The organism is Neotabrizicola shimadae, from assembly GCF_019623905.1.
GTDB classification, from domain to species: Bacteria; Pseudomonadota; Alphaproteobacteria; order Rhodobacterales; family Rhodobacteraceae; genus Neotabrizicola; species Neotabrizicola shimadae.
The window spans coordinates 1,125,277-1,181,597 of the sequence record NZ_CP069370.1 but is presented as its reverse complement, the minus strand read 5'-3'; the positions used below and the strand labels follow the sequence as shown (position 1 = coordinate 1,181,597).

Here is a 56,321-nt window from a genome sequence, read left to right as displayed (position 1 = left end):
GCGTTGCGCAGGGCCGCTGCCGGGGCGGGGCCGCGCTGCGCCGCCTTGCCGGAGTTCACGGGGATCACATAGCTTTCGTCCACGCCCACGAAGAGCGTGCGCTTTGACGAGGCCGCGCCCGAGTTGATGCGCGCGACCCGGCGCGCGAAATCCGCATGTCCCGACGATATGCCGTCCGCAAGCATCGGCCTTCTCCCGATCCCTTTCGAGGATCGGGGCTAATGGGCCAGCAAGGCGCAAATGTGATGCGATGGGACCCATTTTGCGACCGTCAGCCGACCGAGCCTTCCAGGCTGATCGCCACAAGGCTTTGCGCCTCCATGGCGAATTCCATGGGCAGGGCCTGCAGGACCTCTTTGCAGAAACCGTTGACGACCAGGGCCACGGCCTCCTCTTCGTCCATGCCGCGCGAACGGCAGTAGAAGAGCTGGTCCTCGTCCACCTTCGAGGTGGTGGCTTCGTGTTCGCAGCGCGACGAGTTGTTCTTCACCTCGATGTAGGGAACCGTGTGGGCGCCGCATTTGTCGCCGATGAGCAGGCTGTCGCACTGGGTGTAGTTGCGGCTGCCCGTGGCCTTGGGGTGAACCGAGACGAGGCCGCGATAGGTGTTCTGGGCGCGTCCCGCACTGATGCCCTTGGACACGATGCGCGACTTGGTGTTGCGGCCCAGATGGATCATCTTGGTGCCGGTGTCGGCCTGCTGCGCGTTGTTGGCGATGGCGATCGAATAGAACTCACCCTGGCTGTCATGGCCGCGCAGGATGCAGGAGGGGTACTTCCAGGTGATGGCCGAGCCGGTTTCCACCTGGGTCCACATCACCTTGGACCGGTCGCCCCGGCAATCGGCGCGCTTTGTGACGAAGTTGTAGATGCCGCCCTTGCCGTTTTCATCGCCCGGATACCAGTTCTGGACGGTGGAGTATTTCACCTCGGCATCGTCCAGAAGCACGATTTCCACCACGGCCGCGTGCAGCTGGTGAGTGTCGCGCTTGGGCGCGGTGCAGCCTTCCAGGTAGCTGACGTACGAGCCCTTGTCGGCGATGATCAGGGTGCGTTCGAACTGGCCGGTGTTTTCGGCATTGATGCGGAAATAGGTCGAAAGCTCCATCGGGCAGCGCACGCCCGGCGGCACGTAGACGAAGGAGCCGTCCGAGAAGACGGCGGAGTTCAGTGTGGCGAAGAAGTTGTCGGACTGCGGCACGACCGAACCGAGGTACTTCTGCACGAGTTCCGGATAGTCGCGGATCGCTTCCGAGATCGGGCAGAAGATGACGCCGGCCTTCTTGAGTTCGGCCTTGAACGTGGTGCCCACGCTGACCGAGTCGAAGACCGCGTCCACCGCGACCTTGCGTTCGCCTTCGGGCGCCTCGACCCCGGCCAGAAGCGCCTGCTCCTTCAGCGGGATGCCCAGCTTGGCATAGGTGGCCAGGAGCTTCGGGTCCACATCGTCCAGCGACTTGGGCTTGACCGACATGCTCTTGGGCTTGGCGTAGTAATACTGGTCCTGATAGTCGATCTCGGGATAGTTGAGCATCGCCCACCGGGGCTCTTCCATCTGAAGCCAGCGGCGGAAGGCGGCGAGGCGCCAGTCGAGCATCCATTCCGGCTCGCCGTTCTTCTGGCTGATGAGGCGCACGATGTCCTCGTTCAGGCCCTTGGGCGCGTATTCCGTCTCGATCTGGGTTTCCCAGCCGTACTTGTACTTGCCGGCCATGGCCTGCACGGTTTCGATCGTCTCGCGATCGACGCCGTCGCGCAGTTCGGTTTCCAGTGCAGCCATTGGCCCTACTCCCGTTCCTGTCTCATGCCGCCCGCGCGCGCGCCTTGCGGCAGGCAGCTGTCCAGACCTCGGCGAAGCGCAGGACTTCTTCCTCGGTCGTCGATGGCCCGATCGAGACGCGGATCGCCTGCCCCGCCTCGGCCTCGCCATACCCCATCGCGCGCAGCACCCGGCTGGCGCGCACCTTGCCGCTGGAGCAGGCCGAGCCCGCCGATATGGCGAAACCGGCCAGATCCATGGCCATCACCTGCGTCTCGCCCTTCCAGCCCGGAGCAATCAGGCAAAGCGTGTTCGGCAGGCGCGGCCCGGCATTTCCGACCGAAATAGTCCCCAAATCGGCCGCCGACAATGCCGATTCTAGAATATTTCTAATTTGGGCCACCCGATCCCAGACCCCATCGGCCAGGTCGCGCGACGCGGCCGAGGCGGCGGCGGCAAAGCCTGCGATGCCGATCAGGTTTTCGGTTCCGGCGCGTCGGCCCATTTCCTGCCCGCCGCCCTTCAGCTGAGCCGGCAGGTCGATGCCGCGGCGAAGCACAAGCGCCCCCACGCCCTTTGGCCCGCCCAGCTTGTGCGCGGAGACCAGCCCCGCCTGACAGCCCAGCCAGTTGAAAGCGAACGGCAGCTTGCCGAAGGCCTGGGTCAGGTCGCTGACGGCGAGGCCATCGGGCAGGTCCTGCACCACCCCGGTTTCGGAGTTGGCCAGTTGCAAGGCCGTGCGCGCCGGATCGTCGACCGCCACCCTGCCCTGCGCATCGACCGGCAGGCCGGCAGCGCACCAGGCGGCGACGGCATCGTGCTCGACCGCCGCGCAGGACAGGCCGCGCCCGGCGCAGGCCAGCGCGGCCGCCTCGGTCGCGCCCGACGTGAAGACGATATCGGCCCCGTCGGCGCCAAGCGCCGTGGCGATGTCGGACCGGGCGCGTTCCATCAGCGCCTTGGCCGCCCGCCCCTCGGCATGGACCGAAGAGGGATTGCCCAAGACATCCATCGCCGCCGCCATGGCCGCGCGCGCCTCGGGCCGAAGGGGCGCCGTGGCGTTCCAGTCAAGGTAGGTGCGGCTGGTCATTCCTCATCCACCACGCGGAACAGCGCGGGAACAGCCGGACAGGGGTGCATTTCGTTGCGGATCACATCGGACAGGCGCGTCTGGTGCAGGAAAACATAGACATGGGCCGACAAGCCTTCCCACAGCCGGTTGGTCAGCGATTGCGCCCGCGTGCCCGAAACCGCCCCGCTGGCCCCTGCCCCGGTGTGCATGGCATCCACGGTTTCCTCGACCGCCTCCATCACTTCGGAGATGCGGATGGCGTCCGGACTTTTCGCCAACTTGTAGCCGCCGCCCGGCCCGCGCACCGCCTCGACCAGGCCCGCGCGGCGCAGTTTCACGAAAAGCTGCTCCAGATAAGGAAGCGAAATGTCCTGGCGCTTGGCAATTTCGGCGAGCGAAACCAGATCCTCGCCCCTTGCCAGGGCCAGATCGGCGAGGGCGACCATTGCGTAACGCCCCTTGGTAGAGAGTTTCATTGCGACCCGCCCCGCCATTTCCATTGACGCACAAGGCCGGGGCCATTACCTGAAGCCCAGCCTTTGGACGGCGCCGCCGCCCTTAGAACGGTTCTAGATTGGGCAAGCGAAAGAGTCAACAATCGCGGGCCCAGCTTACAGGTCAGGACGACGATGCCCGAAGTGATCTTTGCAGGCCCCGAGGGTCGGCTTGAAGGACGTTACCATCCGCAGAAGGACAAGGACGCCCCCATTGCCATCGTGCTGCATCCGCACCCGCTGTACGGCGGCACGATGAACAACAAGGTCGTCTACAATCTGCACTATGCCTTCTATAACCTGGGCTTCACCGTGCTGCGGTTCAATTTCCGCGGCGTGGGGCGCAGCCAGGGCGAGTATGACCAGGGCATCGGCGAACTTTCCGATGCCGCCTCGGCGCTGGATTACCTGCAGTCGATGAACCAGAACGCCAAGCATTGCTGGGTGGCGGGATTTTCCTTTGGCGCCTGGGTCGGGATGCAGCTTCTTATGCGCCGGCCCGAGATCACCGGCTTCATCTCGGTTGCGCCGCCCGCGAACCTGTATGACTTCTCGTTCCTGGCGCCCTGCCCTTCGTCCGGGCTGATCATCAATGGCACGGCCGACCGCGTGGCACCGCCCAAGGACACCAAGTCGCTGGTGGCCAAGCTGCATGAGCAGAAGGGCATCACGATTACCCATACCGAGATCGAGGGTGCGGATCACTTCTTCAAGGACGAGGAAGCCCACATGAAGCCGATGATCGACACGGTGTCGGACTATGTCCGCCGCCGCATGGGCGAAACGACGCGGTAAGCCATGGGCTTCATCGAGGATCTTGCCGACGAACTGGCCCGCGACGTGATCGCGGCGCAGCCCGAACTGGGTGACGACCGGTTCTATGAAAAGGTCAGCCGCGTGATCGGCGCGGCCTCGCCCACGCTTCAGGAGGCCTTCATGACCTCGATCCGCATCCGTTTGGCGGAACAGCGGGCGCGGCTGTTCTTTCAGGAAGCGGTCAAGGCCAAGCGCGAGGGCGGCAGCGGCCCCGAAGCGCCGAAGGATTACGGATCGGGCCATTGACCGACCGGCTGGAGGCGCAATTCGCCTTTCTGAACGAGGCCGACCGGCTGAAATCTGTGCTGCGCGCAACGACGCTTTGCGACGCATCGCGGCCCGAGAATTCGGGCGAGCATTCCTGGCACCTGGCGCTTTACGCGCTGGTGCTGGCCGATCAGGCGGGTCCGGGCGTGAACATCGACCGGGTGATCCGCATGCTCTTGCTGCATGACCTGGTCGAGATCGACGTGGGCGACGTGCCGATCCATTCGCAGAACGGCACCGCCCATGGCAGTGCCGAGACGCAGGCTGCCGAGGCACGGGCCGCCGAACGCATCTTCGGGCTGCTTCCCGGTGACTTGCGTGACGATCTTCGCGCGCTGTGGGAAGAGTTCGAGGCTGCCGAGACCCCGGACGCGGTCTTTGCCAAGAGCCTCGACCGGGTGCAGCCGGTAATGCAGAACCTCGCCTGCGGCGGAGGCACCTGGGCCACCTATGACGTGACCTTCGACCAGCTGGAAAGCCGTGTCGGCGTGAAGATCGCCCGCGGCGCACCGCGTCTGTGGGACTGGGTGCGGTGCAAGGTGCGGCCCTGGTTCGGGTAAGCCTGCGGGCTGCGACAATTCTGTATACCGTCGCATACCATCTTTCGCGGCAGGGCGGTTTCCGCTATGCAGCATCCATCCGAATCCCCAATGCGAGGCGCCCCAATGTCGAAGATCAAGGTAGCCAATCCCATCGTCGAGATGGACGGCGACGAGATGACCCGGATCATCTGGGACTTCATCAAGAAGAAACTGATCCTGCCCTATCTCGACGTTGATCTTCTGTACTACGATCTGGGCATCGAGGAGCGTGACCGCACCAACGACCAGATCACCATCGACGCCGCGATGAAGACCAAGGAAGTCGGCGTCGCGGTGAAATGCGCCACGATCACCCCCGACGAAGCGCGTGTCGAGGAATTCGGCCTGAAGGAAATGTGGAAGTCGCCGAACGGCACGATCCGCAACATCCTGGGCGGCGTGATCTTCCGCGAGCCGATCATCTGCAAGAACGTGCCGCGCCTGGTGCCGGGCTGGACCAAGCCCATCGTCGTGGGCCGTCACGCCTTTGGCGACCAGTACAAGGCCACCGATTTCCGCTTTCCCGGCAAGGGTGTGCTGACGCTGAAATACGTGGGCGAAGACGGCACGGTGATCGAGAAGGAAGTGTTCAAGGCCCCCGGTGCGGGCGTGGTCATGGGCATGTACAACTTGGACCAGTCGATCATGGACTTCGCCCGGTCGTCCATGAACTATGGCCTCATGAAGGGCTGGCCGGTCTATCTTTCGACCAAGAACACCATCCTCAAGGCCTATGACGGCCGCTTCAAGGACCTGTTCCAGAAGGTCTTCGACGAGGAATTCGCCGATCAGTTCAAGGCTGCCGGCATCACCTATGAACACCGCCTGATCGACGACATGGTGGCCTCGGCGCTGAAATGGTCGGGCGGCTATGTCTGGGCCTGCAAGAACTATGACGGCGACGTGCAGTCCGACACGGTGGCGCAGGGCTTCGGTTCGCTTGGGCTGATGACCTCGGTGCTGATGACGCCCGATGGCAAGATCGTCGAGGCCGAGGCGGCGCACGGCACAGTGACCCGCCACTACCGCGAGCACCAGAAGGGCAAGGCGACCTCCACGAACTCGGTCGCCTCGATCTTCGCCTGGACCGGCGGCCTGAAGCACCGCGCCAAGCTGGACGGCAACGAGGCGCTGATGCGCTTTGCCACCACGCTGGAAAAGGTCTGCGTGCAGACCGTGGAGGACGGCTACATGACCAAGGACCTGGCGCTGCTGGTCGGGCCGGACCAGAAGTGGCTGACCACCATGGGCTATCTGGAAAAGGTGGACGAATACCTGAACAAGGCGCTGGCCGCCTGATCGGGGTTTGAGCGAATGAGAGGGGCCGAAGCCGTCTTCGGCCCCTTTTCTGTGCGATGCCGGCACCGCGGCCGCCAAATCAGGTCAGCACCTTTGACTTAGTTGGCCTGTTGTGGCACCCCCGGCGCATGGCCGATACGAACGCAACCGTGAAACATTCCAGGCTGGACGATGTGCAGGGCATGGCCCTGGGCATCTTCTTTTCCGCGCTTGGCCTGCATGTGCTGACCCAGGTCGGCCTGATCACCGGGCAGACGGCGGGCATCGCGGTGATCCTGTCCTATCTGACCGGCTGGTCCTTCGGCGCGGTGTTCTTCGTCATCAACCTGCCGTTCTACGCGCTCGCCTGGAAGCGCCTGGGGACCGAGTTCACGGTGAAATCCCTGATCTCTGTCACCTCGGTTTCGCTTCTGACCGGGTTCCTTCCGGCCCATTTCGCCATTTCGCACCTGTCGCCCGCGCTTGGGGCCGTGATCTTTGGCAGCCTGACCGGCATGGGCCTGCTGGCGCTGTTCCGGCACAATGGCAGCCTGGGTGGGCTTGGCGTGTTGGCGCTTCTGGCGCAGGACCGGTTCGGGTTCCGGGCGGGTTATGTGCAACTGATCGCGGATGCCATCATCTTCTCGCTGGCGCTGTTGCTGTTTCCGGTCGAGCGCGTGATGTGGTCGGTGCTTGGGGCGGTGGTGCTGAACCTCGTCATCACCTTCAACCACCGGCGCGACCGCTATATCGCGACCTGATTCTGCACCGCCGCAAGGTTCCGCTGGCCTTTTGCCCGGCCTTGCGCTAGTGCCGCGCGCAACCGCACAGGATGAAAGAGACCTCCCCGATGGAGCTTCGCAACATCGCCATCATCGCGCATGTCGACCATGGCAAGACCACCCTCGTCGATGAACTGCTGAAGCAGTCGGGCGCCTTCCGCGAAGGCCAGGCCGTTTCCGAACGCGCCATGGACTCGAACGACATCGAGCGCGAGCGGGGCATCACGATCCTGGCGAAGTGCACGAGCGTCGAATGGAATGGCACGCGCATCAACATCGTCGACACCCCCGGCCACGCCGATTTCGGCGGCGAGGTGGAGCGGATCCTGAGCATGGTGGACGGTGTCTGCCTGCTGGTCGATGCCGCCGAAGGCCCGATGCCGCAGACGAAGTTCGTGACCTCCAAGGCGCTGGCGCTTGGCCTGCGTCCGATCGTCGTGCTGAACAAGGTCGACAAGCCCGATGCCGAGCCCGACCGGGCGCTGAACGAGGTGTTCGACCTGTTCGCCAACCTGGGCGCAAATGACGAGCAACTGGACTTCCCGCATGTCTATGCCTCTGGCCGGTCCGGCTGGGCCGACATGGAACTGGACGGGCCGCGCAAGGACCTGTCGGCGCTGTTCGACCTGATCGTGCGCCATGTGCCGGCGCCGGCGCAGATCGCCTCGGAAGGCGAGCCCTTCCGGATGCTGGCGACCACGCTGTCCGCCGACCCTTTCATCGGCCGCATCCTGACGGGCCGCGTCGAGGCCGGCCGGCTGACCGCCGGCACCACGATCAAGGCGCTGAACCGCAACGGCGAGCGGCTGGAACAGTTCCGGGTGTCGAAGATCCTCGCCTTCCGCGGCCTTGGCCAGCAGCCCATCGACGAGGCGGTGGCGGGCGACATCGTGACCATCGCGGGAATGACCAAGGCCACCGTGGCCGACACGCTTTGCGCTCTGGAGGTCGATGCCGCCCTGCCCGCGCAGCCGATCGACCCGCCGACCATCACCGTGACCTTCGGCATAAACGACAGCCCGCTGGCGGGACGTGACGGAACCAAGGTGCAGTCGCGCGTGATCCGTGACCGGCTGATGAAGGAAGCCGAGCAGAACGTCGCCATCAAGATCGCCGACACGCCCGGCGGCGAGGCGTTCGAGGTTTCGGGCCGCGGCGAGCTTCAGATGGGCGTCCTGATCGAGAACATGCGCCGTGAGGGGTTCGAGCTTTCGATCAGCCGTCCCCGCGTGATCTTCCGCGACATCGACGGGGTGCGGCACGAGCCGGTGGAAGAGGTCATCGTCGATGTGGACGATGATTACTCGGGCGCCGTGATCGACAAGCTGACCGGCGAGCGGAAGGGCGATCTGGTCGAGATGAAGCCCGCAGGCGTGGGCAAGACCCGGATCATCGCCCATGTGCCCTCGCGCGGGTTGATCGGGTATCAGGGCCAGTTCCTGACCGACACGCGGGGCACGGGCGTGCTGAACCGGATCTTCCACGGCTGGGTGCCGCACAAGGGGCCGATCCAGGGGCGTCGTCAGGGTGTGCTGATCTCGACCGAGAACGGGGTATCGGTGGCCTATGCGCTGTGGAACCTGGAAGACCGGGGCCGCATGTTCATTGGCCCGCAGGAGCAGGTTTACGAGGGCATGATCATCGGCGAGCACAGCCGGGACAACGACCTGGAAGTGAACCCGCTGAAGGGCAAGAAGCTGACCAACGTGCGGGCCTCTGGCACGGACGAGGCGGTGCGGCTGACCCCGCATGTCAAGATGAGCCTGGAAGAGGCCATCGCCTATATCGACGACGATGAACTGGTCGAGGTCACACCCAAGATCATCCGGCTGCGCAAGCGGCTTCTGGACCCGCATGAGCGGAAGCGGGACAGCCGCAAGGAGTGAGCGTCCGAGCTCGGACGCCTTCCTGATCTGAATGAAATCAATATCTTGTCGCCGAGCATTCACTTGGCGTTAAGATCTGGCCCTGCTTGCCCGAACGGGCGGGCGGGGCCTTTTCTTGGGCTACCGTGCGCGTTTATCCTTTCGTGCCAATGCCTGTCTGCACGGCAGGAAAACCGATACGGATTCACGGTGCATTCACGGCAAATGGCCTAACGAGGGACAAAGGGCCGCCCAGGGGGACATGGATGCGAGTACTGCGCGGTAACGACCCGCGACTGGATACCTTGTCGGCCATTGTCGCGCGGGCGGCGATCGACCCGGAGTCATGGCAGGATGTGATTGCCGGGCTTGGTCAGATCTTCCCCGGGGTGAGGATTCAGTTCTGGGGGGCCAGTTCTCTTGTTGATGAAACTCCGGTTTCACTGACCCACGGCTATGAAGACAGCTTCGTGCAAGAGTTCGTGGACCATTACCGGTTCATCAACCCGTGGTGGGACGCCAGTCTACGCCAGGTCGGCGGACGGACCTATCACAAGTCGGAACTTGTGGATGAAACCGAGGTGGAGCGGACCGAGTTCTACAATGACTGGACGCGTCCGCAGGACGACACGATCGCGGGTGGTGGCCAGTTCATCCTGCGCGACCGCGAGCGAACCTATTGGCTGGGCGGCGCGGTGCCGCGCCGGCACCGGGACCGGATGGAGTTGGACTTCCTGCGCGTCATCAGTGCCTTGGCCCCGGCGATGCGCCACGCCTTGCAGGTGAACCGTGAGGTTCTGGGATTGCGGGCAGAACTGACCGCAACACGCCTGGGGCTGGACACCAACGGGGCGGCTGTCCTGCTTCTGGACGCGGACCGGCGAGTCATGAACACCAACCGGGAGGCGGCCGATCTTCTGGACAAGGGGCACCATGTCATGCTGTCGCCGCGGGGTCAGGTGACCGCCGAATCGTTGGCGGCGCGTGCCAGCCTGGAACGCATGGGCGCGACGCGGCGGCCGGGGATCGAGCGGATCATGTCCTTTGCGCGGGGCGAGATTCGCATGATGCACCTGGTCCGGCTGACCGCGGACCAGGCCGAGGGGCTTAAGGTCCTGCCCACGGCGCTTTCGCAAGTTCCGGCCAAGATTCTGGTGATTGCGCCATCCCAGGCCATGTCCGAGCAGAGTTCGCCGCTGACCACCGAGCATGGTCTGACGCCCGCAGAGGTGGAGGTTGTGATGCTGCTGGCCTCTGGCCTGACACCGCAGGAAATCGCCGAGCAGCGCCGGGCCAGCGTGCACACGGTGCGCAACCAGATCAAGTCGGCCCTGGGCAAGACCGGGCTGCGGCGGCAAAGCGAACTGGCCGTCCTGGGTGTGAGCCAGCGCCGGCTGTAACCGTCCTTGCAGGCGCAGGGATCATGCAAGCGCACGCCCCGAACGAACGAAGGGGCCGCCAACCGTGTTGACGACCCCTCGCCCACTGGGACGACAGTTACTTCAATCACTCGCATCAAACATGCTTGGCGGACTGTCGCGGCCTGAACCCACACAGACACTGCGACAGCCGTTGCGATGTCCCCCAAAGGACAGGTTAACAATGCCCATCACGATGCCGTGTTGCATGGCCCAAATGGGCTATGGACATGAAAGGACAAGCAATCAGGCGGCGGCAGCGACCAGGCGGCAGGGCAGGAAGGGGCGCACCCTGACGGCCTCGCCTTCGAACACGCAGAAGGTCGACGGCGGGATTTCCTGCCAGTCGCCCTGGTCGGTTTCCAGCGGCTCCGAGACGACGGCCCTGCCCCGGCGCGTGTCGGACCAGCGGTGCCAGAGCGTCGGCGCATGATCGTCGGTGGCATAGCGCACCGCATAGAGACGCTCGCCATCGGAAAGCGCCGCGGTCATGCGCAGGTGCGGCGCGGCGCCCTTGGCGCGGGCGAGACGGATGAAGCGCGCGGCGGCGCGTTCCAGCGCGCCTGGGGGATCGTCCTCCAACCCTTCGGCGATGGCGACCAGGAACAGCGCTTCGCTGTCTGTCGCGCCCTTGCGCGAGGAATAGAGGCTGTCGGGAATCAGCATGTCGGCATCGCGGCGGATACGGTCATAGCCGCCGATCTGCCCGTTGTGCATGAAGCTCCAGCGGCCATGCACGAAGGGGTGGCAGTTGTTGCGGCTGGTGGCGGTGCCCGTCGAGGCGCGGACATGGGCAAGAAAGAGCCGCGATTTCACCTGCGCCGTCAGGCTGCGCAGATTGGGGTCTGACCAGGCTGGCATGACATCGCGATAGAGGCCGGGCTCGGGCCGGTCGCCATACCAGGCGATGCCGAAGCCATCGGCGTTGATGGCGGTGTGGCACTGCGTGGCGCAGTGGCTTTGGTGAATGAGGGAATGGCCAGGGCGGCTGACGATGTCTTCCAGGAAGATCGCCTCGCCCGTGTAGGCGGCCCACCTGCACATCAGCGGGCCCTCCTGTTGGGGGTATCAGTCAGCACGGCTCTGCCTCGTCATGTTGTTTTTCATGACAGTAGCATGACAGGAACGGATTCGCGCGGGGTATTGTCCCTCATGCGCAGCGATCAGCCGGCCTCCTCGACCACGACAAGGTCGCGCACTGCCGCGCCCTTCGCATGCTCCAGCGCCGCCTGGTATTCGGGCGAGTTGTAGCAGGCGACGGCGGCTTCCAGGCTGGGGAAGCGGGCGACGACGTTGCGGGCGCGGTCGCGGCCTTCCAGTTGGACATAGCGGCCGCCGCGGGCGAGGAAGACCCCGCCATGCGCAGCGATGGCCTCGGTCGCGCCCTTGGCATAGCGGCCATAGGCTTCGGCATCGGTCACTTCGACATGGGCGATCCAGAAAGCTCCCGGCATGGATCAGCCCTCCAGCACGGCTTCGGCAGCCTTGATGGCCGCCTGGGCCTGGCCGATGTCGGCGCCGCCGGCCTGGGCCATGTCGGGGCGGCCGCCGCCGCCCTTGCCGCCCATCGCCTCGGCCGCGGCCTTGACCAGCGCGACGGCAGAGATGCGGGCGGTGAGGTCGGCGGTGACGCCGGCCGCGACGGCGGGCTTGGCGCCGGTGTCGGCGATCAGGAGAACCGCGCCAGAACCGAGGCGGCCCTTCATCTCGTCGATCAGCGAGGGCAGATCCTTGCCGGACACACCCTGCAGAACCTGGGCGATGAGCTTCACGCCGTTGATTTCGCGGGCTTCCGGCCCGCCCGATTTGCCGCCCATGGCAAGGTCGCGGCGCAGTTGCGCGACCTCGTTCTGAAGTGAGCGGCGTTCCTCGGACAGCGCCTTCACCCGGTCCACCGCCTCGCCCAGGGGGGCTTTCAGCGTGGCGGCGATCTCGGCCAGCCGGTCGCCCTGAGCACGCAGGTGATCCAGCGCGGCCTGGCCGGTCAGCGCCTCGATCCGGCGGACGCCGGCGGAGGAGGCGCTGTCGCCCAGGCAGACGAAGGCGCCGATGTCGCCGGTGCGCTTCACGTGGGTGCCGCCGCAAAGCTCCAGGCTGTAGGTCTTGCCGTCAGTGCCCTTGCCCGAACCGGGCAGTTCGCCCATCGAGACAACGCGGACCTCGTCGCCGTATTTCTCGCCGAACAGCGCCTGCGCGCCGATGGCGCGGGCATCATCGGGGGTCATGATGCGGGTTTCGACCGGGCTGTTCTGACGGATGTAGGCGTTCACCTCGGCCTCGACCTTGGCCAGTTCGGCGGGGGTCATCGCATGGGAATGGCTGAAGTCGAAGCGCAGGCGATCCGGCGCGTTCAGGCTGCCCTTCTGCGCCACATGATCGCCAAGCGCGCGGCGCAGCGCCTCGTGCAACAGGTGGGTGGCCGAATGGTTGGCGCGGATCTCGCTGCGGCGGTGGTGCGCAACTTCAAGCTTGGCGGGCTGGCCCTTGAGGATGGAGCCCTCGCGCACCGTGGCGACGTGGTAGAAGACACCGGCCGATTTGCGGGTATCGGTCACCTCGGCCATGCCGGTATCGGTGCGGATGAAGCCGGCATCGCCGACCTGGCCGCCGCTTTCGGCGTAGAACGGGGTCTGGTTGACGACGATCTGCACCTGCTGGCCCTCGGCGGCGCTGTCGATGGCGGCGCCGTCCTTCACCAGGGCGAGGATCTGGCCCTCGGCAGTTTCGGTGTCATAGCCCAGGAATTCGGTGGAGCCGTTGGCTTCGGCCAGTTCGAACCAGATGCGGGCATCTTTCGCTTCGCCCGAGCCGGCCCAGGAAGCGCGGGCTTTGGCGCGCTGCTCTTCCATCGCAGCGTCGAAGCCCTGGAGATCGACCTTGCGGCCCATCTCGCGCAGGGCGTCCTGCGTCAGGTCCAGCGGGAAGCCGAAGGTGTCATAAAGCTTGAAGGCGGCCTGGCCCGGCAGGTCGGCGCCTTCCGGGATGCGCGCGAGTTCGTCATCCAGAAGCCGCAGGCCGCGGTCGAGCGTCTGACGGAACTTGGTCTCTTCCAGCTTCAGCGTTTCCTCGATCAGCGCCTGGGCGCGGACGAGTTCGGGATAGGCCGCGCCCATCTGGCGCACCAGCGCCGGCACCAGGCGGAACATCACCGGGTCCTGCGCGCCCAGCATGTGGGCGTGGCGCATGGCGCGGCGCATGATGCGGCGCAGCACATAGCCGCGCCCCTCGTTCGAGGGCATGACGCCGTCGGCGATCAGGAAGGAGGTGGAGCGCAGATGGTCGGCGATGACGCGGTGGTGCACCTTGCCGGGGCCGTCGGGATCCTGGCTGGTGGCGTGGGCGCTGGCCTCGATCAGGCTGCGCATCAGGTCGGTGTCGTAATTGTCGTGCTTGCCCTGCAACAGCGCGCCGATGCGCTCCAGCCCCATGCCGGTATCGATCGACTTGGCAGCCAGTTCGCGACGCGAGCCGTCCTCGAACTGCTCGAACTGCATGAAGACGTTGTTCCAGATCTCGATGAACCGGTCGCCATCCTCCTCCGCCGATCCGGGCGGGCCGCCCCAGATGCTGGGGCCGTGGTCATAGAAGATTTCCGTGCAGGGTCCGCAGGGGCCGGTGGGGCCCATCATCCAGAAATTGTCGTTCGTAGGGATGCGGATGATCTTGTCATCCGAAAAACCCGCGACCTTCTTCCAGATCGTCGCCGCCTCGTCGTCGGTGTGGTACACGGTGACCAGCAGGCGCGACGGGTCAAGCCCGAAATCGTTGGTCAGCAATTCCCAGGCCAGCGGGATCGCGGTGTCCTTGAAATAGTCGCCGAAGGAGAAGTTCCCCAGCATTTCGAAGAAGGTATGGTGGCGGGCGGTGTAGCCCACATTGTCCAGGTCATTGTGCTTGCCGCCGGCGCGGACGCATTTCTGCGCAGTCGTGGCGCGGGTGTAGTCGCGCGTTTCCACGCCAGTGAACAGGTTCTTGAACTGGACCATGCCCGAGTTCGTGAACATCAGCGTCGGGTCGTTGCGCGGCACCAGCGGCGAAGATTCGACGACACGATGGCCGTTCCTCGCGAAGAAGTCGGTGAAGGTCGAGCGGATGTCGTTCAGAGACGCCATGTGACAGGGTCCTCGGGCGGAAACGGGCAATCGGACCTTCCCTTAGCCCCCCCGCACGGCCCTGTAAACCGCGCGTTGCGTGCCCGAGCCCGTACGAAACGAAAGGCCCCGGCTCTTTGGAGCCGGGGCCTTGTTTCATGAGGGGAACGGCGACGTGGGTCAGCCGTCGACCACGCCATCCTCATCGGCTTCGGGGGCGCCGATCATCTGGAAATCCAGCCCATGGCTCGCGCGGATCTTGTCCTCGATCTCGGCGGCGACGGTGGGATTCTGCTTCAGGAACAGCTTGGCATTCTCGCGCCCCTGGCCGATGCGTTCGTCGCCGTAGGAATACCAAGAGCCGGACTTGGCCAGGATGCCCGCCTTCACGCCAAGGTCGATCAGCTCGCCCATCTTGGAGATGCCCTCGCCATAGATGATGTCGAACTCGACCTCGCGGAAGGGCGGTGCCACCTTGTTCTTGACCACTTTCACCTTGGTGGTGTTGCCCACCACCTCGTCGCGGTCCTTCACCGCACCGATGCGCCGGATGTCGAGGCGAACGGAAGAGTAGAACTTCAGCGCGTTGCCGCCCGATGTCGTTTCAGGGCTGCCAAACATCACGCCGATCTTGAACCGAATCTGGTTGATGAAGATGACCATGCAGTTCGACCGGCCGATCGAGGCGGTCAGCTTCCGCATGGCCTGGCTCATCAGGCGGGCCTGGCTCCCCATCTGCATGTCGCCCATATCGCCTTCGATTTCCGACTTGGGCGTGAGTGCGGCGACCGAGTCGACGACGACCAGGCTGACGGCGCCAGAGCGCACCAGCGTGTCGACGATTTCCAGCGCCTGCTCGCCAGTGTCTGGCTGGCTGATCAGAAGTTCGTCAAGGTCCACGCCCAGCTTGCGGGCATAGGTCGGGTCAAGAGCATGTTCGGCATCGACGAAGGCGCAGACGCCCCCCTTCTTCTGTTCCTCGGCCACGACATGCAGCGTGAGCGTGGTCTTGCCCGAGCTTTCTGGCCCATAGATTTCGATGATGCGACCCTTGGGCAGGCCGCCGATGCCAAGCGCGATGTCGAGGCCGAGCGAGCCGGTGGAAATCGCCTCGATCTCGATGGCCGGGGCGTTCTTGCCCAGCTTCATGATCGAGCCCTTGCCGAACTGCCGTTCGATCTGCTGGAGCGCGCTTTCCAGCGCCTTCTGCTTGTCCATTTCGCGCCGGTCCTTCAAGTCGAGGAGGTTCGCCGTCATTCTGCCGCTCCTTATTTCACAGCCGCCCTGCCGCGGCAATCTCGGTCATGTTCCCCAAGTGTTCCCGTTCTTATGGAGACAAAACGGGAACATTTCAACCCTGTTCAAGATGATGCTGCCGGAATGAGGTTAATGGACAGTTACACGCCTGCAGTGTATCGGGCGAAAGATTGCGGAGGCCCCGATGCTTGTGTTCTTTGACCAGCGCCTTGTCTTTCTTGCGACCCCGAAGACCGGTTCGACGGCCATCGAATCGGCACTGCAGCCGCTGGCCGCCCTGACCATCGAGCGGCCGCCCGTGCTGAAGCACACCAATGCACAGCGGTTCCACCGCTTCATCGGCCCCTATCTGGAGGCGGCTTCCGGGGCAGAGTTCACCGTGACGGCGATGATGCGCGAGCCGGTGAGCTGGCTGGGCAGCTGGTATCGCTATCGCCAGCGCGGCGATGGTGTGGAGGCGCGAAACCGCACCAATGACGTGACCTTCGACGAATTCGTCCAGGCCTGGTGCCGCGACGATCCGCCGGCCTTCGCGGATGTCGGCCGGCAGAGCCGGTTCCTGAAGGGCCACAAGGACAAGAGCGTCGATCGGCTGTTCCGGTACGAGCGGATCAAGGATTTCGTGGACTTTCTGGAAGACCAGCTTGACTGCGCCATCACCCTGCCCCGCCTGAACGTCTCGCCCGAGGGCGACCTGACGCTGGGAGACCGGACCCGCGCCCTGCTGGAGCGTGAGGCCGCTGCCGACTTCGCGCTTTACGCGAGCATTCCGGGCGGCTGAGCCGGCGCGCGCCCGGCGGCGCTTGCCTTGCGCGCGCCGGGAAGCCGGCCGGCCGCTCAATGCATCTGGCGGTGCACTGTTGTGGTCAGGTCGTTCAGCGAGAAGGGCTTGGGCAGGAAGACAGAGTTCGGGATGCGCAGCTGGTCCTCGGCCAGACTGTCCTCGGCATAGCCGGAGACGAAGATCACCCGTACGTTCGGCCGGTCTTCCAGAGCCTTGCGCACCCAGCTTGGCCCGTCCATCCCCGGCATGACCACATCGGTGACAAAAACATCGACCTCAAGCGCCGGGTCGTCCAGCCGCTTCAGCGCGTCTTCGGCGCTGGCGGCCTCAATCACGGTGAAGCCACGCATCCGCAGCGCGCGGGAAGCGAAGGTGCGCACCGGCGCCTCGTCCTCGACCAAGAGGACCACGCCCTGCCCGATGCGCGGCGGGGCGGTTTCGGCCGGCGCTTCTGCGCGGCGCGGCTCTTCGCCACGGTGGAGCGGGAAGTACAGCGTGAAACAAGTGCCTTCACCAGGCGTGCTGTCGACGAAGATGAAGCCGCCCGATTGCTTGACGATGCCATAGACATTGGCAAGACCCAGTCCGGTGCCCTCGCCCGGTCTCTTCGTGGTGAAGAAGGGCTCGAAGATGCGCGCCATCACCTCCTGCGACATGCCAGTGCCGGTGTCGCAGACGCGAATCACCGACCAGTCGCCGACGGGCACGGTGGCGCGATCACGCTGCAGGGGTTCGGCCAGGGCGACCGCCTCGGTCTCGATGCGGATCGTGCCGCCAAGGGGCATGGCATCGCGTGCGTTGACGACCAGGTTCACGACGATCTGTTCGAAATGGCGCCGGTCGGCACGGATCGCCCCGATAACAGGATCATGCGTGACGGACAGGCTGATCCTTTCGCCCACCAGCCGGTTCAGAAGATGGGTGATGTCGGCCAGAACCTCGGGCAGGTCGATGCGTTCCGGCTTCAGGGTCTGGCGGCGCGAATAGGAAAGCAGCTGCCCCACCAATCCCGCGGCGCGGTAGGCGTTCTGACGGATCTGCACCAGATCCTCGTAATCGGGGTCATGCAGGTCGTGGCGCAGCAGAAGCAGGTCGCAATGACCCGATATGGCGGTCAGCAGATTGTTGAAATCATGGGCGATTCCGCCCGCCAGCAGGCCAATGGCCTGCATCTTCTGGCCCTGGGTGACCTGGGCCTCCAGTGTCTTGACGTCCGTCGCATCGGTCAGCACGGCAATCAGGCCCGGGCGCCCGTCCTCAACGATGCGGCGCAGGGCGACGTGGTGGAACCGCTCGCCCTCGCCCGCGCGCAGTTTCAGCACCTCGGCCGCTTCGGGCAGGCGGCCGGCCATCGCATCGCCCAGCCAGTCGGCCACTGGACGGCCGAGGCCTTCGTAGATTTCGTGCATCTCGGACAGGCTGTCGGGGGAAAGACCCGCGAGCTCGCGCGCGGCGCGGTTGGCGGTCAGAACGGTGCCGCTGCCGTCCAGCCGTAACAGGGCCACGGGCAGGTCCTCGAACGTCGCAGGGGCGGCTGCGGGCCGGTCGGGCACCGGAACAAGGTAGATCTCCCTTCGATCGCCAGGACCCGCGATTTCTGCCAGGAGCGCGCGCACCGGGCCATCGGCGCCGGAAACCGTGACCACTTCGCCGGCGAGTGGCGCGGGGTCGGTGAACAGGCGGTCCAGCCGCTTGGGACGGCTGCCCGCCAGGCGACGCAGCGCTTCGTTCGCATAGAGCACGACGCCGGCACGGTTGACCACAAGCATGGGCAAGCTGAGCGAATCGCCGCCCCGGCCCGGCTGGCCCCGATCGAGGAATTCCTCGATCCGCCACAGGAAGCGCCCGCCCGGCAGGGGCGTAGCCGACAAGCGCAGGTGGCCGCGGCGGGTAACTACGTCTTCGCGCGCGGGAGTGCCGCTTTCGGCCCGGCGCTGAAGCCGGAACAGAACGGCACCGGGGTTGGCGAAGTGATCGTTCAGCATTCCGGCCAGCGTGAGGATGTTGCCGCCGGCCGCAGCAAGACGCGCCTCGGCGGCGGTGTTGTGCCAGCCGATTTCGCCAAGCGCATCGGTGATAAGACACAGCGCGGCATCATTCTGGACCAACTGGCGAAGCGCGCCTTCCTGACGGCGCGCCTGCCAGCGCGACAGGACCCGCGCAGCGGAGACAAACGTGAGGATCAGAAGCAGCGTCAATGCCGCGGCGAGCGCAGGCCACCGCGTGGAGGGCACCTCCGAGACGAAGGCCAGGGCACCTGCCCCGACCGCCGCAGCAAGCAGCAGGCGCTGCCTGAGGGCGCCGCCGCCGGGCGAACCGGCAGCATCGGACAGCACTGACAAGGCGCGGGACACGGCTCCTCCTTCGGGTTGCCGGTCCATTGGGCGCACCATTCCTTAAGCGCCGATTAACCCGGCACGGGCAAATCACGAAAACACGCTTAAGTTGTGTCCCGCCGTCAGCAGCGCGTCAACAGGGCAAGGAAGAAGCCGTCCCCTCCATCCAGCGGCGTGAAGCGCCGCTGCAGTGTCGGAAGCCAGCCCTCCTGACGTGACAGGAAGCCCGCCACCCGCGCCTCGTTCTCTTCGCGCAGAAGCGAACAGGTGGCATAGGCCAGCACACCCTTTGGCGCGACAAGCGCGGCGGCCCGGTCCATCACCAAGGCCTGGATCGCCTGAAGGGCGGCAAGCCGGTCCGGGGTCAGCGCCCACTTGCCTTCCGGATCGCGCCGCCAGCTGCCCGAACCGGAACAGGGCACATCGGTCAGTACAAGATCGTAGGGGCCGCGCGGTGCTTCGGTCAGGCGCACCTGCACCCCGGCCCGCTTTGCCCGCACCGGCAGGTCGCGCATCCGGCCGGGGTAGGCATCATGCGCCTCAAGCCGCAGCCGTGCCCGCGCGGCCATGGCCAGCGTCTTGCCGCCGCCCCCCGCGCAATAGTCCAGCACGCGCTGGCCATCGGTCAGCGGCAGGGCTTCGACCACCGCCTGCGACGAGGCATCCTGCAATTCGACCAGCCCCTCGGCATAGGCGGTCGAGGTCTGGATGCGCCGCTCGCCGGATGTCACCTCCAGTGCCGAGGAGGCCAAGGGATGCGGCCTCGCCTCGATGTCCTCGGTGGCGAGGCGGGCGATCACAGAGGCCCGGTCGATCCGCGCAAGGTTCACCCGCAGGAAGACGGGGGCGCGGTGCTGCAGCGCCACCATCACTGGCGCGAAATCCGGCCCGAGCGCGGCACGCAACGGGGGCGCCAGCCAGTCGGGGCAGTCCAGCGCCTCCAACGTGTCGGGCGCGCGCCCGGCCTCATGCGCTGCGGGCGCGGGCGGTGCATGGCCTTCGCCGGTGAAGAGGGTTGCCGGATCGGTTCCCGCCGCGCGTAGGGCGCCCAGCATCAATCCGCGCCCCGTCTCGGCCCCGCCAAGCGCGGCAAAGGACCGACGGCAGCGCAAGGCGGCAAAGACATGGTCGCGAATCGCCGACCGGTCGCCCGAGCCGGCGAAGCGGTTGGCGCGGCCCCAGTTGGTCAGCGCCACCTCGGCCCGCGTACCGGAAAGGACGCGGTCCAGCACCTCGATGGCCGCGGCGATGCGGGCGCCGGGGGTCATGCGGTGCCCTTCGCGCAAAACCTGCGCCTCATCCAGCAAAACCCTGGCATGTCAGCCCTTTTTCTCTTGCAACATGTTGCCGCCATCCACCACCAGGGTCGCTCCGTTGACATAGGACGCCCCGGCGGAGGCGAGGAAGGCCACACAGGCCGCCACTTCCTCCGGCGTGCCGGCCCGGCCCATGGGCGACTTGCGCGCGGCGGCGAATTCGCCCTTCAGCATGGCTTCGGTGCCAATCCAGCCCGGCGCGACGGCGTTCACCGTGACGCCGGTTTTCGCCACCTCCAGCGCCAGCGCATGGGTCAGCCCGACCATCGCCGCCTTGGCCGCAGAATAAGCGGAACTGCCCGCGATGGACACCAGCGGGCCGGTGACCGAGGCCATCATCACCACGCGCCCCCAGCCCTTTTCAACCATCGGCGGCAGATAGGCGCGCGTTACCAGAACGGCAGTCGTCAGCGACAGGTCCAGCTCGCGCCTCCAGGCGGCGGGATCGGATTTCAGGAAGCTCCGCTCGCGCGCGGGTTCGGCCTGTGTGCCCATGCCGGCATTGTTCACCAGCACGTCGACGGGGCCGGTCTCGTCCAGCAGGCGCTGCACCTGGACGGGATCGGTCAGGTCGCCCTGATGGGCGGTGACATCCAGCCCCTCTGCCACAAGTTCCGCCGCGCGCAGGTGGATGCGGCCGGTGGTCGAGGCAATGGCCACCCGATGCCCGGCCTGCCCCAGCATCCGCGCACAGGCAAGGCCGATCCCCCCCGGCGCGCCTGCCCCAGTCACCAAAGCCCGCATCGCATCCCCCGCCCTGACCGGCCTTCCCTAGCCGCCCCCCCCTAGCCGCCCTGGCGCAGGCCGGCAACCGGCTCAGCCCTCCGACAGGCCGAGCACGTTGCCTTCAGGGTCGGCGAACCAGGCCACCTTCACCGTGCCATCGGGCGAGGTCCAGATGCCGTCCGCGTCCTGGCCGAAGCCTTCGTAGATCAGGAAGGTCAAGCCCCGGGCCACCAGCGCCGCCACCGTGGCGCGCAGATCGGGCACCGACCAACTCAGCACCGGATGCGGGCTGGCCACATGGTCGGCCACCGTGGTCAGCCGCAGTTCCAGCCCCCGCGCATCCAGCACCGTGCCGTAATCGTCGGCGCCGGTGACGGCCAGGCCCAGGACATCGCGGTAGAACGGCAGAAGCGCCGCGCGGTCGCGGGTCAGGATGAAGGCGATGGGGCGGGCAGTGGCAGGCAGCATGGGCGCGACTCCGGACGGGATACCCGATCCTGCCACGGAAGGCCGCGCCGCGCAGCCCTGCTCTTCCATTATGGACAAAACTCTCGGGGTGCGGACGCCCCCCGAAGCGATCCGCCCCGGTTCCCGAAACCGCAGCGGTCTGCGGCCCTACCCCGCGCGGTAGTTCGGGCTTTCACGGGTGATCTGCACGTCGTGGACGTGGCTTTCCTTCAGCCCCGCCCCGGTGATGCGCACGAAGCTGCAATTCGCCCGCATCTCGGCCACCGTCCGGTTGCCCGTGTATCCCATCGCCGCGCGCAGGCCGCCGACCATCTGGTGCAACACCGTGGCGACGGTGCCCTTGTAGGGCACTTGCCCCTCGATCCCTTCGGGCACCAGCTTGTCCGAGGCTGCGTCCTTCTGGAAATACCGGTCGGCCGAGCCGCGCGCCATGGCGCCAAGCGAGCCCATGCCACGATAGGCCTTGAAGCTGCGGCCGTTCCACAGGATCACCTCGCCGGGGCTTTCATCCGTCCCGGCGATGGCCGAGCCCACCATGGCGCAGGATGCGCCGGCCGCAATGGCCTTGGCGAAATCGCCGGAATACTTGATGCCGCCATCGGCGATCACCGGCACGTCGCCGGCCGCCCGCGCGCTGTCCATGATCGCAGTCAGCTGCGGCACGCCGACGCCGGCCACGATGCGCGTGGTGCAGATCGAGCCTGGGCCGATGCCCACCTTCACTGCATCCGCACCCGCGCCGATCAGCGCGCGCGTGGCCTCGGCAGTGGCCACGTTGCCCGCGACCACCTGCACCGCGTTCGACAGCTTCTTGATGCGCTCCACCGCCAAGGCCACGCCTTCGGAATGACCATGCGCGGTGTCGATCACAACCATGTCCACCCCAGCGTCGATCAGCATCTGGCTGCGCTCAAAGCCTGCATCGCCCACGGTCGAGGCGGCGGCCACGCGCAGACGGCCCATCTCGTCCTTGCAGGCATGGGGGTTCAGCACCGATTTCTCGGTATCTTTCAGCGTCAGAAGGCCGGTCAGCTTGCCCTGCCCGTCGGTGACCAAGAGCTTCTCGATCCGCCGCGCCTTCATCAAGGCGATGGCTTCCTCGCGGTCCACCGGCTCGCGCAGCAGCGCGAGGTTCTGCGAGGTCATCATGGCGCGCACCGGGGTGCGGTCGTCGCTGGCAAAGCGCATGTCGCGGTTCGTGACGATGCCCACCACACGCCCCGCCTCGTCCACCACCGGGAAGCCCGTGACGTTGTAGCGGTCGGCCAGCACCTTGGCATCGGCCAGCGTCTGGTCGGGGGTCAGCGTGATCGGCGCATAGACCACGCCCGATTCAAAGCGCTTCACCCGCCGCACCTCGGCCGCCTGTTCGGCCGGGCCCAGATTGCGGTGGATCACCCCGATGCCGCCGGACTGCGCCATGGCGATGGCCATGCGCGCCTCGGTCACCGTATCCATGGCGCTGGACAGAAGCGGGATGTTCATGCGGATCGACTTCGTGACGAAGGTCGAGGTGTCGGCATCCGAGGGCAGCACGCTGGAGGCGGCCGGCACCAGAAGGACGTCGTCAAAGGTAAGTGCCTCGCGAATCTCCATGGGGGCCTCCTTGGGCGTCATCGGCGGGAGTGTTCGATTGGCGCTTCCCTCTTGCACCATCGCGGGGGGATGGCAAGGGCGAAAACGCCAGATGTTGCGCCGGTGGCTGGAGTGGGGTGCGGGGGCACCCAGGCCGCACTCCCATGGGATGCCGGAAGCCAGAACATGGCAGGCCGACACGAAGACCTTGCGGCCGACCCGGTGCGGCGGCAAGGTCCGCCGCACCCGGAGGAGCCCCATGCGCGTTGCCATTGTCGAGAACACGACCGTCACCCATCACGGCCAGGTGGGTGTGGCCCTTCATGAAGCCGGGGCCGTGATCGACATCTGGCGACCGCGGGCAGGCCAGCCGATCCCCGAGGATTTCGACGGCGCAGATGCGGTGGTGGTCTTCGGCGGCGAGCAATCGGCGCTGGACGACGGGCTGCACCCCTATCTCGCCCCTCTTGCAACTGCGATGCGGCGGGCAAGCGAAGAAGGCAAGGCGGTGCTGGGCATCTGCCTGGGCAGCCAGCTGCTGGCGCGCGCCTTCGGGGCAGAGAACCGGCTTGGCGTGGCCAAGGAATTCGGCTGGTGCGGCGTCACGCTGACCGAGGCGGGGCGGCAGGATGCGGTGCTGGGCGGGCTGGAGGCGGAGTTCCCCATCTTCCAGTGGCATTCCGACACCTTCACCCTGCCGCCCGGCGCCACACAGCTGGCAACCTCTCCGGTCGCGCCGGTGCAGGCGTTCCGCATGGGCCGCGCGACCTATGGCACGCAGTTCCATTTCGAAGCCTCGCGCGCCGTGGTGGCCGACTGGAACCGCCGTTTCCCCGATCTCTTGGAGGAACAGGAAGCGGGCTGGCTCTTCCGCCATGCCGACCACGAAGGCTCGCGCGGAGCAAAGGCCGATGCGGCGGGCCTGGCCATCGCGCGGGCCTGGGTCGCGCTGGCGCGCGACCGGGCGCTTGGCTGAGGGTTCAGGCCGTGGCGGCGTTGGTCTTTTGCGCCAGGCTGCCGCCGGCCCAGGATTTCAGCACACGGTAACCGATCCAGGGAACAGCAACCAGCGCGACGCCAAGGGCGACCAGGCCGGGAATCATCGACACGCCGCCCAGGGCGATCAGGGCAGCGGCCAGCGCCGTCATCGGAAAGGTGAAGGCGCCCCAAAGCGCCGAGAACCCGGCGGCGGTCAGCCAGCGCACCGAAGCGGAAAGGACCAGGGCAAGGACCAGCGCGCCCGCAGCAAAGCCATAGGCCAGCGCGGTCCAGCCAAGGTTGAACGACACCTGCGACAGAAGCGCCGCGGGGGCGACATGGATCACCAGCAGCGGACGCAGCGGTGCGGGCGGCACCATCCGAGCGAACTGGCGCGCGCTAAGCGTCCAGATCGCCAGCGCCAGCGCGCCGGTCACAATCACCAGCGCCTGCGCCAGCACCGGCCAGCCAAGCGCCGGGGCCGCCAGGCCGCCCACGATGAAGCCCACGAAACTCAGGTGCCAGACCGGCGTAACCTGCCGCATCTCGGGTGGGCCCGCGTGGAACACGGCAAGGATCGCCAGCGCTACGCCGGCATGGAGCACAAGCCCCGCCACCAGCACAACCCGCGCCACGGCGGGGGCCATCGGCGCCAGCGCGGCAGCGATGGCCATCAGCCCCATGGTCGCCGCCGCCAGCCCCGCGCGCCCCGGCAGGATGCGCAGATCCTCGGCCAGCACACCGGGCCGCCGCGCGAGCTTCACCGCATAACCCACGGCGGCAAAAGCCCAAAGCCCCGTCATGGCGCCAAGAACCGCATTGGCCGGATCCACCGGCCCGCCCAGTTCGGTCAGCGCCCGGCGCAGCGCCAGCCCCAGCCCGATCAGCCCCAGGATCGCCGGAAACACCGCCGGCGGCATCCGCGCAAACAGGGGCAGCCGCCGCGGCGGGAATTCGGGCGGGGGATAGGGCCTAGGCCGGAAACGGGGCGGTTCATTTGCCATGGGGCACCTCCTGGCGGCCAAGACAGCCGCATTCCCGTCGCCGCCGCAATCGGCCCAAGCGCCGCAGGCTCAGCCGCGCAGCACCGGAAACCAGTCTTCGCGCAGGCGCTGGCCCGGCTGCATCCCGTGCCCCGGAAAGGGCGGCGAGGTGCGGCCCGGCCGTTCAACATAGGCCGCATCCCCGCCCACCAGCCGCAGGCTGAAGGCCCGCCGCCGCGTCGCCGCCTCGTTGCCGCGCGCGCCGTGCAGCGTGCGGTAATGGAAGGCCACGGCATCGCCCGGCTCCATCTCCCATTCCATCACCCGCATCCCCTCGGCATCGGGGTCGGGCACGGGCATGTACTTCTCGGGGTCGGGATAAAAGGACTCGCCCTTCAGCCAGCGCGTGGGCAGCACGTCCTTCTCCCACAGGTGCGAGCCCGCAACGCAGCGCAGGGACGCCTCCTTCACCGGATCCACCGGCGCCCAGAAGCTGATCGTCTGGCGCCCCTCGACAAAGTAGTAGGGCCCGTCCGAATGCCAGGGCGTGGGCTTCGACGTGCCCGGCTCCTTGACCAGCACGTGGTCGTGGAACAGTTGCACCCTGTCCGATCCCATGAGCCGTGCCGCCACCTCGGCCACCGCGCTTTCGCGGATCACCCGTTCGAACTCGGGGATGCGCTGCCAGTTGCAGTAATCGTCGAAGAAGCGCCCGCCCTCGCCCGGCTTCAGGTTCTCGGCCGCGTAAGGGCCGGGCTCGGCCATGTTCCGCGCGATGCCTTCACGGATATCCTCCACCCAATCCGCCCAAAGCCCCCTGACCAGAACGACACCGTCGCGCTGGTAGGCCGTTACCATCTCATCCGTGACCGTGACCATCGCTGCCCCCTCTTTGCCCGCACTCTGGCAAAGCCCCCTGGCGAAGCCAAGCCCGCTCAGCCCGGGCCCGCTCAGCCCTGCCCTAGTTCGCGCCGCCAGTCGTGCTGCTCGCGAAAGCCCAGCATCTCGCGGATCTTCCGGTTGGACAACAGGCTTTCATGCGGCCCCACCGGGCGCGACAGAGGCACGTTCGGGAAGAAGCGCTTCAGCAACTCCTCATTGGTCTGCGGCACGGAGTTGCAGTCATTGCAGGCGTTGAACACCTGGAACCCCAGCCCGTCCTTCTTCAGGCACAGATCCACGATCTGGCCCAGGTCGCGCGCGTCGATATAGCTGAAGGTGATGCGGCGGCGGCGGCCGGGGTCCGCGGCCAGCGGCGGAAAGACCGTTGCGTACTCATGCGGCTCGATCACGTTGCCGATGCGCAGGGCATAGATGTCCGCCCCCGTCCGGCGCTGGAACGACCGCGCCGTCGCCTCGTTCACCTTCTTGGACATGCCATAGCTGTCCATCGGGTCGATGTCGTAATCTTCCTCCAGCGGCAGCACCTTTGGGTCCACCACCCCGTCCGAGAAGCAGACGCCATAGGTCGTCTCGGAGGAGGCGATGATGATCTTGGCGATACCGGTCTTCACCGCCGCCTCGATCACGTTGTAGGTGCCCATCACGTTCACCCGGTAGGTCTCGTTGTCGGGGGCGATGTTCAGCGCGGGGATCGCCGCGAAATGCACCACCGCGTCAAATGGCCGGTGGCCGCGACCGTCCTCGATCTCGTCGCCATGGGCATAGGCCTGCATGGCGTTGAACATCTGGCCCGAGTCGGTGATGTCGGCAATCAGGTCGGGCACGCCCGGATGGCGCAGCGGCACCTTGTCCAGGTTCAGCACCCGATGCCCCTTCGCCGCCAGCCAGGGCACCACATGCCGCCCCGCCTTGCCCGTGCCGCCCGTGAACAGGACCCGCATCCTAGCCTCCCTCATTGCCGGAATGTGCGGTCGAGTGTATATTCCATCGCACAGAGCTTTCAAGGACAGCCCCATGCGCCACCTGCCCACTAACCGCATCTGCACCATGACCGAGTTGCGCGAACCGCAGAAGGTGCTGGACCGCGCGGGCGGCAAGCCGGTGGCGATCCTGAAGAACAGCCAGCTGGTGGGCTACATCGTCCCGGCCGAGGCGGTGGGGGTGGAAGAGCATCGCCCCCTGACGCGCGAGGAATTGCAGGACATCCTTGCCCGCACCCGCGCCAAGGCGCAGCCGGTGCTGGACTATCTCAAGGACAAGTAGCCCGCCATGTTCACGCTTGATGTCGACCTCGTCATGGACATCCATGACGAGGTTCTGAACCCGGCCGAGTTGCGCGGTCTGGCAGGTAACAAGTCGCTCGAGGGCGCGCTCGCCCGGGTCGAGAACCGCCTCGCCTACGGCCTGATCGCCGATGCGTTCGACCTTGCCGCAGCCTATGCCATCGCCGTTTCGCAGGGGCATTGCTTCAACGACGGCAACAAGCGCACCGCCTTCCGCTGCATGATGGTCTGCCTCGAGGCGAATGGCATCGAAACCCGGTTCGACACCGAAGCCGTGGGCCAGATCATCATCCGCGCCGCGCAGCGGCTGATGGACGAGGGCGAACTGGCCGAATGGCTGCGCGCGCGGCTCTAGGCACCGAAGGCCAACCCGCATGGCACTCGCCCCGGCAGGACCGTGAAGACTGACACCACATCTTGCGCCCCCCTGCCCGGTGATGGTCTAATCACACGGCCCCTTCCGTTTCGGAACCAGGGCCCAGAACAAGAGCAGCACGAATGGCGAACGACCTCCTTTCCGGCTCCGGCCCGACCTATGACGCCTCCTCGATCGAGGTGCTGGAAGGGCTGGAACCCGTCCGCAAGCGCCCCGGCATGTATATCGGCGGCACGGACGAGCGCGCGCTGCACCATCTGGTCGCCGAGATCCTCGACAACTCGATGGACGAGGCGGTGGCCGGCCATGCCACCCGCATCGAGGTGGAGCTTCACGCCGACCATTCCATCACCATCCGCGACAACGGCCGCGGCATCCCGGTGGACCCGCATCCGAAGTTTCCGGGCAAGTCGGCGCTGGAGGTGATCCTCTGCACCCTGCACGCGGGCGGCAAGTTCGGCGGCGATGCCTATGCCACCTCCGGCGGCCTTCACGGCGTCGGCGCCTCGGTCGTGAATGCGCTGTCGGACCACATGCGCGTCGAGGTCGCCCGCAACCGAGAGCTCTTCGCGCAGGAGTTCTCGCGCGGCATCCCGCAAGGCCCGGTGCAGAAGGTCGGCCCCGCGCCCAACCGGCGCGGCACGTCCACCACCTTCCACCCGGACCCCGAGATTTTCGGCTCGCTGACGCTGAAACCTGCCCGCATCCTGCGCATGGCTCGGTCGAAAGCCTACCTGTTCTCGGGCGTGGAAATCCGCTGGAAATCGGCTGTTGCCGATGGCGACACGCCGATGGAGGCCACCTTCCACTTCCCCGGCGGCCTGGCCGATTACCTGAACGACACGCTGCAGAAGACCACCACCTATTCCGACCGCCCCTTTGCCGGAAAGGTGGGCTTCCCCGAAAAATACAACGTCCCCGGTTCGGTCGAATGGGCGATCCACTGGACGCCCGCCCGAGACGGCTTCATCCAGTCCTACTGCAACACCGTGCCCACGCCCGAGGGCGGCACGCATGAGGCGGGCTTCTGGCAGGCGATCCTGAAAGGCATCCGCGCCTATGGCGAGCGGGTGAAGAACCGCAAGACCGACCAGATCACCCGCGAGGATCTGGTGGCCGGGGGCTGCGCGCTGATCTCTGTCTTCATCCGCGAGCCGCAATTCGTGGGCCAGACCAAGGACCGGCTGGCCACGGAAGACGCCGCCCGCTACGTCGAAGGCGCGGTGCGCGACCATTTCGACACCTGGCTGGGCTCTGACCCGAAATCCGCCGGCGCCATCCTCGATTTCCTCGTGCTGCGCGCCGAGGAACGGCTGCGGCGCAAGGCCGAAAAGGAAACCGCCCGCAAGACGGCCACCAAGAAGCTGCGCCTGCCCGGCAAGCTGGTGGACTGCTCCGCCACCAACCGCGACGGGACGGAGCTGTTCATCGTCGAAGGCGACAGCGCGGGCGGCAGCGCCAAGATGGCGCGCGACCGCACCACTCAGGCCCTGCTGCCCCTTCGCGGCAAGATCCTGAACGTCCTGGGCGCGGCAGGCGCCAAGATGGGCGCGAACCAGGAAATCAACGATCTCTGCCAGGCGCTTGGCGTGCAGCCGGGGTCGAAGTTCAACGTCGACGACCTGCGCTATGACAAGGTCATCATCATGACCGACGCCGATGTGGACGGAGCCCACATCGCCTCGCTTCTGATGACCTTCTTCTTCACCCAGATGCGGCCGATGATCGACAAGGGCCACCTCTACCTTGCCTGCCCGCCGCTTTACCGGCTGACGCAAGGCGCACGGCGGCTTTACGTGGCCGACGATGCGGAAAAGGCGGTCTGGCTGGAAAAGGGCCTCGGCGGCAAGGGCAAGATCGACGTTCAACGCTTCAAGGGCCTGGGCGAGATGGACGCCAAGGACCTGAAGGACACCACGATGAACCCGGCCACCCGCAAGCTCATCCGCGTCTCGATCGACGAGGACGAGGGCGGCGAGACCGGCGACCTGGTGGAACGCCTGATGGGCAAGAAGCCCGAGCTGCGCTTCCAGTACATCCAGGAACACGCGAAGTTCGTGGAAGAACTGGACGTCTGACCCCGGCCCGCCGGAGCCATGATGCCGGAGCCATGATATTCGACTTGGCCTCCGCCCAGGACACTTCTAGGATCGCGGCCATTAGGATACCCGATTTCCAGGAGTGCAGATCATGGCAGTGATTACCGGCGGCACCGGTCCCGATCCCCTTTACGGCGGAAATGACGACGACCTCATCCAGGGTGGGGGCGGCAACGACACGATGTACGGCGGCTACGGCATCGACACGTTCCAGGGTGGCGCCGATGACGACGTCATCTACGTCGACACCGACGAAGAGGCCTATGGCGGCAGCGGCAACGACATCATCGCGATCAGCGGCAGCTTCCCGGCCACGCTCGACGGCGGCACCGGCGACGACACGCTGCGGATGCAGGGCGGCTACGACATCACCGGCACGGTGATCACCGGCATCGAGCAGCTCAACGCCTATTACGGCGGCACCATGTCGGCGGCCCAGCTTGGCTCGTTCCTGCGCGTCTCGGGCTATGACAACACCTACACCAGCGCCAGCGTCACCCTCTCGCAGGGCGGCGTGGCGACGGTGAACGTGCAGAACACGCTGACCAATTACTTCCAGCTTTACGGCTCGTCCCAGGCCGACAACATCACCGTGCTGGCCACCTACGCCTACCAGTTCCGCGCCAATCTCGGCGCCGGCGACGACCGGATCGTCGGCGCCCTCGGCGACGACAGCCTCTTCGGCGAAACCGGCAACGACACGCTGACCGGCGGCGACGGCAACGACACGCTGAACGGGGGCACCGGCGCCAACGTCCTGAACGGCGGCATCGGCAACGATTTCATCCAGGTCTACGGTTTCGACAAGGTGACGGCCGGCGATGGCAACGACCTGGTCGGCATCTATGCCGATCTGCCCATGTCGCTGAACGGCGGCACCGGCGACGACACGCTGCGCTTCGATGGCGGCTATGACATCACCGGCGCGACGGTCACCGGCTTCGAAAAGCTGTTCCTCTACGGCACGGCAACCATGACCGCGACCCAGCTCGACAGCTTCACCAGCATCGGCGGCTATGGCCCGACCTATGGCTCCGCCTACCTGTCGCTTTCGGCCGGCGGCACGGCCAGCGTGAGCCTGCTGAACACGCTCACGTCCTTCACGCTCTACGGCTCGCACCAGGCCGACGCGATCACCCTGACCGCCGCGACCACCACCAATGTCTACCTCACCGCGAATGGCGGCAACGACAGCATCGTCAGCGGCTCGGGCAAGGACAGCCTGTTCGGCGGCGATGGCAACGACACGCTCGATGGCCGCAACGGCGACGACTCTCTCGATGGCGGGACCGGGTCCGACGTCCTGCTCGGCGGGCTTGGCAACGACACCCTCATCCTGCGCCTCGGCGACACCGCAGAAGGCGGCGACGGCAACGACCTCTTCACGATCAACGAGGCTTTTGCCACCTCTGCCGATGGCGGGCTGGGCAACGACACGCTGCGCTTCGACGGCTCATACGACATCACCGGCATGATCCTGACCGGGTTCGAACAGGTGAACCTCTACTCGACCGACAGGATGACGGCCACGCAGCTTGGCAGCTTTGCCATCGTCTCGGGCTATGACGGCAGCTACAACAACGGCTATGTCGTGCTGACGCAGGGCGGGGCCGCGAATGTCACCTTCTCGGGCACGCTCAGCGGTGTGTTCGACCTGACCGGCTCGGGCGACGACGACCTCATCACCTTCGCCGCCGGCCAGGTCACGCGGATCGTGGTCGATGCCGGTCTTGGCAATGACAGCATCAAGGGCGGATCGGCCAACGACAGCTTGAACGGCGATGACGGCAACGACACGCTGCTCGGCATGACCGGGGCCGACTCGCTCAATGGCGGCGCCGGCAACGACAGGCTCGACGGCGGGGCCGGCAACGACACCCTCTTCGCCTCGGCCTTCGATACGGTGATCGGCGGGGCGGACGCCGACCTCATCAACGTCACCGGCAGCCTGGTCTCCAGCATCAACGGCGGCACCGGAAACGACACGCTGCAAACCAACAGCAGCCATGACCTCAGCTCGACCACGATCACGGCGGTCGAAACCCTGTTTGCCGCCTCGGGCACCCGGCTGACCGCCGCGCAGCTCGACGCCTTCGGCACGGTGGCCAGCTACTCGGGCTACAACGCCACCACGATCTACCTCACCGACGGCGGCACGGCCTCGGTCGTGCTGGATTCCAGCCTCACGAACAGCTTCACGCTCTACGGGTCGGATTCAGACGACACGCTCAGCTTCAACACCGCCTTCGCCGCCCGGATCAATGTCTATGCCGGGGCCGGCAATGACGGCGTGACCGGCGCAAACGGCAGCGACTATCTCGAAGGCGAGACCGGGAACGACACGCTGAACGGCGGGGCCGGCAACGACACGCTGCGCGGCGGGGACGGGGCCGACCGGCTGATCGGCGGAACCGGAACCGACTCGCTCGTCGGAGGGGCCGGGCGCGACACCTTCGTGTTCACGGCAGCCAGCCATTCGGTTCCCGCAACGCCCGACAGCATCAGCGACTTCCAGGCCCCCGGTGCGCTGCAGGGCGACCTCATCGACCTGTCCGCCATCGACGCCGATGCGACGACAGCAGCGGTGAACAATGCCTTCGTCTTCGGTTCCGCGGCCAAGGGCGGGCTTTCGCTGGCCGACAATGCCAGCGGATACACCGAAGTGCGGCTGAACACCGATGCCGATGCCGCCTTCGAAGTGGTGATCTACATCACCGATGGCGGCACGCTCGCCTCCGCCTACACCGCAGCCGACTTCATCCTGTAACGTCAGGCTTCGGGCGGCCCTTCGGGGCCGCCCTGCCCCGCCTCTCAGGCCGGCTGCGCCTCTTCGACCAGCCGCGCAAAAAAGCTGGCGCCGATCGGCGCGGCTTCGTCGTTGAAGTCAAAGGCCGGATGATGCAGCCCGGCCCCCGGTCCGGTTCCCATGAACAGATAGGCCCCCGGCCGCGCTTCCAGCATGTAGCTGAAATCCTCCGACCCCATCTCGCGCGGGGCATTGGCATCCACCGCCGCCTCGCCCACCACGCTGGCAGCGACCGAGGCGGCGAACTCGGCCTCGTCGGCATGGTTCACCGTCGCGGGATAACCCCAGTCATAGTCGATCTCGGCCGTCACGCCATAAGCGGCGGCATGGCCCTGCACGATCTCGTGGAACCGCTTCTTCAGAAGCTCGCGCACCTCGGGCCGGAAGGACCGGATCGTGGCACAGAACATTGCGGTTTCAGGAATGATGTTGCTGGCGGTGCCGGCATGGATCTGCGTCACCGAGATCACCGCCTCGTCCAGCGCATGCACGTTGCGCGAAAGAATGGTCTGGATCGCCGAAACCATGCCAACCACCGCCACAACCGGATCCACGCATTCCTGCGGCGTGGCGCCATGGCCTCCCTTGCCCGTCACATGCACCGTGGCGGTGTCGACCGAGGCCATCATGGGCCCCGGCGTGGTCTGGAAATGGCCAAGGGCGACGCCGGGCGCATTGTGAATGCCAAAGACCCTGGAAATGTCAAAGCGGTCCATGACCCCTTGCTTCACCATCACCTCGCCGCCGCCGCCATCCTCTTCCGCCGGCTGGAACAACAGCGCCACGCGGCCCGCAAAGCGCCGCGTCTCGGCCAGATACTTCGCCGCCCCCAGAAGCATGGTCACATGCCCGTCATGGCCGCAGGCATGCATCTTGCCCGGCCGGGTCGAGGCGTGCTCGGCCCCGGTCAGTTCCTCGATCGGCAGCGCATCCATGTCAGCGCGCAGGCCGATGGTCGGGCCCGGATCGCGCCCGTTGATGATCGCCACCACACCGCTTTCCGCGATCCCTTCATGGATCTCGTCCACCCCGAACTCGCGCAGCCGCTCCACGATGAAGGCCGCCGTCTCGTGGCAGTCGAAGGCCAGTTCGGGATGCGCGTGCAGATGCCGCCGCCAGGCCTTCATTTCCTCGGCATAAGCGGCGATACGGTTCAGAACGGGCATGGCTTTCCTCCGGGCAGCACTGACCCTGACTCAATACCAATGTACAAGGAACGGCAATGGCCACGCCCCGACCTGACGCCACGGAAAGCGACCGTCTCGTGCACGACCCCAAGGGCGGGATGGACCGGCTCGTCGAAATCATGGCGCGCCTGCGCGACCCGGCCACCGGCTGCCCCTGGGATCTGGAACAGACCTTCTCCACCATCGCTCCCTATACGCTGGAAGAAGCGCATGAGGTCGCCGATGCCATCCGGCGCCAGGCCTGGGACGAACTTCCCGGCGAATTGGGCGATCTCCTGTTCCAGGTGGTGTTCCATTCCCGCATGGCCGAAGACGCCGGGCTCTTTGCCTTCCCCGATGTGGTCCGCGCCATTTCCGACAAGATGGTGTCCCGCCATCCGCATGTCTTCGGCGACGAAAGCCGTGACAAGTCCGCAGACCAGCAGACGGTGGACTGGGAAAGGATGAAGGCGGCAGAGCGCGGCGCTGCGCGCGTGCTCGACGGCGTGGCGCTTGGCCTGCCCGCCCTCACTCGCGCGGTCAAACTGCAAAAACGTGCCGCGCGCGTCGGCTTCGACTGGCCCTCGACCGACGAGGTGGTGGCCAAGATCACCGAGGAAGCTGCGGAACTGGCCGAGGCGCGCGACCGCCTGACCCCAGCCGAGGTCGAGGAAGAGTTTGGCGACCTCCTCTTCGTCATGGCCAACCTCGCGCGGCACCTGAAGATCGACCCGGAAGCCGCTCTGCGCGGCGCGAATGCCAAGTTCGAACGCCGCTTCCGCCGGATCGAGGACTGGCTGGCCGAAGACGGCCGCACCCCGACCGACAGCGACCTGGCCGAGATGGACGCCTTGTGGAACCGCGCCAAGGCCGAGGACAAGTTGGCGCAGGATAGCTGACAGAAGAAGTCAGACATTGACCTGAGTAAAGGAGTCAGGTTTAAGCGGCTGGCAATTCCCGACCAAAGGACTCGGCCATGAAGCTCCGCTTGACCCTGACCGCGCTTGCCCTGATCGGCACGGCCCTTCCTGCGCTTGCGGAAGAGGTGAATGTCTATTCCCACCGCCAGCCCGAACTGATCCAGCCCCTCGTCGATGCCTTCACCGCCGAAACCGGCATCACCGTGAACGTGGCCTTTGTCGACAAGGGCATGGCCGAACGCCTGGTCGCCGAAGGCGACCGCTCGCCCGCCGACCTGGTGCTGACCGTGGACATCGCGCGCCTGATGCAGATCGTCGATGCCGGCGTCACCCAGCCCGTGCAGTCCGCCGTGCTGGAGGCCAACATCCCCGCCGAATTCCGCGATCCCGCGAACCAGTGGTTCGGCCTGACCACCCGCGCCCGCATCGTCTATGCCAGCAAGGACCGCGTCCAGCCCGGCGAGATCACCACCTACGAAGACCTCGCCTCCGACAAGTGGAAGGGCCGGCTCTGCACCCGGTCGGGCCTGCATGACTACAACGTCGCCCTGCTCGGCGCGATGATCGCCCACCACGATGCCGCCTATGCCACCACCTGGGCCGAAGGTCTGAAGGCCAACCTCGCTAAGAAGCCCGAAGGCGGCGACCGCGACCAGGCCAAGGCGATCTGGGCCGGCGAATGCGACATCGCGCTCGGCAACACCTATTACATGGGCCAGATGCTTGCCGACCCCGAACAGAAGGCCTGGGCCGACTCCGTCAACGTGGTCTTCCCGGTGTTCCAGGACGGCGGCACCCACATGAACGTCTCGGGCGTGGCCATGACCAAATCCGCCCCGAACCACGACACCGCGCTGAAGTTCATGGAATGGCTCTCCTCCGACGAGGCGCAGCGCATCTATGCCGAAACCAACAACGAATTCCCGGTCAAGCCCGGCGTGCCGCGCTCGGCCCTGGTGGAAAGCTGGGGAAGCTTCACCCCCGACACCCTGCCCCTGTCCACCATAGCTTCCGAACGGCCCGAGGCGCTGAAGATCATGGAAACCGTCGACTACGACGGCTGACGCCCTTCGCTCCGGCCCGCCTCACGCGCGGGCCGGATGCCCCAGCCGGTCGGCCACCGCGGCCGCCGCATCCATCCCGGTCTGCCACGCCCCATGCGCCGTGGAATGCCAGGGCAGCGAAAACGCCTCGCCGGCAAACCGGATATCCCCCGTCTCGGCAGCGATCATCTGCCGCCGCCGCTGCCAGATCCCCGGCCGCACATGCGAATAGGCCCCGCGCACGAAGGGGTTCTCGCCCCAGCTCGTGACCGCCACCCCCGTCACGCGCGCCGCAATCCCCGACCCGAACACCTGCACCAGCCGCGCCAGCACATGGTCCTGCAAGGCCGCCGCCCCCGCTCGGCCCAGGTCGCGCGCCTCGTCGCCCCCCAGATGTGCGATCAGCATCGGCACCGCCCCCGGCGGCACCTGGAACCCCATCGACAGCGCCCCGTCCCCCGGATCGGCCCAGGCGAAGCGCGCCCCGCCCAGTTCCTGTGGCAGCGCGAGCAGCGTGATCGCCACCTTCTCGTAGAACCCGCAGGGCACATCCTGCATCAGGTCGAGCATCCCCCGCACAGCGCCGGATTCGAACCGGATGCCGCCCGCGTTCAGCACATTGGTCGAGGCCGTCACGATCGCCGCCTTCGCCTCGATCGCGCCCCCCGGCCCCTCCACCCGCACGCCCCGGCCAAGCTGCGCGATGCGCGTCACCGGCTGGCCCAGGCGGATCGGCAAGCCCTCGGCCAGCCGCGCGATCAACCGGCCATAGCCGCCGGTCACGATCAGGTTCACCTCGGTATCGGCATATTCCGCATAACCGCAGACCGAAACCGCCTCGGGCTCGGCGCTCGACATCAGCCGTGCAATGTTGCGCGTGATCGCGGCCCAGGGACCGGCCTTGGGCAGCACCTCGTCCAGCGAGGATTCCCGCCCCTTTGCCGCCTCGCGATAGATTGCCCCCATCGCATGGTCGATCACGCCATCCGCCTCGGCCCGCATCTCGGGCGACAACCAGCGCCCGGCCTGCCAGATCGCGGTTTCCTCCGACCAGTCAGACCCTTCATAAGCCAGCCCCAGCCGGTCGGCCTCGGGCCGCAGCGGGTTCACGTCCGCGCAATGAAACCACTGCGCGCCGTGATCCCAGGGCGCCGCCAGGCTCGTGGTATCGGTGAAGGTCCGCCCGCCCATGCGCTCGGCCGCCTCCAGGATCACGAAGGACACCCCCCGCGCCTGCAAGGCCCGCCCGGCCCCCACCCCGGCCGCTCCGGCCCCGACAATCACCACATCCGGCTGCATCCGACCCTCCGTCCTGAACCCGCGCACCGTGGCACCACGGCGCGCGACCTGCAATCGCCTGACCGTCTGGACAAATTCCGCAAGCCCTGTTTCCCTCGCCGCATCAGGAGGATTCCATGGCCCCGCGCAAGATCATCATCGACACCGACCCCGGACAGGACGACGCCGTGGCGATCCTTCTCGCCCTCGCCTCGCCCGAGGATGTCGAGGTTCTGGGCATCACCGCGGTCGCCGGCAACGTGCCGCTGCCGCTGACACAGAAGAATGCCCGCATCATCTGCGAACTGGCCGGCAAGCCGGAAACCCGCGTCTATGCCGGCTGCGACGCGCCACTGAAGCGTAAACTCGTCACCGCCGAACATGTCCACGGAAAGACCGGGCTCGATGGCCCGCAGATGGCCGACCCGACCATGGCCCTTCAGGACCAGCACGCCGTCGATTTCATCATTGAAACGTTGCGCCGCGAACCCGCCCACACCGTCACGCTCTGTCCGCTTGGCCCGCTGACCAACATCGCCACAGCCTTCCAGCGCGCGCCCGACGTCGTGGCCCGCGTGCAGCAGATCGTGCTCATGGGCGGCGCCTATTTCGAAGTGGGCAACATCACGCCGGCAGCCGAATTCAACATCTACGTTGACCCGGAAGCCGCGGAAATCGTGTTCCAATCCGGGGTTCCACTGGTGGTCATGCCTCTGGATGTCACACACAAGGCGCTGACCAACCGCAAGCGGGTCGAGGCGTTCCGCGCGCTCGGCACCGAACCGGGCCGCATGGTCGCGGAATGGACCGACTTCTTCGAACGTTTCGACATGGCCAAATACGGCAGCGAGGGCGCGCCGCTGCACGACCCCTGCGTCATCGCCTATCTGATCCGCCCCGATCTCTTCCAAGGCCGGCACATCAACGTGGAAATCGAAACCACGTCCGAGCTTACCCTCGGCATGACTGTCGCCGACTGGTGGGGCGTCACCAAACGCCCGGCAAATGCCTTGTTCATGGGCTCGGTCGATGCCGAAGGCTTCTTCGCGCTGCTGACGGACCGCATCGCGCGGCTCTGATACGGCCAGACTTGACACATGGCCGGCTTCGGCCAGAAACGCAGAAGGACGGCGAAGGGAGAAAGCATGACCATCGAACCGCGCGATCCGACCCTTTATCCTGGGAACGGAAAATTCGATCAGGTCCGCTATCTGGAAGCAAAGCTCATCCTGCGCGGCAGCCGCTTCACCACAGCCGACGATTTCCGTGCCTTCGCCAAGATCGTGAAGCGCGCCGCCCGCGACATCGGGGTGGATTACATCCCGGCAAAGGCGCAGGGCACCCAGATGCGCGAGGTCCTGTTCCTCGACACTCAGGATTTCCGGCTTTACAACAACGCCTTCATCCTGCGCCGGCGCATGGATTATGAAGACGGCTTTCTCGTCGGCGATCCAGAGATCGTCTTCAAGTTCCGCCACCCCGACCTGCCCACCGCTGCGGCCGTGGACATGACCCCGCAGATCGACGGCGACCATGTCATCAAGTTCAAGGCCGAAGCCCTGCCGCTCAAGGACCGCGCGGGCGGTGTGCGGCTTCTCTATTCACACAACTGCCAGTTCGGCATCAGCCAGATCGGCGCACAGCGCGACCTCACCGGCGCGAACCTCGTCCGCATCCTGCCGCCGCTTGCCCCGCTCTTTCCCGACCCGGCCGAAACCGTGGCGCTGGTGAACCGCACGGCCGTCGTCGAGGTGCTGCTCGACCTTGGCACGCTCGATTTCGGCAAGGGCGTGCTCGCCCCGGCCAATGCCGCCGTCTGGCGCTCGCGCGGCGACGAACGGCAGTTGGTGGGCGAGTTTTCCTTCCAGGCCAAGTTCCGTAAATCCTCGGATTTCCAGCAAGATCAGCGCAAGATGGTCCGCCGCTTCTACCTGCACCTGCAATCACTGGCCGAAGACTGGCTCGCGCTTGGCGTCACCAAGACCGCCAGCGTCTATCGGTTGTCCGGAAACCCGCCGCAATCGCATGAATGAGGCGGACACGTTTTTCCAGCGCCTCCGCCAGCGCCTGTCCGAAGACGGGCTTCTGGGCGTGCACTTCGCCGTCAACGTCTTCATCGCCTCGGCCATCACCTGGTGGACGCTGACCACCTTCACCCATGCCAATCCGGTCTGGGCCACCGCTTCGATGGTCGCCTCCAGCGAACCGGAATATGCCAAGGGCCGCGACAACTTCCGCTCGCGGCTCATCAACACTCTGGTCGGTTGCGCCGTGGGCCTGGGTTTCCTGGCCCTCGGAGGCGCCCATGCCTGGAAGATGCCCTTTGCCGTGGCGCTGGCGGTTCTGCTGTCGGCCTATGTCGTGCGCATCAAGGTAATGTGGCGCCAGGCGCCCATCACCGCTGCCATTGTCGTGGCCGGCTCGATCACCGAACACTCCAACGTCTCGGGCATGGAACTGGGCCTGCGCCGCGTGGCCGAGGTGATCTTCGGCTGTCTCGTGGCCCTGGCGGTCAGCTGGGTCATGGGCAAGATCTGGCCGTTGCAGTCACCCTCGGAAAAGTCTTAAGTCCAAGTTAAGACGGCCGCGCAACCCATTGATTTCGTTATATCCAACAAGGCGTCCGAGCTCGGACGCCTAGCCAAGCGCATAGCCCGCGCCCCGGACGGTCCGCAGGGGATCGTCCCCCCCCTCGGCCATCAGCGCCTTCCTCAGCCGCCCGATATGAACGTCCACGGTCCGGGTATCCACATAGATGTCCCGCCCCCAGACCCGGTCCAGAAGCTGCTCGCGGCTCCAGACCCGGCCCGGCTTCTCCATGAAGGTGGACAAGAGCCGGAACTCGGTCGGCCCCAGCTTCAGAAGCTTGCCATCCCGGTGGACCTTGTGGCTCTCGGGGTCCAGCAGGATACCCCCGAACTCCAGCACCTGCCCCACCGTCGCCGGTCGGGTCCGCCGCAACTGGGTCCGCACCCGGGCCATCAACTCGACCAGAGAATAGGGCTTGACCACATAGTCATCCGCCCCGGTCTCCAGCCCCCGCACCCGGTCCACTTCCTCGGACCGGGCCGACAGCATGATGATCGGCAGGGACTTCGTATCCGCCCGGGTCTTCAGCCGCCGGCAGATCTCGATCCCCGAAACCTTGGGCAGCATCCAGTCCAGCACGATGATGTCGGGCGTCTCTTCCTCGACCGCCAGCAGCGCCGCCTCGCCGTCGCCCGCAGTGGTCACACGGAACCCCTCGGCCTCCAGGTTGTAGGACAGGACTTCCCGCTGCGCGGGCTCGTCCTCGACGATCAGAACCGTCGGGCGCACCTGGGCCGACATCAGAGGTCCGCCCCCGTAAGGCTGTCGGTCAGATCGGCCTTCGGCCGCGCCTCTTCCGGCAGGCTGCCCTTCACCAGATAGATCACCTGCTCGGCAATCCCCGTCGCATGATCCCCCACCCGCTCCAGGTTCTTGGCGATGAAGTGCAGGTGCATCGCGGCGGTGATGTTGCGGGGGTCTTCCATCATGTGGGTCAGCAGCGTCCGGAACAGGCCGTTGTACATCTGGTCCACGTCTCTGTCGCGCTGGCGAACCTCTTCGGCCAACCCGGCATCCCGCGCAATGTAGGCATCCAGCGCATCCTTCAGCATCAGCTGCACCGTCTTGGCCATGCGCCGCAGCGTGCCCGCCGTGCCGCCGACCGGCGCCATCTGGGTCAGCACGACCGACCGCTTTGCCAGGTTCTTGGCATAGTCGCCGCAACGCTCCAGCGCGGCCGCGATCTTCATCACCGTCAGCACGGTCCGCAGATCCGAAGCCGTGGGCGAACGCAGCGCCAGAAGCCGGGCGCAATCGGCCTGGACTTGCGCCTCAATCGCGTCGATGGCGGCATCGGCCTGACGCACCTTCTCGGCCAGCTCCTCGTCGCGCATTTCCAGCGCCTGTGCGGCGTCCAGGATCGCGGCTTCGACCAGACCGCCCATGGTCATGATCTGGGCCTGAACGGATTCCAGGTCGCGGTCAAAAACCGTGGCAATATGGGGTTCCAAGGACATCATGAATACGCTCCCTCGCGTCGTCAGCCGATCCGGCCGGAAATGTAGGATTCCGTGCGGGGATCCTTGGGATTGGTGAAGATCTGGTCGGTCGAGCCGTATTCCACGAGGTTGCCCAGGTGGAAGAACGCGGTCTTCTGGCTGACGCGCGCGGCCTGCTGCATCGAGTGCGTCACGATCACCACCGAGAACTGCGAGCGCAGCTCGTCGATCAGCTCTTCGACCTGTGCCGTGGCGATGGGGTCAAGGGCCGAGCACGGCTCGTCCATCAGCAGCACTTCGGGCGACGTGGCAATGGCGCGTGCGATGCACAGGCGTTGCTGTTGGCCACCGGAGAGGCCCGTACCCGGAGAGGTCAAGCGGTCCTTCACCTCACCCCACAGCGCGGCCTTGCGCAGGCAGCTTTCCACGACCGCGTCCAGTTCCGCCTTGTTGCGGGTCAGGCCGTGGATCTTGGGCCCATAGGCCACGTTGTCGTAGATCGACTTGGGGAAGGGGTTCGGCTTCTGGAACACCATGCCGACCTTGGCGCGCAACTGCACCGGGTCGACGCGAGCGTCATAGATATCCTCGCCGTCCAGCAGGATCTTGCCCTCCACCCGGCAACTCGGGATCGTATCGTTCATGCGGTTGAGGCAGCGCAGGAAGGTGGACTTGCCGCAGCCCGAGGGGCCGATGAACGCCGTCACCGTCTTGTCGAGGATCTCGACATCCACATCCTTGATGGCGTGGTTTTCACCGTAATAGACCTGCGCCTTCTTGGCCGAGATCTTGCTCGTATCGGTCTGCACGCGATTCTCCGTCACCTGGTCTTTCATGGGTCTGGTCCTTCTTACCAGCGGCGCTCGAACTTGCGGCGCAGATAGATCGCCGCGGCATTCATGATCACAAGGAACACCAGCAGCACGATGATGGCACCCGAGGCGCGTTCCACGAAACCCGGATCGCCTCGGTTCGTCCAGTTGTAAACCTGCACCGGCAGTGCGGCAGCAGGATCGAAGAGACCGCCGGGCAGCCCGCCGGGGAAGTCACGGACGAAGGCGACCATGCCGATCAAGAGCAGCGGCGCAGTCTCGCCAAGCGCCTGGGCCAGGCCGATGATCATGCCGGTCAGGATGCCCGGCATGGCCAGCGGCAGGACGTGGTGGAACACGGTCTGCAGCTTGGACGCGCCGACGCCGAGAGCCGCGTCACGGATCGAGGGCGGCACGGCCTTGAGCGCGGCGCGGGTCGGGATGATGATGCGCGGGAGGGTCATCAGCGTCAGCACCAGACCACCGACGATGGGTGCCGATTGCGGCAGGTGCATGAAGTTGATGAACACCGCGAGGCCGAGGATACCGTAGACGATGGAGGGCACCGCGGCGAGATTGGCGATGTTGACCTCGATGATGTCGGTCAGCCGGTTCTTGGGAGCGAACTCTTCCAGATAGATCGAGGCGGCGACGCCGATGGGCAGTGACAGCACCAGTACCACCAGCATCATGTAGAACGAACCGATGATCGCAACACCAAGACCCGCGGCCTCTGGCCGCTTGTCCGACGCATCGGGGGCAGTCAGAAAGCCCCAATTGAAGCGTTTGTCCAGGATGCCTGCCTTCTGCAGGTTGTCGGCAAGCTCCAGCTGCACCGGCGAGACGTTCTTGTCCAGAGCCGCGGATTCACGGCTGACGCGGCCCTTCAGATAACCGTCGATGCGGCCCGATGCGAGGGCGGTGAAGTCAATCGTGGTACCGATCAGCGCCGGGTCGGCCAGGACTTTCGACCGCAGGGTGGCGGCGGATTCCTGGCTGATCATGTCGGCCACGTCCTTGTCGGTCATGCCTTCCGGGGCGATGCCCTTCTCAGCGATGACCGCGGCAAGCGAAGTTGCAAGGATCTTGGTGTAGGCGACCGTGGTCACCTTGCTGAGCGCAACTGGGTCGCGCGTGCCGGACTTGTCCAGAACGGCCTCTTCCAGGGTGACCGGATAGGTCAGCATGGTCTGGCGGAAGGCCGGCAGGCCCCCCGACAGGATGGAGATCAACAGCCAGAGGAGTGCAAGCAGGGCAACAGCAATGGCCACCACCCCATAGAGGCGGAACCTGGCCTCGGCCGTCTTGCGCGCCTTGGTCTTCGCATCAAGTGTGAACAGCGATGCTTCGACGGTCATTCGTATTGCTCCCGGTATTTGCGCACGATCACCAACGCTACGATGTTCAGGACCAGCGTCAGCACGAAGAGGGTGAGACCAAGCGCGAAGGCGACAAGCGTTTCGGGGCTGGCGAACTCGGTATCGCCGGTCAACTGGCTGACGATCTTCACGGTAACAGTGGTCATCGCCTCGAATGGGTTGAGGCTGAGCCGGGCGGCTGCACCGGCACCCATCACCACGATCATGGTTTCACCGATGGCGCGGCTGGCAGCCAGCAGGACGGCGCCGACGATGCCCGGAAGCGCCGCCGGCAGCACGACCTGTCGCACGGTTTCAGAAGGCGTCGCCCCCAGGCCGAGCGAGCCGTCACGCAGCGACTGAGGCACTGCGTTGATGATGTCGTCCGAAAGCGAGGACACGAACGGGATGACCATGATCCCCATGACGATGCCCGCCGTCATCACCGAGGACGACGAGTTCCCAAGGCCGGTCGGCATGGCGATCCAGTCGCGGATCAGCGGGCCGACGGTGATAAGCGCGAAGAGGCCATAGACGATGGTCGGGATGCCGGCCAGCACCTCGATCAGCGGCTTGACCACGGCGCGTACCGATTTCGAGGCATACTCCGACAGGTAGATCGCCGACATGAGCCCCACGGGCACCGCAACCAGCAGCGCGATGAACGACACATACAGCGTGCCCCAGATCAGCGGCAGGATGCCCAGATCGGAGCCGCCGCCGAACTTGGGATTCCAGACCGTCGAGAAGAAGAACTTCGAGGCTGGATAGATGCTGAAGAAATGGATGCTTTCGAACAGCAGGGATGCCACGATGCCAACCGTCGTCAGAACGGCAATCAGCGACGACGCGATCAGCAGAGACATTGTAAAGCGCTCCGTCGCGTTCCGCGCTCGGAACTCGGGACGGATACGGGTCAGCGACCAGGCCAGACCCGCAAGTGCAATCGCCAGGGCGGCCACGGTCATCATCATGGCGCTGGACTTGATTGCGCTGCGATACTCCTTGGCCGCGATGAAGACCGAGTTGCTGACATTGCTTCCGATCGCGACGCCCACGCCAGCCAGACGGCCGCGCACGTCAGAGAAATCGGCCCGCATGCTGGCAAGCTGATCTTCCGGAAGACCGGCCGCCACAACGGCATCAAGCCCGTTTGCGATGCGGCGCACGTCCGCCATCACCAGGGATTGCGAGCTGCCCTCGGGAATGTCGGAGGGCTTGATCAGGTTGGCGACGCGGCTCTCGATCAGCGCGGGCTGGACCAGAATCCAAAGCACCACGACAAGAAGCGACGGCACGGCCGTCGCCAGGAATACGATGTGCCCGTAGTAGCCGGGCAGCGAGTGAAGCTTGCGGATGTCGCCCTTGACCGAGGCTACGGCGCGTTGGCGACCGATGATCCAGCCGGCGATGGCCAGCACGAGGATCACGGTGACGAGAAGTCCAAGGTTCATGGCAGGACCGCTTCGGGGGGTTCGTGACACGGGGGCGCGGTGTATCCCGCGCCCCCGGACTGATCACTTCACAGGCCTCAGCCCGATCCGACACTTACTCCAGCGGACCCATCGGGGTACCGGCCGCAACCGCCGCCTGGGTGGCCGCCAGTTCCGGATCCGGAACCAGGCCATAGGCCGCCAGCGGGCCGCCCGGGCCGGCCATGTCGTCGGACACGAAGAAGTCGATGTATTCCTGCAGGCCGGGGATCACGCCGATGTGGGCCTTCTTGACGTAGAAGTACAGCGGACGAGACACCGGGTATTCGCCCTTCGAGATGGTCTCCACCGAAGGCACGATGCCGTCGATCGTGGCAACCTTCAGCTTGTCCATGTTGTTTTCATAGAAGGACAGGCCGAACACGCCGACAGCGGTCTTGTTGGCAGCGATGCGCGACAGCGTCTCGGTGTAGTCGCCGTCGATGTCGACCGACTTGCCGTCAGTGCGGACGCCGTGGCAGGCCTTTACAGCGTCGGCCTTCTTGGCGGCCTCGTCGGCACCGGTCGAAGCGGCGAAGAACAGGTCATAGGCACCGGTGGCCTTGCAGCCGGCTTCGAGCAGTTTGATGTCGAAGACTTCGCGGGTGCCGTGCTTGGTGCCCGGAATGAAGGCCAGGATGTCCTGAGCCGGCAGAGCACCGTTCACGTCCGACCACTTGGCAGCGGCGTTGGCGACCAGAGCGCCATCCTTGACAACCTGCGCGGCCAGGGCACCGTAGACGTCAGCCGGGGTCAGGGCGAAATCCGGTCCGGCGATGTCGCTGGCGAAGACGATGCCGTCATAGCCGATGCGAACTTCCATGATCTCGTTCACGCCGTTCGCTTTGCAGGTGTCGATGTCCGACTGCGAGATGCGCGAGGAAGAGTTGGCGATGTCGATGGTGTTTTCGCCCACGCCTTCGCACAGCTTCTTGCGGCCAGCGCCCGAACCGCCGCCTTCTACGACCGGGGTCGGGAAATCGAAGTTCTCGCCGAAGGCCTCGGCCACGATGGTGGCATAGGGCAGCACGGTCGAGGACCCAGCGATCTGCAGCTGGTCGCGCGCTTCGGCGACACCGGCAGCGGCGGCCAGCGCCAGCACCGAGGCAGTGAGTTTGATGGAGGACATGGATAGCTCCTTGCAGCTTTGCGGTCGGACCGACCGGGCGGGAACCCGATGCGGCTTGCCCTTCGCTCTAGGCACCCAGGGCCAAGGATATGCGACGGTTTTGTAACAGGTTCGTGACAGCGCACGGCGCGGTCCCCGGCGCACCCACCGCGCCAAGCCGGCCCTGTGCCTCAAAGCTCGGGAAAATAGACGGTGAAGGTGCTTCCCTCGCCAATCCGGCTGTCGATGCGGAACGTACCGCGGTGGCGATGAACAATGTGCTTCACGATGGCCAAACCAAGGCCGGTCCCGCCCTTTTCGCGCGACCGGTGCGCATCGACCCGATAGAATCGCTCGGTGAGTCGCGGCAGATGTTCCGCGGCGATGCCCTCGCCCCGATCCACCACGTCGATGCGCAGCATGGGCCCCTTGGCCAGAACCTCACGCGACAGGCGCACCGTCACAGGACGATCGGCCCCGCCGTACTTTATGGCATTCTCAGTGAGGTTGGTGATGACCTGCATCAGTTGGTCGCCATCTGCCGGAACGCTGCGGGGAGCAGAGTCCGTCTTCAGGTCCAGCATGACGCCATGCGCCTCGGCCAAAGGCTTCAGCGAGGACAGGGCCGACTGCACGACTGCGACTGGGTCGACAGGATCGGTCGGGCGGATGCGCTCTTCCGCCTCCACGCGGCTCAGGTGCAAAAGGTCGCGCACCAGCCGGTTCATCCGCCCCGCCTCGCGCTCCATGATGTTCAGAAACCGGTCCCGCGCCGCCGCGTCGTCTCGGGCTGCGCCCCGCAGCGTTTCAATGAACCCCAGGAGCGCAGTCAGAGGCGTACGGAGCTCGTGGCTGACATTTGCCACGAAGTCCCGGCGCATCTGTTCCACCTGTTCGTGCCCGGTGACATCTTCGAACACGCAAAGCACTGCGCGGTGCTTCTGCCCGAGAATGGGCGAGACGGTCACCATGTGCACCTGCTCCTGCGATGGCCCCGGCACGACATGGCGCACCCGCGCGCCGCGACCATCTTTGAGCGCGGCTGCAATCGCCTCACGCAGCGCGGGCTGTCGCAAGGGCAGCATGTACAGCCGGCCAAGCGACATTTTGCCCAGCAACCGCTCTGCCTCGTCATTGATGGACACGATCCGCTCATCGCCATCCACCAGCAGGGCGGGCATTGGCAGGCCCTTCAGCATCAGGTCCGCAAATTCATCGGGCATGTCGTCCTCATCGGGTCGCAGGACCGCGTTCTAGCGGGCGCATGACGTTGCGACCAGCACACTTGCATGTACAAATGTCCGACATATAAACTTCCGGATGAGCGGCGGCCCATTTCTGCCACGCTGGAGAGAGTGACCCATGGATGCGGGCCTTCCCATACTTGTGTTTGCGCCGACCGACGCAGCGGGACACCGTGGCAGGTTGTCCGACTCTGGGTCCTCCGGCCGAATGCCATCTGATCGGCCCGTGCTGCTTGCGCTGGACCTGGACAAAAGCGTCGCCGTCTGGGCTGACTATCAGGTGATCCACATGCGTTTTGCCGGGCTGAGCGTCACGGGATTCGCGCAGATCACGCCCTCTGTCGTCGCCATCCCCCTTTGGTCGCAGGGCGCGGATGCCGTGCAGATGCTGCAACGGCTATCCTACCTTGGGTTCGCGGGTCCGGTAGAGGTCCATTCTCCGCAACTGCCGAACGCGCGCATGGTCATGGCAGAGTTGTCGCAGGTGTCCGGTGACCTGCAGATCCGGCTTGTTCAGGGCGCAACACCGACCTGAAGTGTTCGCTCCCAACCAATCTGGCGTTTCGCAAGAACTGACGGGCAGGCGCTTGCCCGAATCTGCGAACCGCCCAAAGTAGTCGCTGTTGACTGGAACAGCAGCATGTCCCTTCGCCTCACCTCGATAAGCCTCGCCCTGCCCCGGATCGTTCTCGCTATCGGCCTTCTGCTCCCCGGCCAGCTGCGCGCCGAATCCCAGGCGGACCCTCCGTACTTTCATGTCCGCACCGAAGGCGGCACGCGCCTGAACCTGCGCGATGCACCGTCTGCCGAAGGCGGCGTGGTGCTTCGTGTGGCCAGCGGCACCGAATTGCAGAACCTGGGCTGCCAGCAGGCAGCGGACCAGCGCTGGTGCCGCGTCTCGACGCTGTCCGATCCACCCGTCGTGGCCTGGGCCGCCGAGCGGTTTCTCCAGCCGGCCCCGGCCGAGACGGCAACCGGGCCAACAGTTGAAGCCGTCCCGACGGTGTCGCCGGCAGAGACGGCCTGCCTGACAGCGGTTGCGCGCCAAGCCGGCACAGATGCGGTCGAGGTTCTGGCGCTGGACGACTCCCGGCCCGAGGTCCTGGTGCAGGTCGGTGTGGGCAGCGCGCGTGCGCCTTGGCAGTGCCTGGCCTACCCGGATGGCACAACAAGCGGCATCGAACCCCTGGAGCCGGCGGTCGACCGGGCGGTCAGCGCCGTTACCGCAGACACTCAGGCAGCTTGCGTCGCGGCGATGGCTCAGGCCGCCGGAACCGCCGCCATCCTTCTGGTCTCTGCTACGCAGGCAGAGGGAGCCATGCGCATTCACATGGTCATCGGGAACGAACTCACACCGTGGACCTGCCTCGCCAGGGCGGATGGCACGATCTCCGACATCCGCCGGGACCCTGGAAACTAGCGATCACTCTTGAATCCGGGCGCGCAGGCCGTTCAGGTCAACGGTTTCCAGATAGTCGGGGATGTTCCTGTACACCGCATGGAACCCATAGGGACCGCCGGTCATCTCTGCGATCGCCTTGGCGCGCGGCCAGTCCTGCCACAGCATACGGTAAAGTGCCATTATGCAGCCCGTCCGGTCCGAACCGAAGCGGCAATGCACCAGCACCGGTCCGCGCTGCAGCCCGGCATCCAGCGCGCGAAGGGCTTGAACAACCTGCGCCCCGTCATCCGCTGCCACGTTGCGCGATGTCATCGGCGCGCTGACCAGATCCAGCCTGGCATCGCCCGTGCGCCTTTCGTCGCGCGATCCGTGGCGCAAACTGATCACGGTGCGCACCCCCAGATCCGCCATGAAAGAAAAGCCCTCTGACCTCGGCTGACCGCTGCGCCACAGGCTGTCTGTGACCCGGTGCAGGTTTGGAACACCCTTCGCCGCACCGTCCTGCGCCCAGTCCGAAGCCCAGGCCGGCGGGCACAGCATCGCAAGGACGGGCCCGCACAGGACCGCGCGGCGGCCGATCATCTCAGGCTGCCTGGAAAGTGATTCGCCGCCGAAGAAACTGCGTCGCCTTGTCCGAAACCGACCGTGGGTCGCCCGTCGTCAGGAACTTCGTCTCCCGTCCGCTGCCCAGGAACTCCGGACGGCGCTGCAGATAGTCTGCCAGGCTTTCGGCGACCAGGTTGGCCTGCGAGAAGACCTTGACCTCTTCGCCAAGCGCCTCCTGGAACACCCGTTCCATCAGCGGATAGTGGGTGCAGCCCAGAACCGCCGCCTGGGGATGCGGCATCCGCCGCTTCAAGGCCTCGACATGGCTGCGCACCAGTGCCTCTGCCAGGATCTCGTCTCCCTGCTCGATGGCATCGACCACGCCGCCGCAGGGCTGCGCCTCGACATCCACGCCAATGGCGCGGAAGGCCAGTTCCCGCTGGAAGGCGCGGCTCGCGACCGTGGCCGGAGTAGCGAACAGCGCCACATGCTTCACCGCAACCTCGCGCGGCGGCGAGTTGTCGCCCCATTGCCGCTCGGTCAGCGCCTCGATCAATGGAACGAAGACGCCCAGGACGCGCTTGTCTGCTGGAACCCAGGTCTCCTGCATCCGCTTCAAGGCGGCCGCCGACGCCGTGTTGCAGGCCAGGATCACCAGGTCGCAGCCCTCGTCCCACAGCCTCTCGGTTGCGGCGCAGGTCAGGTTGAAGATGTCATCCGAGGTGCGAACCCCGTAGGGTGCATGGGCATTGTCGCCAAAATAAACGAAAGGAACATCGGGAAGGCGCCTCGATACCGCATCCAGCACCGTCAGCCCGCCAAGGCCCGAATCGAAGACACCAACAGCCATGCCCGACCTCTGTTCGTTGTCCGGGGTCGTCGCGCCCCGGTGCCGCGCCTTTGCGCATGGGGCAATCATAAGCCGCCCGCCGGTTTCGGGAAAGCACAGAAGCGCGGTGCGGCAGAACGGCCACCGGCAAGCAGATTTCCGGTCCGCAGACGGTTTACGCGCTGAAAGAAATGCCTATGTGCCCCGCTGACATGCTAGCGTCTTGGCGCGCAGACAGGTGAGTTATGGTGGACTGGGACAAGTTGCGGATCTTTCATGCGGTGGCCGACAAGGGCAGCCTTACCCATGCGGGTGAGGTGCTGCACCTCAGCCAGTCCGCCGTCAGCCGCCAGATCCGGGCGCTTGAGGAATCCCTGAACGTCACGCTGTTTCACCGCCACGCCCGCGGCCTGATCCTGACCGAGCAGGGCGAGCTTCTGTTCGATGCCACCCAGCAGATGGCCAAGCGCCTGGACGCCACCGCCGCCCGCATCCGCGACAGCGAGGACGAGGTCTTCGGCGAGTTGCGGGTGACCACGACCACGGGTTTCGGCACGCTCTGGCTGGCACCGCGGCTTGCGGGTTTGTATGAGAAGTATCCTTCGCTGAAGATCGACCTCATGTTGGAAGAAAGGGTGCTGGACCTGCCCATGCGCGAGGCCGATGTGGCGATCCGCATGAAGGAACCGAGCCAGGCCGACCTGATCCGCAAGCGGCTTATGAACATCCGGATGCGGCTCTATGCGACGCCGGAGTATCTGGACCAGGCCGGCACTCCCCGGACGATGGACGATTTCAGTCGCCACCGCCTGATCAGCCAGCACGCCGGCACGCCGCAGGTGGCCGCGGGGGCCACACTGGTGCAGGAGCTCATGAGCCATGACATCCCCTCGACCCTGACGGTGAACAACTACTTCGGGGTGCTTCAGGGGGTGCTGAACCACCTGGGCATCGGGGTGCTGCCCGACTACATCACCGAGGATTTCCCGCATCTCGTGCGGGTGATGCCGGATGTGGAGTCGGGAGAGGTGCCGGTGTTTCTGGCCTATCCCGAGGAGCTGCGCCATTCCAAGCGGGTGGCGGCCTTCCGCGAGTTCGTGACCGAGGAAATCTTCACCTACCGCAAGCGGCAGCAGATCTGAGGCGATGGGGCGGCCGCGGACACGGATACAGGCGAGGAACCGCGAGACCATCCTGGACGCGGCGCTGGAAGTGTTCAGCCAGATGGGGTTCCGGGGGGCCACGCTGGACCGCATCGCCGAGGTCGCGGGGCTGTCCAAGCCGAACCTGCTGTACTACTTCCCCTCGAAGGAGGCGATCCACGAGGCGCTTCTGTCCCAGCTTCTGGACGCCTGGCTGGACCCCTTGCGCGACATGGATGCGGGGGGAGATCCCCTGACCGAGATCCTGGCCTATGCCCGGCGGAAGCTGGAGCTGAGCCGGGACTATCCGCGGGAGAGCCGGCTCTTTGCTAATGAGATCCTTCAGGGTGCGCCGCGGATCGGGGGGGTGCTGGAGACCGAGCTGAAGGCCCTGGTGGCCGACAAGGCGGGGGTGATCCGGGGCTGGGTCGAGGCGGGGCGGATCGCCGCGGTTCCGCCCGAGCACCTGATCTTTTCGATCTGGGCCCTGACCCAGCATTATGCCGACTTCGAGGTCCAGGTCCGGGCCGTGCTGGGAGAGGGGCACGATCCCTTTGGCGAGGCCGGGGACTATCTGGAGACCCTGCTGCGGCGGCTTCTGGCCAAGTAGGGCGTCCGAGCTCGGACGCCCCCTCAGATTGAATGATTTCAATAGGTTGCAAAACCGCTTTAACTTGGACTTAACATTTGTCCGAGGCAAGGCTCATCGGACAGGAGCCGTATCGCCATACCAGAACGCCGAGGGTCAAGGTGCGGCACCTCGTCAAAGCTGACAGCCCGGCACGCCTGGTCGCGCGCCACGTGGCTCCAGTCCCTGGCGCCCTGATCGCACCGCGCCCGGCAACCCCGCCGCCAGTGGCAGAGACGAGGCATGGCCCGAACCCAGCGGCAAGCGCAGACGGAATAGGGCCTTTGACGGGCTTGTCCCGGCAAAAGCAGACATTACCTGCGCATGAGGAGCCGCGCGCCGGGGGTCTGGCAGCCGGGCGGGCCTGCGAGACCTGGCGGAGGCGACGTGCGGGAACCCATTTGCGTGCTGGCCAATGCCGGATCGGGCAAGAAGGCGGCGCATCGCATCGACGAGCTGGTGGCGCCGCTGCGCGCCGCGGGGCTCGCGCCCGAGGTGCGGCTGATCCGGTCGGGCAGCGCCCTGCCGGCAGAGGCGCGGCGGGCCGTCGAGGACGGATTCGCCACGGTGATTGCCGCCGGGGGCGATGGAACGATCTGCACGGTGGCGGATGCGCTGGCGGGCAGCGGCATCGCGCTTGGCATCCTGCCCCTCGGCACCTTCAACTTCTTTGCGCGCAGCCTTGGCCTGCCACAGGACGCAGGCGAGGCGGCGAAGGCGTTGGTGGGTGCGGTGGAGCGCGAGGTTTCCGCTGGTGAGGTGAATGGCGAGTTGTTCCTGAACAATGCGAGCCTTGGGCTTTACCCCGCGCTCCTGGAGCGGCGCGAGGCGGCCTATGCGCGGTGGGGCCGGTCGCGGATTGCGGCCTATTGGTCGGCGCTGCGGACGCTGACCACCTATGACCGGCCCAGCCGGCTGCGCGTGACCATCGACGGGCGGACGGACCATCTGCGCAGCCCGGTGGTGTTCGTCGCGCACAATGCCTATCAGCTGGAGCAATACGGGCTGACCGACGGGGTGGAGCTGATCCGGCAGGGGCAGTTCGCGATCTACATGGCACCGGAGCTGCGGCGCTGGCAGCTTCTGGGCTTTGCGCTGAAGATGGCCCTGCGCACCGCCCGGCCCTACCGCGACTTCACGCTGGAGGGCGGGCGCGATGTGGAGATCGTCACGCGGGCGCCGCGCCGCACCATTGCACGGGACGGCGAGCGCGAGAAGATGAAGGCGCCGTTCCGGTTCCGCTATCTGGATGGCGCGTTGCGCGTCCTGGTGCCGGCGGGCGAAGGCTGAGGACATGGGCCGGCTTCTGCATCTGTCGGATCTGCATTTCGGCCGGGCGCGGCCCGGGCTGGCCGGGGCGCTGGTGGACATGGCGCGCGATCTGAGCCCGGATGTGACGGTCATCTCGGGCGACCTGACGCAGCGCGCGCGGGACGCCGAGTTTGCCGAGGCGGCCGCGCTGATGGCGCAATTGCCGGGGCCGGTGATCTGCGTGCCGGGCAACCACGACCTGCCGCTGCACAACCCGTTTGCACGGCTGTTCCGTCCGCTGTCGGGATGGCACCGGCATGTCGGCCCCGAGACCGAGCCGCGCGCCACGGTGGCGGGGCTGTGCGTGATCGGCATGGACACGGCCGATCCCTTCGCCTGGCAGCGCGGGCGGGTGCGGCGGGCGTCGCTGGAGCGCGCCTGCGCCGACCTGCGCGCCGCCCCGGCGGGGGCCCTTCGCGTGGTGGCGATGCATCATCCGCTGGACACGCCTGCCGCATCGGGCAAGGCGCCGATGAAGGGGGCGCGCCGGGCCAGCGAGGCGCTGGCAGGCGCCGGGGCGGATGTGATTCTGTGCGGGCATCTGCACAACTGGGCCGCCGCGCCCCATGCGCTGCGCGAGGGCGGGCGGCGGGTGCTGTGCGTGCAGGCGGGCACCACGCTTTCGACGCGGTTGAGGGGCGAGGAGAACGACTTCAACGTGATCGACCACGAGGCCGGGCTGGTGCGTGTGACGCGGTTTGCCAGCGGCGGGGACAGCGCGCGCTTCACCGAGGCTGGCGTGACCCTGTTTCGCCAGGACGACCTGGCGGTGGGCTGGGATCATGCGAGCCCAGGGCTATGAGCCGAGGCTGCCGATCGCATCGCCAATCAGGAGCGCGGCGATGAAGGCCAGCACCAGCCCCATGACGAGCCCGCGATGCGCCACAAGCGAATCGCGAAGGGGAACCAGCCTTTGGCGCATGGCCGGGCCGCCGATCAGGGCCGCCAGCACCGGCAGCGCGACACCGGCGGCGGCCATGACGGCAAAGGCCAGGGCCAGCGCGACGAGGGCTGGAAGGCCCGGCATCTGAGCCCCGATGGCAAGGCCGGCGGCCAGAAGGAAGGCCAGTTCCTTCGGGTTGGCGAGCGTGACAATCGCGCCAAGGCGCAGGGCGGTGGCGGGTGTGGCGGTTTCCAGCGCGGCGAGCCAGCCGGGCAGCGGCGCATCGGCTGGCGCGGGGCGGAGCAGGCTGCGCAGGGCCAGAGCCGCCAGCGCGAGGCCGAGGCCAAGGCGCAGCCAGACGCGCGGCACATCGGCGCCGGCACGGTCTTGCAGCGTTTCGGCGAGGCCCGCGGCCAGAGCCGTGGCAAGGCCAAGGGCAAGGAGCCGCCCGGCCAGGAAGGCCATGCCGCCGCGCGGGCCGGGCGGCGACAGCACCAGCATCAGCGCGGCAATGACCGGCAGGGGCGACAGCGCCACGGGCAGCGCATAGGGCAGGAGATGGCCGAGGGTCTGGATCATGGGGGCGCCTTTCCTGCCCAGCATAGGGGCAAGGCCGCCTGTGCGCGACGGCTTTGCGGCGCGCATGGCGCGGGCAGGCTTGCGCCTTGGCGGAGGGGCTGGTTTCTGGTGCCGGCAAGACAACAGGTGACACGATGAGCGAGCCAATGCGCATTGGGGATGTATCCTTCTGGTATGCCGATATCGGTCTGCCCTCGACCCGTCGCCCGCCGCTGGACGGCGACAGCTCTGCCGATGTGGCAATCATCGGGGCGGGCTATTCGGGGCTGTGGACGGCCTATTACCTGAAGAAGGCGGACCCTTCGCTGAAGGTGATCGTGCTGGAGAAGGAGTTCGCGGGCTTCGGCGCCTCGGGTCGCAATGGCGGCTGGCTGACCGGCGGGTTTGCGTGGAACCACGAACGCTATATGGCGACCTCCTCGCGCGAGGCGGTGCGGGGGATGGTACGCGCGATGAATGGCACGGTGGACGAGGTGATCCGCGTGGCCGAGGCCGAGGGCATCGACGCGGACATCCGGCGCACCGACGAGATGATGGTGGCGGTGAACCCGGCGCAGTTGCAGCGCCTGTCGGCCGAGGTGAAGCACCGGCAGGGCTGGGGCGAGGAGGACCGCGTCTGGGAAATCGGCGCCGAGGAGGCCATGGCGCGGGTGGCTGTGCCCGGCACCTTGGGCGGGATGATCGTGTCGAACGTGGCGCGGGTGCAGCCGGCCAAGCTGGTGCGCGGGCTGGCGCGGGTGGTGGACGGGCTGGGCGTGCGCATCTGCGAGGGCACGGCGGTGACCTCGTTCGAGAAGGGCCGCGTGGTGACGGCGCGGGGCGTGGTGAAGGCGCCGGTCATCCTGCGCTGCACCGAGGGGTTCACCGCGGGGTTTCCGGACCTGAAGCGGGAGTGGTTGCCGCTGAATTCCGCGCAGATCGCGACCGAGCCCTTGCCCGAGGAGGTCTGGGCGAAGATCGGCTGGAACGGGTATGAAATCCTTGGCGATTTCGCCAATGCCTATTGCTATTGCCAGCGCACGCGAGAAGGCCGGATCACGGTGGGCGCGCGGGGCGTGCCCTATCGGTATGGCTCCAGCCTCGACACCAACGGCGCGCCGGATGGCGAGACGATCCGGCGGCTGGTGGGGATCCTGCACACGCATTTCCCGGCGGCGAAGCCGTTCCGCGTGGACCATGCCTGGTGCGGCGTGCTGGGTGTGCCGCGCGACTGGTGCGCGACGGTTGGGCTGGATGCGGCCACCGGCATCGGCTGGGCGGGGGGCTATGTGGGGGTGGGGGTTTCGACCTCGAACCTGTCGGGGCGGACGCTGGCCGATCTGGCGCTCGGCCGGAAGACCGAGCTGACCGCCCTGCCCTGGGTGAACCGGCGCGTGCGGTCCTGGGAGCCGGAGCCGTTCCGCTGGATGGGGGTGCACGGGATGTATGCGCTTCTGAATGCGGCCGACCGCAGCGAGGCGCGGCACCGGGGGCCGCCCTCGAAGCTGGGGCGTCTGGGCAACTGGCTGACGGGACGCTGAGGTGGAGGGGCGGCGGACCCCGATCCTGGACCCGATCAGCCGGCTGAGCGAGATCATGTTCGGCCTGCTGATGGCGCTGACCTTCACCGGCACGATGTCGGTGGCGGTGGCGGGGGGCGCGTCGGTGCGGTCGGTGCTGGCGGCGGCGCTTGGCTGCAACCTTGCCTGGGGCATCGTGGACGGGGTGATGAACGTGCTGACCGGCATCACCGAGCGCAACCGCGACCGCGCGCTTGGCATCCGCATCCGGCAGGCCGCGCCGGAAGAGGCGCGCGAGCTGCTGCGCGCGCAGGTGCCCGATGCCGCGGCGGGCCAGCTGACCGAGGAGGAGCTTGACCGGATGGTGGCGCGGATGCGGTCGATCCCGCCGCCGCCGATGGCGCGTGTGGCGATGGGTGACCTGCGCATTGCGCTGGCGGTCTTTGCGCTGGTGGTGGTGGCGACCTTCCCGCCGGTGCTGCCCTTCCTGCTGTTCGACGAGCTGCACCGGGCGATGCGCTGGTCGAATGCAGTCGCGGTGGCCAGCCTCTTCGTGATCGGCTGGATGCTGGACCGCGAGATGGGCGGCGGCTGGCGGATGCGGGTGACGGTGCCGCTGGTGGGATCGGTGCTGGTGGCGACGACCATCGCCCTGGGCGGTTAGGCCGGCCGGAGCCGGCCCCGGCCTCAGGGCTTCAGATAGTCGACCAGCGCGGCGGTGGAGCCGTCCTTGCCTTCGGTTCCTGCCTTGCCTTCCAGC

Annotated in this window: 55 protein-coding genes (2 of these 55 only partly in view); 26 read left to right on the top strand and 29 right to left on the bottom strand. The window is 66.4% G+C overall.

Annotation, left to right across the window (positions count from 1 at the left end; translation table 11 throughout):
• The 4 genes from JO391_RS05650 to iscR all read right to left on the bottom strand — a co-directional run.
• Positions 1–185 carry the 5' end (the start) of a hypothetical protein gene (locus JO391_RS05650; protein WP_220663232.1) on the bottom strand. The gene continues 370 nt to the left of window position 1, outside the view, so only the first 185 of its 555 coding nucleotides appear in the window; it begins with the start codon at positions 183–185; its stop codon lies beyond the left edge, outside the window.
• A gap of 86 nt (positions 186–271) precedes the next feature.
• Positions 272–1,780, bottom strand: a complete 1,509-nt coding sequence (gene sufB / locus JO391_RS05645) for a Fe-S cluster assembly protein SufB (protein ID WP_220663230.1) — start codon at positions 1,778–1,780, stop codon at positions 272–274.
• 22 nt (positions 1,781–1,802) lie between these two features.
• Entirely contained in the window at positions 1,803–2,849 is a 1,047-nt protein-coding gene (locus tag JO391_RS05640) for a cysteine desulfurase family protein (protein WP_220663228.1), read from the bottom strand.
• On the bottom strand, positions 2,846–3,307 hold the full coding sequence (gene iscR, locus JO391_RS05635; protein ID WP_220663226.1) for a Fe-S cluster assembly transcriptional regulator IscR: 462 nt from the start codon (positions 3,305–3,307) through the stop codon (positions 2,846–2,848). The genes JO391_RS05640 and iscR overlap by 4 nt, the downstream gene beginning before the upstream one ends.
• A 153-nt stretch (positions 3,308–3,460) precedes the next feature.
• Between iscR and JO391_RS05630 the strand changes: the two genes are divergently transcribed.
• The 7 genes from JO391_RS05630 (at position 3,461) to JO391_RS05600 (ending at position 10,314) form a co-directional block, all read left to right on the top strand.
• The gene (locus JO391_RS05630; protein WP_220663224.1) at positions 3,461–4,120 is read left to right on the top strand and encodes an alpha/beta hydrolase; all 660 of its coding nucleotides are present in this window, start codon (positions 3,461–3,463) and stop codon (positions 4,118–4,120) included.
• Positions 4,121–4,123: 3 nt separating this feature from the next.
• Positions 4,124–4,387: a hypothetical protein gene (locus tag JO391_RS05625; protein WP_220663222.1), complete on the top strand. Its 264-nt coding sequence runs from the start codon at positions 4,124–4,126 to the stop codon at positions 4,385–4,387.
• Complete coding sequence (locus JO391_RS05620) at positions 4,384–4,968, top strand: HD domain-containing protein (RefSeq protein WP_220663220.1); 585 nt, start codon at positions 4,384–4,386, stop codon at positions 4,966–4,968. Before JO391_RS05625 ends, JO391_RS05620 begins: the two co-directional genes overlap by 4 nt.
• Positions 4,969–5,073: 105 nt before the next feature.
• Entirely contained in the window at positions 5,074–6,288 is a 1,215-nt protein-coding gene (locus tag JO391_RS05615) for an NADP-dependent isocitrate dehydrogenase (protein ID WP_220663218.1), read from the top strand.
• 128 nt (positions 6,289–6,416) lie between these two features.
• Positions 6,417–7,028: a YitT family protein gene (locus JO391_RS05610; protein ID WP_220663216.1), complete on the top strand. Its 612-nt coding sequence runs from the start codon at positions 6,417–6,419 to the stop codon at positions 7,026–7,028.
• Positions 7,029–7,117: 89 nt separating this feature from the next.
• Positions 7,118–8,935 (top strand): translational GTPase TypA, encoded by a 1,818-nt coding sequence (gene typA / locus JO391_RS05605; RefSeq protein WP_220663214.1) that lies wholly within the window; start codon positions 7,118–7,120, stop codon positions 8,933–8,935.
• 245 nt (positions 8,936–9,180) lie between these two features.
• On the top strand, positions 9,181–10,314 hold the full coding sequence (locus JO391_RS05600; RefSeq protein ID WP_220663211.1) for a helix-turn-helix transcriptional regulator: 1,134 nt from the start codon (positions 9,181–9,183) through the stop codon (positions 10,312–10,314).
• A 264-nt stretch (positions 10,315–10,578) separates the two neighbouring features.
• On the opposite strand, the gene JO391_RS05595 is transcribed toward JO391_RS05600, so the two are convergent.
• From JO391_RS05595 to recA, 4 genes are all read right to left on the bottom strand, one after another.
• On the bottom strand, positions 10,579–11,376 hold the full coding sequence (locus tag JO391_RS05595) for a class II glutamine amidotransferase (protein ID WP_220663210.1): 798 nt from the start codon (positions 11,374–11,376) through the stop codon (positions 10,579–10,581).
• A gap of 119 nt (positions 11,377–11,495) precedes the next feature.
• Positions 11,496–11,786, bottom strand: a complete 291-nt coding sequence (locus JO391_RS05590; RefSeq protein ID WP_220663208.1) for a DUF1330 domain-containing protein — start codon at positions 11,784–11,786, stop codon at positions 11,496–11,498.
• A 3-nt stretch (positions 11,787–11,789) separates the two neighbouring features.
• On the bottom strand, positions 11,790–14,444 hold the full coding sequence (alaS, locus tag JO391_RS05585) for an alanine--tRNA ligase (protein WP_220663206.1): 2,655 nt from the start codon (positions 14,442–14,444) through the stop codon (positions 11,790–11,792).
• Positions 14,445–14,603: 159 nt separating this feature from the next.
• Complete coding sequence (recA, locus tag JO391_RS05580) at positions 14,604–15,680, bottom strand: recombinase RecA (RefSeq protein ID WP_220663204.1); 1,077 nt, start codon at positions 15,678–15,680, stop codon at positions 14,604–14,606.
• A gap of 184 nt (positions 15,681–15,864) precedes the next feature.
• On the opposite strand from recA, the gene JO391_RS05575 reads away from it, so the two are divergent.
• A complete protein-coding gene (locus tag JO391_RS05575) occupies positions 15,865–16,461 on the top strand; it encodes a sulfotransferase family protein (protein WP_220663202.1) in 597 nt (198 codons plus the stop codon).
• A 56-nt stretch (positions 16,462–16,517) separates the two neighbouring features.
• Here the strand turns inward: JO391_RS05575 and JO391_RS05570 are convergent, their stop codons facing one another.
• The 5 genes from JO391_RS05570 to guaB form a co-directional block, all read right to left on the bottom strand.
• Entirely contained in the window at positions 16,518–18,845 is a 2,328-nt protein-coding gene (locus JO391_RS05570; RefSeq protein WP_220663200.1) for an ATP-binding protein, read from the bottom strand.
• A 77-nt stretch (positions 18,846–18,922) separates the two neighbouring features.
• The gene (locus tag JO391_RS05565) at positions 18,923–20,068 is read right to left on the bottom strand and encodes an RsmB/NOP family class I SAM-dependent RNA methyltransferase (RefSeq protein WP_220663198.1); all 1,146 of its coding nucleotides are present in this window, start codon (positions 20,066–20,068) and stop codon (positions 18,923–18,925) included.
• A gap of 51 nt (positions 20,069–20,119) precedes the next feature.
• Positions 20,120–20,860, bottom strand: coding sequence for an SDR family NAD(P)-dependent oxidoreductase (locus JO391_RS05560; RefSeq protein ID WP_220663196.1), 741 nt, complete (start codon positions 20,858–20,860; stop codon positions 20,120–20,122).
• A gap of 72 nt (positions 20,861–20,932) precedes the next feature.
• Positions 20,933–21,310 carry a VOC family protein gene (locus JO391_RS05555; protein WP_220663195.1) on the bottom strand — a complete coding sequence of 126 codons (378 nt, stop codon included), beginning with the start codon at positions 21,308–21,310 and terminating at the stop codon, positions 20,933–20,935.
• Positions 21,311–21,457: 147 nt separating this feature from the next.
• On the bottom strand, positions 21,458–22,906 hold the full coding sequence (gene guaB, locus JO391_RS05550) for an IMP dehydrogenase (RefSeq protein WP_220663194.1): 1,449 nt from the start codon (positions 22,904–22,906) through the stop codon (positions 21,458–21,460).
• Positions 22,907–23,144: 238 nt separating this feature from the next.
• Between guaB and JO391_RS05545 the strand changes: the two genes are divergently transcribed.
• The gene (locus tag JO391_RS05545) at positions 23,145–23,861 is read left to right on the top strand and encodes a type 1 glutamine amidotransferase (protein WP_220663193.1); all 717 of its coding nucleotides are present in this window, start codon (positions 23,145–23,147) and stop codon (positions 23,859–23,861) included.
• 4 nt (positions 23,862–23,865) lie between these two features.
• On the opposite strand, the gene JO391_RS05540 is transcribed toward JO391_RS05545, so the two are convergent.
• The 3 genes from JO391_RS05540 to JO391_RS05530 all read right to left on the bottom strand — a co-directional run bounded on the left by JO391_RS05540 (position 23,866) and on the right by JO391_RS05530 (position 26,690).
• On the bottom strand, positions 23,866–24,867 hold the full coding sequence (locus tag JO391_RS05540; RefSeq protein WP_220663192.1) for a TDT family transporter: 1,002 nt from the start codon (positions 24,865–24,867) through the stop codon (positions 23,866–23,868).
• A 69-nt stretch (positions 24,868–24,936) separates the two neighbouring features.
• Entirely contained in the window at positions 24,937–25,725 is a 789-nt protein-coding gene (locus tag JO391_RS05535; protein ID WP_220663191.1) for a phytanoyl-CoA dioxygenase family protein, read from the bottom strand.
• 71 nt (positions 25,726–25,796) lie between these two features.
• Entirely contained in the window at positions 25,797–26,690 is an 894-nt protein-coding gene (locus JO391_RS05530) for an NAD-dependent epimerase/dehydratase family protein (protein ID WP_220663190.1), read from the bottom strand.
• Positions 26,691–26,763: 73 nt separating this feature from the next.
• On the opposite strand from JO391_RS05530, the gene JO391_RS05525 reads away from it, so the two are divergent.
• From JO391_RS05525 to JO391_RS05510, 4 genes are all read left to right on the top strand, one after another.
• The gene (locus JO391_RS05525) at positions 26,764–27,012 is read left to right on the top strand and encodes a hypothetical protein (protein ID WP_220663189.1); all 249 of its coding nucleotides are present in this window, start codon (positions 26,764–26,766) and stop codon (positions 27,010–27,012) included.
• Positions 27,013–27,018: 6 nt separating this feature from the next.
• On the top strand, positions 27,019–27,387 hold the full coding sequence (locus tag JO391_RS05520; RefSeq protein WP_220663188.1) for a type II toxin-antitoxin system death-on-curing family toxin: 369 nt from the start codon (positions 27,019–27,021) through the stop codon (positions 27,385–27,387).
• Between the two features lie 143 nt (positions 27,388–27,530).
• On the top strand, positions 27,531–29,486 hold the full coding sequence (gene parE, locus JO391_RS05515) for a DNA topoisomerase IV subunit B (RefSeq protein ID WP_220663187.1): 1,956 nt from the start codon (positions 27,531–27,533) through the stop codon (positions 29,484–29,486).
• A gap of 112 nt (positions 29,487–29,598) precedes the next feature.
• A complete protein-coding gene (locus JO391_RS05510) occupies positions 29,599–32,274 on the top strand; it encodes a calcium-binding protein (RefSeq protein ID WP_220663186.1) in 2,676 nt (891 codons plus the stop codon).
• Between the two features lie 44 nt (positions 32,275–32,318).
• Here JO391_RS05510 and JO391_RS05505 read toward each other — a convergent pair whose 3' ends face one another.
• Positions 32,319–33,479, bottom strand: coding sequence for a M20 aminoacylase family protein (locus JO391_RS05505; RefSeq protein WP_220663185.1), 1,161 nt, complete (start codon positions 33,477–33,479; stop codon positions 32,319–32,321).
• Between the two features lie 119 nt (positions 33,480–33,598).
• Between JO391_RS05505 and mazG the strand changes: the two genes are divergently transcribed.
• Complete coding sequence (mazG, locus tag JO391_RS05500) at positions 33,599–34,378, top strand: nucleoside triphosphate pyrophosphohydrolase (protein ID WP_259444882.1); 780 nt, start codon at positions 33,599–33,601, stop codon at positions 34,376–34,378.
• A gap of 77 nt (positions 34,379–34,455) precedes the next feature.
• Positions 34,456–35,463 carry a Fe(3+) ABC transporter substrate-binding protein gene (locus JO391_RS05495; protein ID WP_220663183.1) on the top strand — a complete coding sequence of 336 codons (1,008 nt, stop codon included), beginning with the start codon at positions 34,456–34,458 and terminating at the stop codon, positions 35,461–35,463.
• 21 nt (positions 35,464–35,484) lie between these two features.
• On the opposite strand, the gene JO391_RS05490 is transcribed toward JO391_RS05495, so the two are convergent.
• Positions 35,485–36,741: a flavin monoamine oxidase family protein gene (locus tag JO391_RS05490; RefSeq protein WP_220663182.1), complete on the bottom strand. Its 1,257-nt coding sequence runs from the start codon at positions 36,739–36,741 to the stop codon at positions 35,485–35,487.
• Positions 36,742–36,857: 116 nt separating this feature from the next.
• On the opposite strand from JO391_RS05490, the gene JO391_RS05485 reads away from it, so the two are divergent.
• From JO391_RS05485 to JO391_RS05475, 3 genes are all read left to right on the top strand, one after another.
• Positions 36,858–37,799, top strand: a complete 942-nt coding sequence (locus JO391_RS05485; protein WP_220663181.1) for a nucleoside hydrolase — start codon at positions 36,858–36,860, stop codon at positions 37,797–37,799.
• 66 nt (positions 37,800–37,865) lie between these two features.
• Positions 37,866–38,753, top strand: a complete 888-nt coding sequence (locus JO391_RS05480; RefSeq protein ID WP_220663180.1) for a hypothetical protein — start codon at positions 37,866–37,868, stop codon at positions 38,751–38,753.
• Entirely contained in the window at positions 38,746–39,288 is a 543-nt protein-coding gene (locus JO391_RS05475) for an FUSC family protein (RefSeq protein ID WP_220663179.1), read from the top strand. The genes JO391_RS05480 and JO391_RS05475 overlap by 8 nt, the downstream gene beginning before the upstream one ends.
• A 69-nt stretch (positions 39,289–39,357) precedes the next feature.
• Here the strand turns inward: JO391_RS05475 and phoB are convergent, their stop codons facing one another.
• From phoB to JO391_RS05440, 7 genes are all read right to left on the bottom strand, one after another.
• Positions 39,358–40,050 carry a phosphate regulon transcriptional regulator PhoB gene (gene phoB / locus JO391_RS05470; RefSeq protein WP_220663178.1) on the bottom strand — a complete coding sequence of 231 codons (693 nt, stop codon included), beginning with the start codon at positions 40,048–40,050 and terminating at the stop codon, positions 39,358–39,360.
• The gene (gene phoU, locus JO391_RS05465; protein ID WP_220664454.1) at positions 40,050–40,766 is read right to left on the bottom strand and encodes a phosphate signaling complex protein PhoU; all 717 of its coding nucleotides are present in this window, start codon (positions 40,764–40,766) and stop codon (positions 40,050–40,052) included. Before phoU ends, phoB begins: the two co-directional genes overlap by 1 nt.
• 23 nt (positions 40,767–40,789) lie before the next feature.
• A complete protein-coding gene (gene pstB, locus JO391_RS05460; RefSeq protein ID WP_220663177.1) occupies positions 40,790–41,584 on the bottom strand; it encodes a phosphate ABC transporter ATP-binding protein PstB in 795 nt (264 codons plus the stop codon).
• A 14-nt stretch (positions 41,585–41,598) separates the two neighbouring features.
• Positions 41,599–42,918 carry a phosphate ABC transporter permease PstA gene (pstA, locus tag JO391_RS05455; RefSeq protein ID WP_220663176.1) on the bottom strand — a complete coding sequence of 440 codons (1,320 nt, stop codon included), beginning with the start codon at positions 42,916–42,918 and terminating at the stop codon, positions 41,599–41,601.
• The gene (gene pstC / locus JO391_RS05450; protein WP_220663175.1) at positions 42,915–44,372 is read right to left on the bottom strand and encodes a phosphate ABC transporter permease subunit PstC; all 1,458 of its coding nucleotides are present in this window, start codon (positions 44,370–44,372) and stop codon (positions 42,915–42,917) included. The genes pstA and pstC overlap by 4 nt, the downstream gene beginning before the upstream one ends.
• Positions 44,373–44,466: 94 nt before the next feature.
• A complete protein-coding gene (locus JO391_RS05445) occupies positions 44,467–45,519 on the bottom strand; it encodes a PstS family phosphate ABC transporter substrate-binding protein (protein WP_220663174.1) in 1,053 nt (350 codons plus the stop codon).
• A gap of 170 nt (positions 45,520–45,689) precedes the next feature.
• A complete protein-coding gene (locus JO391_RS05440) occupies positions 45,690–46,721 on the bottom strand; it encodes an ATP-binding protein (RefSeq protein ID WP_220663173.1) in 1,032 nt (343 codons plus the stop codon).
• 247 nt (positions 46,722–46,968) lie between these two features.
• On the opposite strand from JO391_RS05440, the gene JO391_RS05435 reads away from it, so the two are divergent.
• Together JO391_RS05435 and JO391_RS05430 are read left to right on the top strand one after the other, a co-directional pair.
• Positions 46,969–47,277, top strand: coding sequence for a hypothetical protein (locus JO391_RS05435; RefSeq protein WP_220663172.1), 309 nt, complete (start codon positions 46,969–46,971; stop codon positions 47,275–47,277).
• A gap of 105 nt (positions 47,278–47,382) precedes the next feature.
• Positions 47,383–48,162: an SH3 domain-containing protein gene (locus tag JO391_RS05430; protein WP_220663171.1), complete on the top strand. Its 780-nt coding sequence runs from the start codon at positions 47,383–47,385 to the stop codon at positions 48,160–48,162.
• A gap of 3 nt (positions 48,163–48,165) precedes the next feature.
• Here the strand turns inward: JO391_RS05430 and JO391_RS05425 are convergent, their stop codons facing one another.
• Positions 48,166–48,726: a fused DSP-PTPase phosphatase/NAD kinase-like protein gene (locus tag JO391_RS05425; protein ID WP_220663170.1), complete on the bottom strand. Its 561-nt coding sequence runs from the start codon at positions 48,724–48,726 to the stop codon at positions 48,166–48,168.
• 1 nt (position 48,727) lies between these two features.
• Complete coding sequence (gene murI, locus JO391_RS05420) at positions 48,728–49,540, bottom strand: glutamate racemase (RefSeq protein WP_220663169.1); 813 nt, start codon at positions 49,538–49,540, stop codon at positions 48,728–48,730.
• A 227-nt stretch (positions 49,541–49,767) separates the two neighbouring features.
• Between murI and JO391_RS05415 the strand changes: the two genes are divergently transcribed.
• From JO391_RS05415 to JO391_RS05400, 4 genes are all read left to right on the top strand, one after another.
• Positions 49,768–50,661 carry a LysR family transcriptional regulator gene (locus JO391_RS05415; RefSeq protein WP_220663168.1) on the top strand — a complete coding sequence of 298 codons (894 nt, stop codon included), beginning with the start codon at positions 49,768–49,770 and terminating at the stop codon, positions 50,659–50,661.
• 4 nt (positions 50,662–50,665) lie between these two features.
• Complete coding sequence (locus JO391_RS05410; protein WP_220663167.1) at positions 50,666–51,271, top strand: TetR family transcriptional regulator C-terminal domain-containing protein; 606 nt, start codon at positions 50,666–50,668, stop codon at positions 51,269–51,271.
• A 405-nt stretch (positions 51,272–51,676) separates the two neighbouring features.
• Positions 51,677–52,579, top strand: coding sequence for a diacylglycerol/lipid kinase family protein (locus JO391_RS05405; protein WP_220663166.1), 903 nt, complete (start codon positions 51,677–51,679; stop codon positions 52,577–52,579).
• 4 nt (positions 52,580–52,583) lie between these two features.
• On the top strand, positions 52,584–53,402 hold the full coding sequence (locus JO391_RS05400) for a metallophosphoesterase family protein (RefSeq protein WP_220663165.1): 819 nt from the start codon (positions 52,584–52,586) through the stop codon (positions 53,400–53,402).
• On the opposite strand, the gene JO391_RS05395 is transcribed toward JO391_RS05400, so the two are convergent.
• Entirely contained in the window at positions 53,397–54,062 is a 666-nt protein-coding gene (locus tag JO391_RS05395; protein WP_220663164.1) for a GAP family protein, read from the bottom strand. The genes JO391_RS05400 and JO391_RS05395 overlap by 6 nt on opposite strands.
• A 134-nt stretch (positions 54,063–54,196) precedes the next feature.
• Here JO391_RS05395 and JO391_RS05390 point away from each other — a divergent pair, with 134 nt between their 5' ends.
• Positions 54,197–55,582 (top strand): NAD(P)/FAD-dependent oxidoreductase, encoded by a 1,386-nt coding sequence (locus JO391_RS05390; RefSeq protein WP_259444830.1) that lies wholly within the window; start codon positions 54,197–54,199, stop codon positions 55,580–55,582.
• Position 55,583: 1 nt separating this feature from the next.
• Entirely contained in the window at positions 55,584–56,225 is a 642-nt protein-coding gene (locus JO391_RS05385) for a VIT1/CCC1 transporter family protein (RefSeq protein WP_220663163.1), read from the top strand.
• A gap of 23 nt (positions 56,226–56,248) precedes the next feature.
• On the opposite strand, the gene pgi is transcribed toward JO391_RS05385, so the two are convergent.
• A protein-coding gene (gene pgi, locus JO391_RS05380) for a glucose-6-phosphate isomerase (RefSeq protein WP_220663162.1) crosses the window boundary here: on the bottom strand, positions 56,249–56,321 show its 3' end. 1,535 nt of this gene lie beyond the right edge of the window; only the last 73 of its 1,608 coding nucleotides appear in the window; its start codon lies off the right edge, out of view; it ends in the stop codon at positions 56,249–56,251.

Coding starts and splice junctions, on each gene's coding strand:
- JO391_RS05430 (WP_220663171.1), top strand. CDS start 47,383: ATGTCCCTTCGCCTCACCTCGATAAGCCTCGCCCTGCCCCGGATCGTT.
- JO391_RS05600 (WP_220663211.1), top strand. CDS start 9,181: ATGCGAGTACTGCGCGGTAACGACCCGCGACTGGATACCTTGTCGGCC.
- JO391_RS05395 (WP_220663164.1), bottom strand. CDS start 54,062: ATGATCCAGACCCTCGGCCATCTCCTGCCCTATGCGCTGCCCGTGGCG.
- pstA (WP_220663176.1), bottom strand. CDS start 42,918: ATGACCGTCGAAGCATCGCTGTTCACACTTGATGCGAAGACCAAGGCG.
- JO391_RS05490 (WP_220663182.1), bottom strand. CDS start 36,741: ATGCAGCCGGATGTGGTGATTGTCGGGGCCGGAGCGGCCGGGGTGGGG.
- iscR (WP_220663226.1), bottom strand. CDS start 3,307: ATGAAACTCTCTACCAAGGGGCGTTACGCAATGGTCGCCCTCGCCGAT.
- JO391_RS05440 (WP_220663173.1), bottom strand. CDS start 46,721: ATGCCCGATGAATTTGCGGACCTGATGCTGAAGGGCCTGCCAATGCCC.
- JO391_RS05445 (WP_220663174.1), bottom strand. CDS start 45,519: ATGTCCTCCATCAAACTCACTGCCTCGGTGCTGGCGCTGGCCGCCGCT.
- alaS (WP_220663206.1), bottom strand. CDS start 14,444: ATGGCGTCTCTGAACGACATCCGCTCGACCTTCACCGACTTCTTCGCG.
- JO391_RS05640 (WP_220663228.1), bottom strand. CDS start 2,849: ATGACCAGCCGCACCTACCTTGACTGGAACGCCACGGCGCCCCTTCGG.
- JO391_RS05530 (WP_220663190.1), bottom strand. CDS start 26,690: ATGCGGGTCCTGTTCACGGGCGGCACGGGCAAGGCGGGGCGGCATGTG.
- JO391_RS05630 (WP_220663224.1), top strand. CDS start 3,461: ATGCCCGAAGTGATCTTTGCAGGCCCCGAGGGTCGGCTTGAAGGACGT.
- JO391_RS05485 (WP_220663181.1), top strand. CDS start 36,858: ATGGCCCCGCGCAAGATCATCATCGACACCGACCCCGGACAGGACGAC.
- JO391_RS05535 (WP_220663191.1), bottom strand. CDS start 25,725: ATGGTCACGGTCACGGATGAGATGGTAACGGCCTACCAGCGCGACGGT.
- parE (WP_220663187.1), top strand. CDS start 27,531: ATGGCGAACGACCTCCTTTCCGGCTCCGGCCCGACCTATGACGCCTCC.
- JO391_RS05555 (WP_220663195.1), bottom strand. CDS start 21,310: ATGCTGCCTGCCACTGCCCGCCCCATCGCCTTCATCCTGACCCGCGAC.
- JO391_RS05505 (WP_220663185.1), bottom strand. CDS start 33,479: ATGCCCGTTCTGAACCGTATCGCCGCTTATGCCGAGGAAATGAAGGCC.
- JO391_RS05540 (WP_220663192.1), bottom strand. CDS start 24,867: ATGGCAAATGAACCGCCCCGTTTCCGGCCTAGGCCCTATCCCCCGCCC.
- JO391_RS05570 (WP_220663200.1), bottom strand. CDS start 18,845: ATGGACCGGCAACCCGAAGGAGGAGCCGTGTCCCGCGCCTTGTCAGTG.
- recA (WP_220663204.1), bottom strand. CDS start 15,680: ATGACGGCGAACCTCCTCGACTTGAAGGACCGGCGCGAAATGGACAAG.
- JO391_RS05510 (WP_220663186.1), top strand. CDS start 29,599: ATGGCAGTGATTACCGGCGGCACCGGTCCCGATCCCCTTTACGGCGGA.
- JO391_RS05480 (WP_220663180.1), top strand. CDS start 37,866: ATGACCATCGAACCGCGCGATCCGACCCTTTATCCTGGGAACGGAAAA.
- typA (WP_220663214.1), top strand. CDS start 7,118: ATGGAGCTTCGCAACATCGCCATCATCGCGCATGTCGACCATGGCAAG.
- sufB (WP_220663230.1), bottom strand. CDS start 1,780: ATGGCTGCACTGGAAACCGAACTGCGCGACGGCGTCGATCGCGAGACG.
- JO391_RS05390 (WP_259444830.1), top strand. CDS start 54,197: ATGAGCGAGCCAATGCGCATTGGGGATGTATCCTTCTGGTATGCCGAT.
- JO391_RS05400 (WP_220663165.1), top strand. CDS start 52,584: ATGGGCCGGCTTCTGCATCTGTCGGATCTGCATTTCGGCCGGGCGCGG.
- phoB (WP_220663178.1), bottom strand. CDS start 40,050: ATGTCGGCCCAGGTGCGCCCGACGGTTCTGATCGTCGAGGACGAGCCC.
- JO391_RS05565 (WP_220663198.1), bottom strand. CDS start 20,068: ATGACCCCCGGCGCCCGCATCGCCGCGGCCATCGAGGTGCTGGACCGC.
- JO391_RS05475 (WP_220663179.1), top strand. CDS start 38,746: ATGAATGAGGCGGACACGTTTTTCCAGCGCCTCCGCCAGCGCCTGTCC.
- JO391_RS05425 (WP_220663170.1), bottom strand. CDS start 48,726: ATGATCGGCCGCCGCGCGGTCCTGTGCGGGCCCGTCCTTGCGATGCTG.
- pstB (WP_220663177.1), bottom strand. CDS start 41,584: ATGAAAGACCAGGTGACGGAGAATCGCGTGCAGACCGATACGAGCAAG.
- JO391_RS05560 (WP_220663196.1), bottom strand. CDS start 20,860: ATGCGGGCTTTGGTGACTGGGGCAGGCGCGCCGGGGGGGATCGGCCTT.
- mazG (WP_259444882.1), top strand. CDS start 33,599: ATGGACCGGCTCGTCGAAATCATGGCGCGCCTGCGCGACCCGGCCACC.
- JO391_RS05525 (WP_220663189.1), top strand. CDS start 26,764: ATGCGCCACCTGCCCACTAACCGCATCTGCACCATGACCGAGTTGCGC.
- JO391_RS05625 (WP_220663222.1), top strand. CDS start 4,124: ATGGGCTTCATCGAGGATCTTGCCGACGAACTGGCCCGCGACGTGATC.
- JO391_RS05520 (WP_220663188.1), top strand. CDS start 27,019: ATGTTCACGCTTGATGTCGACCTCGTCATGGACATCCATGACGAGGTT.
- pstC (WP_220663175.1), bottom strand. CDS start 44,372: ATGAACCTTGGACTTCTCGTCACCGTGATCCTCGTGCTGGCCATCGCC.
- JO391_RS05615 (WP_220663218.1), top strand. CDS start 5,074: ATGTCGAAGATCAAGGTAGCCAATCCCATCGTCGAGATGGACGGCGAC.
- JO391_RS05595 (WP_220663210.1), bottom strand. CDS start 11,376: ATGTGCAGGTGGGCCGCCTACACGGGCGAGGCGATCTTCCTGGAAGAC.
- phoU (WP_220664454.1), bottom strand. CDS start 40,766: ATGTCCTTGGAACCCCATATTGCCACGGTTTTTGACCGCGACCTGGAA.
- JO391_RS05545 (WP_220663193.1), top strand. CDS start 23,145: ATGCGCGTTGCCATTGTCGAGAACACGACCGTCACCCATCACGGCCAG.
- guaB (WP_220663194.1), bottom strand. CDS start 22,906: ATGGAGATTCGCGAGGCACTTACCTTTGACGACGTCCTTCTGGTGCCG.
- JO391_RS05410 (WP_220663167.1), top strand. CDS start 50,666: ATGGGGCGGCCGCGGACACGGATACAGGCGAGGAACCGCGAGACCATC.
- JO391_RS05610 (WP_220663216.1), top strand. CDS start 6,417: ATGGCCGATACGAACGCAACCGTGAAACATTCCAGGCTGGACGATGTG.
- JO391_RS05575 (WP_220663202.1), top strand. CDS start 15,865: ATGCTTGTGTTCTTTGACCAGCGCCTTGTCTTTCTTGCGACCCCGAAG.
- JO391_RS05590 (WP_220663208.1), bottom strand. CDS start 11,786: ATGCCGGGAGCTTTCTGGATCGCCCATGTCGAAGTGACCGATGCCGAA.
- JO391_RS05495 (WP_220663183.1), top strand. CDS start 34,456: ATGAAGCTCCGCTTGACCCTGACCGCGCTTGCCCTGATCGGCACGGCC.
- murI (WP_220663169.1), bottom strand. CDS start 49,540: ATGGCTGTTGGTGTCTTCGATTCGGGCCTTGGCGGGCTGACGGTGCTG.